26 protein-coding genes and 1 pseudogene are annotated in these 41,130 nt (G+C 71.1%); 10 read left to right on the forward strand and 17 right to left on the reverse strand.

Annotation, left to right across the window (positions count from 1 at the left end; genetic code table 11):
* Nucleotides 1–177: 177 nt before the first annotated feature.
* Nucleotides 178–618 carry a MarR family winged helix-turn-helix transcriptional regulator gene (locus ACO1BR_RS37870; RefSeq protein ID WP_426799656.1) on the reverse strand — a complete coding sequence of 147 codons (441 nt, stop codon included), beginning with the start codon at nucleotides 616–618 and terminating at the stop codon, nucleotides 178–180.
* 137 nt (nucleotides 619–755) lie between these two features.
* Between ACO1BR_RS37870 and ACO1BR_RS37875 the strand changes: the two are divergent.
* The 6 genes and pseudogenes from ACO1BR_RS37875 to ACO1BR_RS37900 all read left to right on the forward strand — a co-directional run.
* Nucleotides 756–2,237 (forward strand): annotated as a pseudogene (locus ACO1BR_RS37875) (MFS transporter); the annotation flags it as partial.
* A 150-nt stretch (nucleotides 2,238–2,387) separates the two neighbouring features.
* Nucleotides 2,388–2,894: an MSCRAMM family protein gene (locus ACO1BR_RS37880; protein ID WP_426799678.1), complete on the forward strand. Its 507-nt coding sequence runs from the start codon at nucleotides 2,388–2,390 to the stop codon at nucleotides 2,892–2,894.
* A 144-nt stretch (nucleotides 2,895–3,038) separates the two neighbouring features.
* Nucleotides 3,039–4,166 (forward strand): NADH:flavin oxidoreductase, encoded by a 1,128-nt coding sequence (locus tag ACO1BR_RS37885; protein ID WP_426799657.1) that lies wholly within the window; start codon nucleotides 3,039–3,041, stop codon nucleotides 4,164–4,166.
* 716 nt (nucleotides 4,167–4,882) lie between these two features.
* Nucleotides 4,883–5,191, forward strand: a complete 309-nt coding sequence (locus tag ACO1BR_RS37890) for a hypothetical protein (RefSeq protein ID WP_426799658.1) — start codon at nucleotides 4,883–4,885, stop codon at nucleotides 5,189–5,191.
* Nucleotides 5,192–5,341: 150 nt separating this feature from the next.
* On the forward strand, nucleotides 5,342–6,733 hold the full coding sequence (locus tag ACO1BR_RS37895) for an ammonium transporter (RefSeq protein ID WP_426799659.1): 1,392 nt from the start codon (nucleotides 5,342–5,344) through the stop codon (nucleotides 6,731–6,733).
* Nucleotides 6,734–6,772: 39 nt separating this feature from the next.
* Nucleotides 6,773–8,119: an ammonium transporter gene (locus ACO1BR_RS37900; RefSeq protein WP_426799660.1), complete on the forward strand. Its 1,347-nt coding sequence runs from the start codon at nucleotides 6,773–6,775 to the stop codon at nucleotides 8,117–8,119.
* Nucleotides 8,120–8,518: 399 nt separating this feature from the next.
* Here ACO1BR_RS37900 and ACO1BR_RS37905 read toward each other — a convergent pair whose 3' ends face one another.
* The 7 genes from ACO1BR_RS37905 to ACO1BR_RS37935 form a co-directional block, all read right to left on the reverse strand.
* Nucleotides 8,519–10,102: a hypothetical protein gene (locus tag ACO1BR_RS37905; RefSeq protein ID WP_426799661.1), complete on the reverse strand. Its 1,584-nt coding sequence runs from the start codon at nucleotides 10,100–10,102 to the stop codon at nucleotides 8,519–8,521.
* 376 nt (nucleotides 10,103–10,478) lie between these two features.
* Entirely contained in the window at nucleotides 10,479–10,625 is a 147-nt protein-coding gene (locus ACO1BR_RS37910; RefSeq protein WP_159506465.1) for a hypothetical protein, read from the reverse strand.
* A 240-nt stretch (nucleotides 10,626–10,865) separates the two neighbouring features.
* A complete protein-coding gene (locus tag ACO1BR_RS37915; protein WP_426799662.1) occupies nucleotides 10,866–12,779 on the reverse strand; it encodes an ArnT family glycosyltransferase in 1,914 nt (637 codons plus the stop codon).
* Between the two features lie 52 nt (nucleotides 12,780–12,831).
* On the reverse strand, nucleotides 12,832–13,872 hold the full coding sequence (locus tag ACO1BR_RS37920) for an NlpC/P60 family protein (protein WP_426799663.1): 1,041 nt from the start codon (nucleotides 13,870–13,872) through the stop codon (nucleotides 12,832–12,834).
* A 49-nt stretch (nucleotides 13,873–13,921) separates the two neighbouring features.
* Nucleotides 13,922–14,404 carry a poly-gamma-glutamate biosynthesis protein PgsC/CapC gene (locus ACO1BR_RS37925; RefSeq protein WP_159506468.1) on the reverse strand — a complete coding sequence of 161 codons (483 nt, stop codon included), beginning with the start codon at nucleotides 14,402–14,404 and terminating at the stop codon, nucleotides 13,922–13,924.
* The gene (pgsB, locus tag ACO1BR_RS37930) at nucleotides 14,401–15,738 is read right to left on the reverse strand and encodes a poly-gamma-glutamate synthase PgsB (RefSeq protein ID WP_426799664.1); all 1,338 of its coding nucleotides are present in this window, start codon (nucleotides 15,736–15,738) and stop codon (nucleotides 14,401–14,403) included. The genes ACO1BR_RS37925 and pgsB overlap by 4 nt, the downstream gene beginning before the upstream one ends.
* Before the next feature lie 19 nt (nucleotides 15,739–15,757).
* Complete coding sequence (locus ACO1BR_RS37935; RefSeq protein WP_426799665.1) at nucleotides 15,758–18,076, reverse strand: HAMP domain-containing protein; 2,319 nt, start codon at nucleotides 18,074–18,076, stop codon at nucleotides 15,758–15,760.
* 512 nt (nucleotides 18,077–18,588) lie between these two features.
* Here ACO1BR_RS37935 and ACO1BR_RS37940 point away from each other — a divergent pair.
* From ACO1BR_RS37940 to ACO1BR_RS37950, 3 genes are all read left to right on the forward strand, one after another.
* Nucleotides 18,589–19,842 carry an alpha/beta hydrolase family protein gene (locus ACO1BR_RS37940; protein WP_426799666.1) on the forward strand — a complete coding sequence of 418 codons (1,254 nt, stop codon included), beginning with the start codon at nucleotides 18,589–18,591 and terminating at the stop codon, nucleotides 19,840–19,842.
* A gap of 785 nt (nucleotides 19,843–20,627) precedes the next feature.
* On the forward strand, nucleotides 20,628–21,071 hold the full coding sequence (locus tag ACO1BR_RS37945) for a hypothetical protein (protein WP_426799667.1): 444 nt from the start codon (nucleotides 20,628–20,630) through the stop codon (nucleotides 21,069–21,071).
* Nucleotides 21,072–21,431: 360 nt separating this feature from the next.
* Nucleotides 21,432–22,517 carry a hypothetical protein gene (locus ACO1BR_RS37950; RefSeq protein WP_426799668.1) on the forward strand — a complete coding sequence of 362 codons (1,086 nt, stop codon included), beginning with the start codon at nucleotides 21,432–21,434 and terminating at the stop codon, nucleotides 22,515–22,517.
* 92 nt (nucleotides 22,518–22,609) lie between these two features.
* Here ACO1BR_RS37950 and ACO1BR_RS37955 read toward each other — a convergent pair whose 3' ends face one another.
* Together ACO1BR_RS37955 and ACO1BR_RS37960 are read right to left on the reverse strand one after the other, a co-directional pair.
* Nucleotides 22,610–23,914, reverse strand: coding sequence for an Ig-like domain-containing protein (locus ACO1BR_RS37955; protein ID WP_426799669.1), 1,305 nt, complete (start codon nucleotides 23,912–23,914; stop codon nucleotides 22,610–22,612).
* A gap of 223 nt (nucleotides 23,915–24,137) precedes the next feature.
* Nucleotides 24,138–25,046: an oxidoreductase gene (locus ACO1BR_RS37960; RefSeq protein WP_426799670.1), complete on the reverse strand. Its 909-nt coding sequence runs from the start codon at nucleotides 25,044–25,046 to the stop codon at nucleotides 24,138–24,140.
* A gap of 66 nt (nucleotides 25,047–25,112) precedes the next feature.
* Between ACO1BR_RS37960 and ACO1BR_RS37965 the strand changes: the two genes are divergently transcribed.
* Entirely contained in the window at nucleotides 25,113–26,105 is a 993-nt protein-coding gene (locus tag ACO1BR_RS37965) for a helix-turn-helix domain-containing protein (RefSeq protein WP_426799671.1), read from the forward strand.
* Nucleotides 26,106–26,128: 23 nt separating this feature from the next.
* Here ACO1BR_RS37965 and ACO1BR_RS37970 read toward each other — a convergent pair whose 3' ends face one another.
* The 7 genes from ACO1BR_RS37970 to ACO1BR_RS38000 all read right to left on the reverse strand — a co-directional run bounded on the left by ACO1BR_RS37970 (nucleotide 26,129) and on the right by ACO1BR_RS38000 (nucleotide 41,125).
* Nucleotides 26,129–27,001 (reverse strand): trypsin-like serine peptidase, encoded by an 873-nt coding sequence (locus ACO1BR_RS37970; RefSeq protein WP_426799672.1) that lies wholly within the window; start codon nucleotides 26,999–27,001, stop codon nucleotides 26,129–26,131.
* 214 nt (nucleotides 27,002–27,215) lie between these two features.
* A complete protein-coding gene (locus ACO1BR_RS37975) occupies nucleotides 27,216–28,427 on the reverse strand; it encodes a cytochrome P450 (RefSeq protein ID WP_426799673.1) in 1,212 nt (403 codons plus the stop codon).
* A 115-nt stretch (nucleotides 28,428–28,542) separates the two neighbouring features.
* Entirely contained in the window at nucleotides 28,543–29,388 is an 846-nt protein-coding gene (locus ACO1BR_RS37980) for an SAM-dependent methyltransferase (protein ID WP_426799674.1), read from the reverse strand.
* 269 nt (nucleotides 29,389–29,657) lie between these two features.
* Nucleotides 29,658–30,677 (reverse strand): NADP-dependent oxidoreductase, encoded by a 1,020-nt coding sequence (locus tag ACO1BR_RS37985; protein ID WP_426799675.1) that lies wholly within the window; start codon nucleotides 30,675–30,677, stop codon nucleotides 29,658–29,660.
* Complete coding sequence (gene fabD, locus ACO1BR_RS37990) at nucleotides 30,674–32,980, reverse strand: ACP S-malonyltransferase (RefSeq protein ID WP_426799676.1); 2,307 nt, start codon at nucleotides 32,978–32,980, stop codon at nucleotides 30,674–30,676. The genes ACO1BR_RS37985 and fabD overlap by 4 nt, the downstream gene beginning before the upstream one ends.
* Nucleotide 32,981: 1 nt before the next feature.
* Nucleotides 32,982–38,900: an SDR family NAD(P)-dependent oxidoreductase gene (locus tag ACO1BR_RS37995; RefSeq protein WP_426799677.1), complete on the reverse strand. Its 5,919-nt coding sequence runs from the start codon at nucleotides 38,898–38,900 to the stop codon at nucleotides 32,982–32,984.
* Nucleotides 38,897–41,125, reverse strand: a complete 2,229-nt coding sequence (locus ACO1BR_RS38000) for a polyketide synthase dehydratase domain-containing protein (protein WP_426799679.1) — start codon at nucleotides 41,123–41,125, stop codon at nucleotides 38,897–38,899. The genes ACO1BR_RS37995 and ACO1BR_RS38000 overlap by 4 nt, the downstream gene beginning before the upstream one ends.
* Nucleotides 41,126–41,130 lie beyond the last annotated feature (5 nt).

The raw sequence follows: 41,130 nt of genomic DNA on the forward strand, positions 1-41,130 counted from the left end.
ACACGCGACACCGACCACAAAGGCCAACGTGACGAACCCCAAGTGGTTACGGCTCGATAGCCGTACGCACCAGTGGCCATGTCGAAGCCCGGCTCCGCCCCGAAGTCCGGCTTCGCCCTGCCCGAAGTCCGGCTCCGCCCCGGAGACGGGCGTTGCGCCCAGGCAGCGGGAGGGGCGTCAGGCGCTCTTCTCCATCGCCGGTCGCAGGCGTTGCAGCAGGGCGTAGAGCGTCGCACTGTCGGCTTCGCCCAGGGCGTCAAGGGCGCCGTGCGTCTCCTGCATCTCCTCGCGCACACAACGAATGATCTCGCGGCCCGCGTCGGTCGCGACGACGTTCTTCACCCGGCGGTCCGCGGGGTGAGCTTCACGGCGGACCAGCTCGCGGGCCTCCAGGCGGTCCACGATCCCCGTGACGTTCGACGCGTCGCAGACCAGCAGGGCGGCGAGGCCGCGCATCGGCAGCGGGCCGTCGAGCTGGGCGAGGACCTTGGCCTGCATGGCGGTGAGGCCGTGGTGGGCGGCGGCAGCGGCGAAATCGCGCCACTGGGCGGTACCGATGGCGGCGAGCAGCTCCAGCAGCTGGAGCTTGGTGGGGGCCTGCGGGGCGGTGGCGCTCATAGCTGGAGCGTACCCAAGATGCTTCACATCATCAATTGTTTACTTGACCATCTTAAGTATCTCGGTCTACCGTCTGCGGAAGTACTTCATGTCATCAAACATCTACGATCTGAAACACCGAGAAGGTCCCGCCAGCCATGAGCCACGCCGCATCCGCATCCGCCCCCGCCGCCGGGCGACGGAACGAGACGGTCATCGTCTTCGCCCTGAGCCTGGCCGCCATGGTCGTGTCGATGATGCAGACCCTGCCCGTCCCGATCCTGGGCCTGATCCAGAGGGACCTCGGCACCTCGACCGCCAATGTCAGCTGGGTGACCACCGCCACACTGCTGTCCGCCGCCGTCTTCACCCCGCTGCTCGGCCGCTTCGGCGACCAGCACGGCAAGAAGCCCACCCTGGTGGCCGTGCTCGTCGTCATGGTCGCGGGCTCCGTCATCGCCGCGGTCGCGAACTCGCTGCCGCTGCTGATCCTGGGCCGGGTGCTCCAGGGTGCCGCCACCGCGATCTTCCCGCTGGCCCTTTCCGTCCTGCGTGAAGAGGTCCGGCCGCAGAAGCTGCCCGGCGCCATGGCACTGGTCAGCGGCACCCTCGCCTTCGGCAGCGGGCTCGCGCTCGTCGCCACGGGCCTGCTCACCTCCGGCGCCGACGCCGACTACCGCAACGCCTTCTGGATGGCGACCGGCTTCGCGCTCCTCGCCCTGCTCGCCGTCGTCTTCCTGGTCCCGGCGACCCGGCACAAGACCGGCGGGCGCACCGACTTTCTCGGCGCGCTGACCCTCGGCGTCGCCCTGCTGCTGCTCCTGCTGCCGATCTCCCAGGGCCACGAGTGGGGCTGGTCCTCCGGCCGCACGCTGGGAGCCTTCGCCGGCGCGGTCGTCATGACCGCGGTCTGGGTCCTGGTCGAGCTCAAGGTGCGCGAGCCCCTCGTCGACATGCGGATGTTCGTCCACCGCCCGGTCCTCATGGCCAATCTGGCCGGCATCCTCGTCGGCTTCGGCATGTTCGCGAACTTCCTCGGCGTCTCCTACCTCGTGCAGATGCCCAAGGCACTCACCGGCTTCGGCTTCGGCGCCTCCATCCTGCGCGCGTCCGTCGAGTTCCTGCTGCCCGGCGCGATCGTCTCCCTGCTCGCCTCGCCGATCGGCGGCCGGCTCGTCCGACACCACGGCCCCCGGTACGTGCTCGGCATGGCCGCCGCGTTCGGAGCCGTCGGCTTCGGCTGGCTGGCCCTCGACCACGCCCACACCGCCTCGGTCATCGGAGCCGGCCTCATGACCGGCGCGGCCGTCAGCTTCGGCTACGCCGCCATGCCCGCCGTCATCATGGCGAGCGTCCCGCACCACCAAAGCGGAATCGCCAACGGCATCAACTCGATCTCCCGCTCCACCGGCAGCGCGATCGGCAGCGCCGTCGTCACCACGATCCTGGCCTCCAAGACCATCGAGCACCTGCCCGCGGGCGTTCCGCCGCTGCCCGCCGAATCCGGGTTCACCCTCACCTTCGGCATCGGGGCCGTCGCCTTCGCGCTGGTCTCGGTGATCGGCGGGCTCGGCCTGCGCGGACAGCACGGCCCCCGGGTCGTCGAGGCGGGCAGGGACAGTGCGGGCACCTCGTCAACTCCGGTAGTGGAGAACGTCGTTGACGATCCGGTGGCGGAGCCTGCCGGCCGGGCCGATCCGGTCCAAGCCGATGCAGTCCAGGCCGACACGGTCCAGGCCGATGCGGTCCAGGTCGCTTCCGTCCCGGCCGGGGCCGGGTTCCACGGCGTGGTGCGGAACACCGAGGGCGAGGTGCTGGACGGTGCCGCCCTCACCCTTGTCTCGCCGGACGGGCGGCAGGTGGGCCGCACGGCCTCCCACCCCGACGGCCGGTACGCGCTGGACGCCCCGGCCGACGGCCCGTACGTCCTGATCGCGACCGCCGACGGCCATCAGCCGCAGGCCGCCACGGTCATGGCGGCGGCCACCCCGGTCCCGTACGGCATCCGACTTCCCCGCGCCACAGGGCCGGCCGGTCTGCAGGTGCGGGGCACCGTACGCGCCGGGGAGGGCGGCCGTCCGCTGCCCGACGCCCGACTGACGCTGGTGGACGCCGCCGGGAACGTGGTGCGTACCACCATCACGGATGCCGACGGCTCGTACGCCCTGACCGACCTGACGGCGGGCGAGTACTCGCTCATCGCCAGCGGCTACCCGCCGGTGGCGTCGGCGCTCGCCGTCGAGGGCCGCGGTACGGACGGCTTCGACGTGGCCCTGGCACACCCCGCGGCGCGGTAGGCGGCGATGTCCCGGATCACAGACAGCTCGCCGGACAGGCGCAATGCGGTGCCCCCGGACGGTCGGCCCCTACGTCCGTTCCATGCGCCTCACACGTCTTCCTCTTCCTCCCTACCGATACCGATGCTTACAAGGAGCACCCCCATGACCGCCTCTGCGTCCGCCGCCTCCCGCACGGCCGAGATCCTCGCCCGCCCTGTCGCGCTGAACGGCCTGACCGTCCCCAACCGCATCGCGATGGCACCCATGACGCGGATGTTCTCGCCGGACGGCATCCCCGGTGAGGACGTGCGGTCGTACTACGCCCGCCGCGCCGCCGCCGGCGTGGGCCTGATCGTCACCGAAGGCACCTACGTCGGCCACGAGTCGGCCGGAAACAGCGACCGCGTACCGCGGTTCCACGGCGAAGAGCAGCTGGCGGGCTGGGCGAAGGTCGCCGAGGCCGTCCACGCCGCAGGCGGCACGATCGTGCCGCAGCTGTGGCACATCGGCATGGTGCGCAAGCAGGGCGAACCGCCCTACGCCCACGCCCCCGCCGTCGGCCCCTCCGGCATCCGCGTCGACGGCACCGAGGGCGGCGGCAAGGCCATGGCCCGAGGCGACCTGGACGACGTCATCGGCGCCTTCGCCGAAGCCGCTGCCGCGGCCGAGCGGATCGGCTTCGACGGCGTCGAACTGCACGGCGCCCACGGCTACCTCCTCGACCAGTTCCTGTGGGCCGGCACCAACCGCCGCTCCGACGCCTACGGCGGCGACGCCGTGGCCCGTACGAAGTTCGCCGCCGAGATCGTCGCCGCGGTCCGCGAAACCGTCTCCCCCGACTTCCCGGTCATCTTCCGCTACTCGCAGTGGAAGCAGGAGGCGTACGACGCCAGGCTCGCGGAGACCCCTGAGGACCTGGAGGCGATCCTGGCCCCGCTCACCGCGGCCGGCGTCGACGCCTTCCACGCCTCCACCCGCCGCTACTGGCTCCCCGAATTCGAAGGCTCCGAACTCAACCTGGCAGGCTGGACCAAGAAGCTCACCGGCAAGCCCACCATCACCGTCGGCTCGGTCGGCCTCGACGGCGACTTCCTCCGCGCCTTCGCGGGCGAAGGCGCCGCGGTCGGCAGCATCGACAACCTCCTCGACCGCCTGGAACGCGACGAGTTCGACCTGGTCGCCGTCGGCCGCGCCCTCCTCCAGGACCCCCACTGGGCGGCCAAGATCCTGGGAAACCGCTTCGAGGAACTTCAGCCGTACGACGCCGCGGCTCTCAAGACCCTGAGCTAGGCGTAGCCCGAGGCCCGGTCGAGGGGAGCGCATGCGCGTGACGGCCGACCCTCGACCACGCCTCGGTGGCAGACAGAACAGCCTCGTATGACGGAGGGCGCCGGTTTTCACCGGTGCCCTCCTGTCGTTCCAGGTCAGGCCGTCCCACCAAGCAGTGACATGCCGGCGAACGTGCCTCAGGCGCCAGCCGGATCTCTGGGCGATCCACCTGCTGGTGCCGCATCAGCCAACGTCCGCACCGGTGTTGGGGGTGGCCGTCCGTCGGTGTCGTCGGCTCGCCGTTATGCGGCGGGGTCGACACATGCGGGTGGATCGTCCCCGGGGGACGTCCTCGCCCGCCCTCAGGGCCACGCAGGTCAATGACAAACCGGCTTCGATCGTCATATACCGAGCGGCAGGCGTCGATTTCCAGCAATTGACCGTTGGCCGACCCGTTTTCGCTTGCGGCCACGGATAAAGAAAAGCCCAAACCCTTCAGCCATGCGTTGACGAACCCCGTGGTCACCCTTACGTTGCATTTCGAACGGAAGTAGATTTCCGCATTACGGAATACGTCCTCATGGGTGCCGCGCACCCCGACGCGCGGACGTCCCCGCGCCCGCAGAAGGAGCGCCTCCATGCATCTCGCTCCACTGGAGATCGACAAGCTCTGCGTCCACGGCGTCGCCGATCTGGCCGGCTGGCGCCGTGGTCATGATCCGATCGGCGCCTGAGAGATGAGACCGGCTCCCCGATCCGGCCTGGGGCACCCGCGGCCCGCCGCTCTCGTCCTGGTCGAAGGGCACGAGAGCGCCCAGGCCGGCAGGCTCGGCCCACTCGCCGACGAAGGGCCTACATTCCGCACTGTCGCCGTCGACCGTCCCGTACCGCACAGCTCACGGCGCCGCCGGCGCACCGTGGTCGACGTCGCTCCCTCGGCCGGTGTCCTGGCCGGCGAGACCGTGCTGCCCGAGGGCTCCGGGGCCCGGCACCGCGCCCCGGCAGCGACTCCCCCACGGTTACCGCGGCCGCCCGCCGACGCCTGATGCCGCACGCCGGCTCCTGATCGGCGTACCGGCCTTGGTGAGGCGTACCGGCCCTGGCGATGCGTACGTCCTGACCCGCACCCACGCCACCCCCCTTGTCTCCGCCACCGTGCCGATCAAGCACGGCGCCCCCTACCCGGAAAGACTCGGATGCCTACCACTCTCGATACGGGCAACACCGCGTGGCTCATGGCGAGTACCGCCATGGTGCTGCTGATGACGCCCGGCCTTGCCTTCTTCTACGGCGGCATGGTCAAGACCAAGCACGTGCTGGTCATGCTCAAGATGAGCTTCGTCTGCCTGGCCCTGGTCACCCTGCTGTGGCTGGCCATCGGCTACAGCCTGGCCTTCGGCAAGGACGTCGGCGGCTGGGGCCTGATCGGCTCCCCCGCGCACTGGATGATGCACGACGTCGGGATGACCAGCCTCAACGGTTCCATCCCCACCGTCATCTTCTCCAGCTTCCAGATGGCCTTCGCCATCATCACCGTGGCCCTGATCAGCGGCTCCATCGCTGGTCGCGCGACCATGCGCGGCTGGCTGTGGTTCGTGGTGGCGTGGACCCTCTTCGTCTATGTGCCGATGGCGCACTGGGTGTTCGCGCCCGACGGGTGGGTCACCGCCCACCTCGGCGCTCTGGACTTCGCCGGTGGTATGCCGGTGGAGATCAACTCCGGTGCGGCCGGCCTCGCGGTGGCGATCGTGGTCCGCAAGCGCAAGGACTTCGAGCGGGAGACCATCCGGCCGCACAACCTGCCGCTGGTCGTGGTCGGTCTCGCGCTGCTGTGGTTCGGCTGGTTCGGCTTCAACGCCGGCTCCGCGCTGCAGTCCGGCGGCAGCGCTCCGATGGCCTTCCTCAACACCCAACTCGCCGCCTGCGGCGCGATGGTCGGCTGGCCGCTGATCGAGAAGTGGCGGCTCGGACACGTCGAGATGCTCGGTGTGGCGTCGGCGGCCGTCGCGGGCATGGTCGCCATCACCCCGGCCTGTGGTGAGGTCTCGCCGATCGGCGCCCTGGTGATCGGCTTTGTCGCGGGCGTGGTCTGCGCCTTCGCCATCAACCTCAAGTACAAGCTGCGCTACGACGACACCCTCGACGTGGTAGGCGTACACGGCTGGGGCGGCATCGTCGGCGTCCTGGGCATCGGCCTGTTCGCCACCTTCCAGATGAGCGGCAAGAAGGGCCTGTTCTACGGCGGCGGCGTCGACCTGCTGTGGCGCCAGGCCGTCGGCGTGGTGGTGTGCGCGGCCTTCTCCTTCGGCGTGACCTGGCTGATCGCCCAGGCCATCGAGAGGACGGTCGGCTTCCGGGCCGCCGAGGAGTACGAGCATGTCCCCGGCGCGGAGGAGGAGCAGGCGTACGACGACGAGACCATCGCCGAGATCCGCCGGCGGCTGGTGCAGGCCCGGGTCCCCGTCACCGTGGCCACGAGTGGCGCGGAGGCCGGTTCCGGCAGCGCCGACGCCGGTGGCGGCAGCGCCGACGCCGAGCTGCTGGCCGAGCTCCGGGAGGTCCTCCAGCGACGGGAGCAGGAGAAGTGACGACTGCTCACCCTCCGTCCGTCGAATCGAGGAACTGACATGTCCCACATCTTCGACACGGGCAACGCCTCCTGGTTGATCATGGCCGCGGCCATGGTGCTGCTCATGGCCCCGGGACTGGCCTTCTTCTACGGCGGCATGGTGAAGACCAGTCAGGTCATCACCATGCTCAAGATGTGCTTCGGCTGTGTGGTGCTGGTCAGCATCATCTGGTTCGCGTTCGGCTACACCCTCGCCTTCGGCAAGGACGCCGGCGGGCTCGGGCTGATCGGCGGGCTGGGCCATGTCTTCATGTCCGGCGTGGGTCTGGAGAGCCGCACCGGCGACATCCCCACCGTGACCTTCTCGGTCTTCCACATGTCCTTCGCCATCGTGACGGTCGCGCTGATCAGCGGCTCGGTGGCCGGACGGGCCAAGATGAACGGCTGGCTGGTCTTCGTCTGCGCCTGGACCCTGCTCGTCTACGTCCCGATGGCGCACTGGGTTTTCGCGCCGGACGGATGGGTGTCCAGGCAGCTCGGCGCCGTCGACTTCTCCGGCGGTACGGTGGTCGAACTCGCCTCCGGCGCGGCCGGCCTGGCACTGGCCGCGGTCGCCGGGCGGCGGGAGGACTTCGAGCGTCAGCCGATCCGCCCGCACAACCTGCCGCTGGTGGTCATCGGCCTGTCCCTGCTGTGGTTCGGCTGGTTCGGCTTCAACACCGGCTCCTCCCTCGGCGTGCCGGGCGCGGCGGCGATGGGCTTCGTCAACACCCAGTTCGCCGCCGGTGCCGCCATGGCGGGCTGGGCGGTGACCAGCTACTGCCGCACCCGCCAGGTCGGTCTGCTCGACATCAGCATGGGCGCCGTCACCGGCATGGTCGCGATGACCCCGGCCGCCGGCGACGTCACCCCGTTCTGGGCTGTCGCGATCGGTTTCCTGGCCGGTCTGACCTGCGCCTTCGCGATCAGCTGGAAGTACCGCTTCGGAGTCGACGACACCCTGGACGTGGTCGGCATCCACGGCTGGGGCGGGCTGTTCGGCATGGTGATGGTCGGCCTCGCCGCGACCGGAACGATGACCGGCAAGAAGGGCCTGTTCTACGGCGGCGGCTGGGACCTGCTCGGCAAGCAACTGGTGGCCGTGCTGGTCATCGGCCTGTTCTCGTTCGCCATGACCGCGCTGATCGGCAAGCTGGTCGACCGCACCATCGGCCTCCGCCAGTCGCACGGGGCCGAGGAACACGAGCAGGTCTACCAGAACGACTGGGACGTCCAGTTCAAGGAGATCGCGGACGCGCTCCGCGGCAGCGGTGTCAACGAGGGCGCCTCCGAGCCGGATGCGAGCGCACTGCTCGACCAGGTCCGCCGCATCCTGGCGGCCGACCCGGAGCAGCTGCGGGACTGATCCCTGAAGGTCGGCAACCCACCCTGGGCTGCCGCCTGAGCCACGGCTCCGGCNGGTGTCAACGAGGGCGCCTCCGAGCCGGATGCGAGCGCACTGCTCGACCAGGTCCGCCGCATCCTGGCGGCCGACCCGGAGCAGCTGCGGGACTGATCCCTGAAGGTCGGCAACCCACCCTGGGCTGCCGCCTGAGCCACGGCTCCGGCGGCAGCCCAGTGCTGCTTGGCCTGATCGTCCATGCGGCCGCCCACACCGTGAGGTCGTCGGTGCCGCGACAACGCCAGGGTGTTTCCCGCTCGGGGGGGACGGCTCTCTCTGGTGGGCGTGACTCTGTTCCCGCGTATCGGGGGCTCGTCGTGACCGGCCCTGGGGCCGGCTCGTGTTCCGGCCCCGGAGGTTCGCTCAACGGTTGAGGAGGATGACCGCCGCGGAGTAGGGGTCGAGGCTCGTCGGGGCCGCGCCACGGTGGGTGGCGGGGGCGGAGTCGCCGCGCCGCCAGGTGAGCGTGCGGTCGCTGTGGTAGCCGGCCGGAAGGGAGAGATGGATGGACTGGGCCTGCTTGGGGTCCTTGTTGACCACGACGACGGCCAGTGTGCCGTCCGCTCGACGGACCGCGTGGGTGGCGAGGGTGCTGTTGCCACCGGTGGTGGTCGTGGCGAGGGTGGCGCCTCCGCCCTGGAGAGCGGTGGTCAGCATCCGCAGGGTGTGGTACGGCGCGAACGGCGTGCCGACCGGCGGCTCGCAGTGCTTCTTCTTGGGCTGGTCCCACGGGCACTTCCCGGAGGACAGCAACCCGAGGTCGCCCCAGCCGCCGTCCTTCGTAGCGCTCGGTCCGTTGTACAGAGCCCACCAGTCAACGTTCGAGACGCCGTTCTCCAGCAGTGACAGGTTGCTGTCCAGCAGGTAGAGCGCGCCCACCGCGTTGTCCTGCTGCTGCGTCGGGAAGACGCCGGAGTTGCTCTCACCCGCGACGATGTCGAGGTGATGGCGCGGCCCCGACGCCCGATCCAGACTCGCCCGCAGCGCCTTCAGCACGGGCGCCGTGTGCGCGGTGTCGGCGAGCACCGACGCGTCGTCGAACTTCCCGCTGAACGTGGGGTGGTACCAGTGGATGTCGACGAAGTCGACGGCCTTCGCAAGCCCCGGCGTGTTCAGAACCGCGTCGTCCCACTCCTTCAGCTTGCTCTTTCCCGGATCGTGCGCCGTCGCCGGGTCGCTGGGGAAGAACTCGATGCCGACGCGGATACTCGGGTCGACGGCCTTCATCGCCTTCGCGTAGGCGATGGAGTTGCGGGCGTAGGCGGCCGGCGACTTGTCGGCGTGCGCGTCGGGCTCCTTGGGCGCGGGGTATTTGGGGTTGCTGAACCAGCCGTTGAGGTACGTCTCCTCGCCGACGACCCAGTCGTGCACGTGGTAGTGGTGGGTGCGGTTGGCGTACCGGACCCAGGCTGCGGCCTCACGCGGGTCACCGGGCTTGGGGTGCTCCTTGGTGCTCGGGTGGGCCTTGGTGTCCGTCGGGCCGGTGCCGTAGTTGACGTGCACCAGCATGCCGGCGTGTGCGTCCTGGGCGGTCTTCGCGAACTGGTCGAAGGTGAAGGTCGGGTCGAGGTCCTGGTATCCCCCGTTGTCCTTGCCGTTCGGGTCGGGGCTCAGCCAGCCGCCGTTCTGGAAGTGGTACAGGTCGCTGGGCCCGCCGGCGTTGAACGACAGGGTTGTGATGCCTGCCCTGCGGATGAGCTCCGGGGTGTCCGACCTGGTGAGGTACGGGTTCCAGAACGGCGTGTTCACCCCGACTGCGTGCGACGAGAAGGTGCTGGTCACGCGGTCCGTGACCTGGATGTCGGCAGCCGGCATGGACCCGGACGACGCGGCGCCGAGCGCCGTGGCGCTGGGCGAAGCGGCTGTTCCGGCGAGCGCGGCCGTGGCGGCGGCCAGGGCGAAGGCGCGGTTCCGGTTGCGGTTGCGGTTGCGGTTGCGTGGTGACATGGCGTGCGGGCCTTCCGCTCGGTGCGGATCACCAAGCGGTGATCCGACCTCAATCTGCCAAGACTGCCGCGCAGTCGGCAGACCCGTCTGTCACGGATCCGCACTGACGAATGTCACAGAGCCGGATGCGCTCATTCCACACCGTGCCCGCAAGAGGCGTAGCCCGCTCAACGCCCTTTGCATTGCGCCCTCTTGGAACCTTCCAGACCGGTGACGGGCGCCAGCCAGGCAGATCCTTCCACGGGGCGAGAAGTTCGACCGGAGCACGGTCCGGTCCTCGCGGGGATGCGGTGCGGGGTGGGCGCGGGCGGCAACCAGGGGGTGAGGGGCACACTGCCGTGGTGGGCGCCGCGCCCGCCGATGAGGGAATCGACGGTTACAGGATGAGCCCCGGTCCCAGTGCGGGAACGAGGGCGGTGTTGCTCTCGGGGCCTTCGGAGAATGCCTGGGCCGGCGCGGCGAGGGCGAGGCCGGCCAGGGAGAGCAGGACGGCGGTCGCCAGGACGGTGAATGAACGTCGCATGTGCTTCATGGAGTCCTCTCGCCGCACGCGGACTGTGCACAGCACGCGCGGTGCGTTGTTGCCGGCCACGGGGCCAGGATCGATTTTCGCCAGGAGGGTTCCCCTGTTTCTCCTGTGCAAACACACAGTCACTCGCGTGACAGGTTTCTACCGGCCTGGCCGGGGGCGGGAGGGATGCTCCCGTCAGGTCACCGGGCACCTGACCGGCGGCCGACGGTCTGTGGAGGCAGGCCGAGCAGGTCAGTTGTCCCGTCGAGCGCAGTCGTAGAGGGTGAAGCTTCCGTCCGAGGTGCGACCGTAGGCGCTGGGCGGGATGCGGGTGCAGATGCTCCTCACCCAGGCCGTTGCCGGTGTGGACGGGCGGCGCGTGGTCAGCAGGGCGTAGCGCAGGTGGTGGGTGGCGACCAGGTCGCTCAGCCGCAACGGGGTCGGATACGGCGTCAGGCCGGTGAAGCCGCCCATGACCAACAGGGGTTGGGAGGTGGCGCGCAGCAGGGGTTCGGCGCCGTAGGCGGCTTGGGTGGCGAGCAGGTACTGCTCTCCGGAGCGGTGCGCGGACAGGTAGCTCAGCAGTGCGGCGTCGCGCGGCGACGGCTGGTTCAAAGGGTTTCGCGGGATCCTGACCCGGTGGTGGTGCGCACCCTGATAGCCGGGTCCGACCGGTCCGGCCAGTGGCTCGATGGGTGAGCCGGGATACCGCCGGTCCAGGCAGGAGGCGGCCCAGACGGCCGGCGCGAGCAGTACGGCCGCCAGGGCCGCCGCGAGGGCGCCGTGCACCGCCCGGCGCGTGGTGTCCGGCCCGCTGGTCCACAGACCGACGGTCCCGCACAGGCCGAGCATCAACACCATCGGCAGCAGCCAGGGGGCGAATGCGCCGTGCGGGCCTTCCACGACAGCGGCCCACAGGACCGTGAGCCCGATCGCGACGGGCAGCGCGGCCCGGCGTCGGCCGCCGGCACGGTGCTCGGACCGGAACACGGCGAGGCCGCCACCGGTCAGCGCGGCGAGGGACGGGGCCAATACGGCGGTGTAGTAGCCGTGATTGCCGTTGGAGTTGCTGAAGACCACGACGTGCACCGCCAGCCAGCCGCCCCAGAGCAGGAACCCCGTCCGCAGCCTGTCGGTGCGCGGGAGTCCGGCGCGCCACCACACGCCCAGTACCAACGCCAGTACGGCGAGCGGCAGGAGCCAGGCGATCTGCGGGGCCAGGCTCTCGTTGACCAGCATGGTCCAGCCGGTGTTGCCGGTGGTGCGGCTGGCGGCGGTGCCGGCGACGGCGCCCAGCGCGTGCGGGTCGTGGCCGAACCGGCTCAGCCCGTTGTAGCCGAAGACCAGGGTGAAGGGGTTGTTGTTGGTGGTCCCGTCGATGTAGGGACGGTTCTCGGCGGGGGTTGCCCCCACCAGCAACAGCCAGGAGCAGGAGACGAGGACGGTGGTGACTCCGGCGAGCAGCAGCCGCCGGGCCCGCTCCAACGGTGAGCCGGGCGCGGCCAGTTGGTACACGGCGGCGAAGACCGGCAGCACGAGCCATGCCTGGAGCATCTTGGCCTGGAAGGCCAGCCCCACCCATGTTCCGCAGCCGAGCAGCGGCAGCAGTCCGCCGGTGGTGACGGCCCTTTGCAACGAGCCCGCGGCGAGGACCAGCAGCAGCACGAGCAGGGTGTCGGGGATGGTGTGCCGGTTGAGTGCGACGGTCATCGGGGTGAGGGTGAGGACCAGCGCGGCGAGCAGTCCCGCCGTGGGGCCGGCCCAGGCACGGACGATGCGGTACAGCACCCAGACGGCCAGTACGCCTTCCAGGACCTGCGGCAGTACCACCGCCCAGTTGTGCGGTCCGAAGAGCATGACGGAAAGGGCCTGCGGCCACAGCGCACCGGGGATCTTGTCCACGGTGACCGAGCCGCTCGGGTCGAGCCCGCCGTAGACGAAGGCATGCCAGTTCGCCGCCATGGACCGCACGGCCGCGCTGTAGTACGGGTGGACCCCTGCACGGTCGATACCCCAGGCGTAGAGCACCGCGGCGGCCGCCAGGATCAGCAGCAGGGCGAACAACTCCCAGTTGACAGACGGCCGTTGACGGCGCCTGGCGTGACAGGCGCGCCTGATGCGCCGGCACGGGTCGGTGGGAGCTCCGGTGAGGGGTGCGGTGGCCATGGCGGTGTCTCTCGTGCGGACGGGCTCGGATGCGAGGGGGGTTTCGTCGGCTTCACAGGCGGCGGGCCATGCGCAGCCCCCGGGCGTAGAAGCCATGGCCGTCGAGCGTCGCGCGGCCGGCCAGGTCGCCCATCGTGGGCCCGTTGGCCTGCGAGCGGCTGGAGTAGAAGCGCGGATGCCCGTCGTCGTCCGGCCCCAGGTACATGCCGCAGTGGTCGATGCCGTGCGGCCTGCCGATGTCGATGGAGAAGAAGACGAGGTCGCCGGGGAGCAGCAGGCTCAGGTCGGCGGGCGGCTGTCCGGTGTTGGGGATCAGCAGCACGCCGGGGGCGCGGGTGGCGAGGGCGTAGGCCCGGCGGGGCAGGCCGATCCCGTGGTTGTTGGTGGCGTGCATCGGGTAGCCCATGCGGTAGCCCCAGACCAGGCGCATGAAACCGGAGCAGTCCACGTCGCCGTAGCGTTCCTTCTCCGGGGACGTGTGGGTGCCGTCCGGGAAGGTCCAGGGAACGCCGAGGTAGTCGTAGAAGTCGGACTTCTCGTCGCGGTAGTGGAACGAATCGGGCTGCTGGCCGGGAACCTGCGGCCCGAAGTGGGCCTTGCCGGCGTAGCGCAGGCCCGATGCGGTGCGCACCTCGGGTGCCCCGTCACCGTACTGGAAGGCCACGGCGAGGGCGTCCGGGCTGCGGTCCGCGAGCGCCTTGGGGAACCACTCCCTGAACCAGCCGGTTCGCTCCCTGCCCTGGCTCCATGCGCTGCCCATCAGCCGCACCCAGGCATCGCCGTGGACCACCGCGCCGGTGGTGCGCGGCTCGCTCCAGGTACGGGTCGGGCCGGTCAGCAGGGCGGTGCGCGCGCCGTCGGTGAAGGTGGCCAGCACCCGGTCGTCGGCGGCGAGAACCACCGTGCGGGCGGGCGCGCCGCGGCGTTCGAAGCGGTAGCCGCCGGTCGGTATCGGGACGTCACCGTCCGGCAGGTCGCTTCGGGAACGCTGCCATGCGTATCCGCCGGCGACTGCGGCGGCGGCCAGGCCGGCGGCGGAGCCCAGGATCTGACGGCGGCTCGGCTTGCGGGGCGGGGTGGGGCCGGTGCCCATGGTGACCTCCTTTACGTGCGGACGGGTGCGGTGGACGCGGGCGCCTGCGTCAGCCGACGGGCAGCGCCCCCAGCAGCAGCCCGGCGACCAGCACCACATACGTGCCGAGGGTCACCGCGGTGGTGGAGATCACGGTGGCCGCCAGGGGTTGCCGAACGAGCTGATAGGCGATCAGGCCGGGGACGATGAAGCCCAGGGTCTGGGCGGTGTAGAGGAGCGGGAACTCGTGCTGGAGCGCGAGCATCACCGTGGTCTGGAGCAGCACCGCGGACAGCACCACGGCGGCGAACAGCCGTTTCCCGTAGAGGATCACATGTCGCTGGAGGAGCTTGGTCGCGGCGAGGGTGAGCGCGGTGACGCCGATCACCATCGCGGCCCGGACCACATCGGTGACGAGGGTCAGGGCCAGCCAGCCGGGGGTGATCATGCCGCCGGGAGAGAGGTTGGTGGTCAGGTAGCAGACCAGCGAGAAGACCAGTCCGAGGGCGATCCCCAGTGCGGCGGTCTGCGGAGTGACGTTGACGGGGATCACTGCTGCGTCCTTGTGGGCTCGTGCCGGACTGGGGCGAGGGCTGAGGAGGGGGGTAGGGCAGGCGGGCCGGGGGTGGGGGCGTTCAGCGACGCCACCCAGCGGTACGGCTCGGGCTCGGGCGGGTGCGCCACCGGAAGCGGCTCGTCGGCGGGGTCGGTGGGCAGCCTGCCGAGGTGTTCCAGGAACAGTTCGCCCTGGCCGTGGATGTTGCCGATGGCCACCAGCGAGGAATCCGGGCCCAGTTCGGCGAGGATGGCGCCGGTCAGCTCCTGGGCGTCGCGCCGGTCGCCGCCCAGGTCCACCACCCTGCCCGACGACCAGTCCGACGGGATGCCGTCGCGGGCACTCTTCGTCGGATGCCCGATGAGGAAGACCGTCTCCGGGTCCAGGTCGGGGACGATCGACCCCATCTGCCCGTTGCGTTCGACCCGGTCCGGGCGGCAGTTGACGACCACGTTCAACGGGCGTCGGATCGCGCCGAGTTCGGCCAACTGGCGGACGTTCATCAGCGTCGACTCGGGGTCGTTGGCGGCGAAGACGTTGGCGAAACGCAGCTGCTTGCCGTCCGGTGTGCGGTAGCGCTCGACCGAGAGGACGCCGGGGTCCGGTGGCGCGTCCCACATGCCGCGCAGCGCGGTGGCCCGGTCCACGCCGAGCAGTTCGGCCACCGCCAGCGCGATGGCGACGTTCTCCTTGAACGTGAACCAGCTGAACCCGCGCAGCTCCTCGTCGGTGACCGACTCCGGATCGACCGTGATCAGGCGGCATCTCCGTTTGTCCGCCTCCTCCTTGAGGATGTGCAGCCGCTCCTGCTCGGCGGTGACGCAGATCCCGCCGACCGGCATCGACCTCGACAGCGAGCGGGCCACGTCGTCCAGCGTCGGGCCCATCTCGTCGAGGTGGTCCTCGCGGACGTTGCACAGCACGCCGATCGTGGAGCGGATCAGCTTCTCCTGGTTGATCTCCTGGAGTGCGGGCATCACCGCCATGCACTCGATCACCAGGGCGTCCGGACGGTAGGCCGCCGCGCGTCGGACGATGCCGATCTGTTCGACGACGTTCGCGATGCCCAACTTCCGGTACACCGGCTCCTCGGTGGCGTCCGGGTGGATGAACCGGGCGGCGGTGCCGGTGGTCTTGGCCACGGTGACCAGTCCCCCGCCGCGCAGCGCCCCCGCGCACAGCCGGGTGATGGAGCTCTTGCCGCGGATGCCGTTGACCAGCACCCGGGCGGGGATGTGCGCCAGCGCGGCGTAGTGGCGCCGCTGCTCCAGCACGCCGGCGACCAGCAGCACGGTGCAGCTCAGCAGCAGCACAACGTAGAGGAAAAGCACGACAGTTGATCCTTCACTGCTACGGCGCGCTGCCGCGCTGGGACTTGGGGACAAGGGCCGGGGCCACGTCGGCTCCGGCGCCGCGGTCCCGTTCCACCAGGGCCTGCCGGAGCAGTTCCAGGTTGCGGGTGACCGAGCCGCACTCGTCGTGGTGGACCGGGTACAGGACGGTGCGGCGGTCGCCGCCGGCCAGCCGCTCGGCGCACCCGGTGAGGGCGCGCAGCGGTCTGACCACGACGATGTGCAGCCAGCCCAGGCAGGCGATGCCCACCGACAGGGCCAGCAGCCCGGCCAGCATGGTGCGCGCCTGGACCTCGTACGCCGCCAGTTTGAGCGCTGCGGCGGGCTCGGCGGAGACCACCTGCCAGCCCAGCCCGGCGGCCGGCCCGGTCTGCGCCAGGGGCGCGGCGGCTGCCACCGACAGGCCCTCGCCCGGCCCGGCGCCCGCGTCCAGGACGGCCGACTCCGGTCTGCCCCGGCCGCCCGGCGCGGTGTCGGTCCTGTTCACGAGGCTGGTGAGGCCCCGGCTGGGAAGGGACTGGAAGGCCCGAAAGCCGGTGCTCGCCGCGAGCACCCGGTGGCGCTCGTCGGTCAGCCACACCTTGCCGAGCCCCGGCCGCGCCACGAGGTCGTTCAGCCCGTTCACCCCGATCTCGGCGACGACCACGGCGGGGGCGGTGTCCGCGGCCCCCTTGGCGTTGCCGGCCGCCGGGATCTGGGCGTAGGCGGCGATGGTGGGGATCTTGCCGGACGTGGTGACCTGGGTGATGCCCTGGCCGGTCGGTGCATGGACGAGGGTGCGCAGCGGCTGCTTGCCGACCCGCAGCACGACGGCACCGGTGCGGTCCAGCACGTACAGCGACTGGAAGGTGGGATGGCCGGCGCGTTCGCGCCGCAGCACCTCCGTCGCCCGCTCCGGTGGCACACCGGAGATGGCCGACGCCACCGCCGCGAGATCGGTGCAGCTTTGCCCGAGGGACTGCCGCACCCGGTCGGCGGCGGCTTCGGTGCGTGCCTGCTGGTCGGCGACGGTGGTTGCCGGTACGGCTCTGTCGGCGGGTACCCGGTTGAGCAGGAACAGCAGCGGCACCGCCCACACGGCGATCACGAGTGCGCAGACCACGGCAACCGACCGGAGACCGGGCCGGCGTCGCACCGGCCGCACGGGCTCCGGCCCCGTCTCGCCGAGCAGTTGGCGGCGTATCGACTCCAACGCCCGGCCGACCCGGCGGGGCTCGCCGAACAGCGCGGCCGGCACCGGCCGCGCCAGTTCCTCCGCCGCCCCCGACATACCGCAGACTCCCCTGGCCAGCCGGGCGGCGGACAGGTGCAGCCGCAGCAGCGGAAGTTGCACGGTGCGCCACAGCACCGCGGTGACCAGCAGCGCGATCACCACCAGCACGCCCGCGGCCACGAGGGCGAACCCGGTGTGATCGGCTCCGTCCTTCGCCGGAGCCACATCCTGGGACGTGAGGATCGTCAGCCCCAGGCCGGAGCTGTCGTCCTTGCCGTCCACCGCGGAGACCGATGCCCAGCCCGCGACCCTGCGCAGCCCGTCGTGACCGTCACCGAGCATGCTCCCCGAGGACTCCCCGGTGTGTCGCCCGGCGCCGGCGGCGTCCGCCGCGGCGGCGGGCCCGGTGCGGTCGTCGGTGTCGGGCGCCGGGGTTGTGCCGACAGCAGCGGCGCGGGCGAGCACCTTGCCGTTCCGGTCCACCAGTTGACCGGTGCGCACTTCTCCGTACACCACCGGAGCGGTGGCCTTCTCCGATACGACCAGCAGGAGTTCGCGTTCGCCGGCGCCCTGGTCCCCCGTCTGGTCGCGTGCCTGGTCGTGGTTCTCGTCCTGCTTGCCGCCCGCAGTGGGCACGGTGACCCGGGCGAAGAGCAGCAGCCGGGGTTCGGCACCGCCTGAAGAGGCCAGCCGGGGCGCGATGTTCGCGGTACCGGACTTCGCCAGGGCCACCGCGGCCGCCCCGGTCAGCGGCACCGCTTCACCGCCGGCGGCCACCGCTTTGCCGGTGTCCGGGTCGAGCAGCGCCGCGCCCAACGCAGGGGGCCCGGATGGGACAAGGGACCGCAGTACGGCCGCGGGAGTGCCGCCGTCGGCGGGTCTGGTCGACGCCGCGGCGCGGCGCAGCGCGGCGGCCCTGACGTCGATGGAGGTTCTGACCGAGGCGGCGGCGTCCTCGGCGATCCGGCGCTCCCCGTCGCGTACGGCCTGGGGGACGTCCTGTTCATGAACGGTGCCGAGCCCGAGTGTGGGAAACGCGGCGACCGCCAGCAGTGCGCAGAGCAGCGCCGCGATCGGCGGACGGACCCCTCCGAGCAGTGGCATGTCGGCGCGACGCCGGGCGCGATGGGGACGGGGCGAGTGGGCAACCGGGTGCAGGGCAGCGTCCTCTCGGCACGTGGGGGATGGCCGTGCAGCAACTCGAGGAGTATCGATACTGCGTTTCACACGATAATCACAAGTCCGTTCCCTTCGCGCCCACACATACGAGATAAATGGGACCTCCACCCCCAACTCGGACGAGAATTAGGTCGCTTACACATATTTGCTACTGCGACCGATCTCTCGAGCGCGCCGAACCCGGGACGCCGACGGCCACCACCCGGCGCACCGGGGCATTCCGCCACACACACCCCAAACGGCCACTCGACCAGCCCGCTTCGCCCGCACATGCCACACCGGAACGTGGGGCGGCAGTCCCGATCACCAACCGTCCCCGAGCGAGAACTCTCCGCACAATCAGGGGGGTTGGCTTGGCCATGGCAAACTACCCATTACGATGAGCGCCACCGCTCGCCGGTCATCTCGCGAACGCCCCCACGGAGACGAGGCTGCCCATGAAGCACGCACGAAAGCGCCAGAGCCGGTTGCGCGCCCGGGTCGCCAGTACCACAGGAGCACTCGCCGTCGTCCTGGGCGCCGGCGTCGTGCCCGCCACCGCCGCGGGGAAGACCGCCGGTACGCCCACGACGGTGACCAAGCCCGAGGACACCCCGCAGGTCCCGGGCCAGCTGACTCTCCCCGCCCCGAGCGGTTCCCATCGCGTCGGTACGGTCGACCTCCACCTGCGCGACACCAGGCGCGCGGATCCGTGGATACCCGGAAACCAGCCTCGGGAGCTGATGGTCACGCTGTGGTACCCGGCCACGCACACCAGCCGCTATCCCGCCGCCCCCTGGATGCAACCCGCAGCGGCCGCCCACTTCATGGCGGCCCGTCAGATGCCGCCGGGCGCGGTGACCCTGCCCACCACCGCCGGCCACACCGGCGCCCCGGTCGACCACAAGGCCGGCAAGCTGCCGGTGCTGCTGTACTCAACCGGGCTGCACGGGGACCGCGCGATGGGCACCGCACTGGCCCAGGACCTGGCCAGCCGCGGCTACTTGGTCGTCACCATCGACCACACCCACGACGCCGGCGAGGTGGAGTTCCCCGGCGGGCGGCTTGAGCTGAACACCATGCCGGCGGGTACCCACGCGTCCCACACGATCGCCGTCCGGGCGGCGGACACCCACTTCGTGATCAACCAACTGGCCGCGATCGCCCGGGGCCACAACCCCGACGCCGACCACAAGGCCCTGCCCCACGGGCTGTCCAAAGCCGTGGACATGCACCGTATCGGGATGTTCGGCGCCTCCCTCGGCGGCGGGAGCGTGCCCGCGGCCATGCACGCCGACTCCAGGATCCGCGCGGGGGCGGACCTGGACGGCCAGTTCTTCGGGTCGGAGATCAGCAAGCCACTCGACCGCCCCTTCCTGCTGTTCAGCTCCCAACACCACAACCGCAACGACGACTCCAGCTGGGCGAGACTCTGGAAGCACCTGCACGGAGAGCGGATCGACCTGAAGCTGCGCGGCGCCGAGCACAACTCCTTCACCGACAGCGAGGCCCTGCTCCCCCAGGCACCGGCCGCTTTCGGACTCACCCCTCCCCAACTGGTCCAGATTCTGGGCACCATCGCCCCCACCCGCGCCATCGAAATCCAACGCACCTACCTCGCGGCCTTCTTCGACAAGGAACTGCGCCACCACCACAGTCACCTGCTCGACGGCCCGTCACACCACTATCCGGAAGTCGCCTTCGTGCGCTGAACGGACCGGGGGCCGGTGACGGCCCCCGCCTGAGGCCCTCCACGGCACGGCCGGTACCCGGACAGCTCCGCCGCCCGCCTCCCAGGCGCTCCGACTGCCTCATCAAGGGTACCCAACTCAGCTGCCATCCCGGCCAGTTGGCGCACACCCCAACACCCAAGTAACGCCTTTCTTTAGCAGCCGCTTCCCGTGCTAAAAACGATCTCACTCGTTCGACGGGGCGGCGCGCGGCGTCGCGGCAGGGGGGAATTCCACGATGGACAGCTCAGCCAAGGGCACCGGCGGCCACTGTCGCCGCCTCGGTGATCGGTGCGACCATCCCTTCACCGGAAGACGGGTAGCCCACCGTCCCTACGAAGGAACTGACCACCCTTCATTTTAGCCCGAAGAGCACGTCGCATTCGGTGTCGCCAGGGGCCGTTCGACTCCCGACTCCCCCACTGCTGCTTGCGAGCGGTACGGCCACGCCACCTCCGCTACGAGGTTGACGACACCTTCCCGACCTTCCCGGTGAGCGGGAGACGCCCGCTGCGGCGGGTAGCCGCCGCACCTGCTCCCCCTCCATGCCACCAGGGCCAGGCACCGACGGCATGTCGGGCCGTCCGGCCGGCCTCTCCACGCTGCGCCGCGGGTTCGGCCTGCTCGCCGCGGGTTCGGCCTGCGACGCGCATCGCGCCGGCGCCACGGGCGGGTACCTGCTGACGGACCGGACCAGGGGTCATGCGCCGCTGAGCACGGTCCGCCCATCACCACTCTGGAAAGGAAACGCAGTGCGATCCACACGCATGTTGACATCGGGAGCCGCCGTTCTGGCTTCCTCCGCCATGCTCCTGGCCCTCGGCCAGTCCTCGGCGACGGCAGCCGGTGTCACGTCCGCGGGCGCGGACGTCCCGTGGACGGCCACGTACGGCACGGCCACGGCATCGGGCACCAGGTCGTTGGAGTCCAATGGCGGCCTGTCCTCCAAGCTCATCGTCAAGGGCACCTTCAAGAACACCGGCAAGGACTGCTATTCGGTGTGGACCCAGTGGACCTACGACATGTCGCCCCTGCCGGCCGCCAAGCGGGCGACCCTGTGCGGCGCCGGCACTCAGGCGGTCGACCTGAGCATTCCCAACTACACCCTCACCACCACCGGTTCGGTCTTCATATGCCACGGTGACAAGGACGCCACGGACTGCGGCGCGCAGGAGTCGCTGACCAGCTGGCCGGTCAAGCCCACCAGCTGACCCGTCCGTCCCCGTCCCGGTTCCACTCCGGTAGCGGCTGTCCGCTCTGGTGACGGACGGGGGCGGCGAACCTGCCGGCCGGCTCGGCTGCCCGGGACACGTCCGGGCAGGCGAGCCGGCCGCTTCGACGTTCGCCGAGCCGCTGGGCGGATTCGCCCGCGTCCCCCGCTACCATTCCGTCTCGGCGTGGGTCAGTGGATCTTGCCGTGCCCGTGGGCCGGCCAGGTCGGCCGGGAGCTCCTCGGCCGGGACGCCGACCTGCCCCGGCCGTCGAGGATGCACCGAGGCCGCTGACGAGCCGTCCGCCCACCGCGGCGGCTCGATCACGTGGGCCCTCGGTCGGAACGCAAGGTGACTGTGGTGCGTGTACTGCTGGGCATCGCCGGTGTCGTCGTCGTACTCGGGATCTTCTCCTCCGTACTGCGCACCCTGGTGATCCCCCGCCCGACGCTTTCCGGCTTCACCCACATCGTGCAGCGCCTGGTCCTCCGCGCGTTCCAACTGATCGCCGACCGGTCGACGAGCGCGGAGACCAAGGACCGGGTGCTCGCACCGGTGGCACCACTGGCCATCGTGGTGACCCTGATCAGCTGGCTGGCGTCGTTCCTGGTCGGCTACGCCCTGCTGGAGGCGGCCGTCAGCCAACTCGGTGTACGGGAGGCGCTGACCGAGTCCGGATCGTCGCTGCTCACGCTCGGCTTCGCCAGCGGCAACCGGGCCACGCTGAACGCCATCGACTTCTGCGCCGCCGCCACCGGACCCATCGTCATCGGCCTCCAGGTCGGGTATCTGCCCACCCTCTACGGCGCCTACCAGAGCCGCGAGACCGAGGTCACCCTGCTCCAGGCCCGTGCGGGCTCGCCGCCCTGGGGGCCGGAGATCCTGGTGCGGTACGCACAGGTCGAACTGCTCGACAACCTCACCGAGTTGTTCCGCAACTGGGAACGGTGGAGCGCCGCGGTGAGCGAGAGCCACACCACCTACCCGGTCCTGATCCACTTCCGGTCGCCCAAGGCCACCCGCAACTGGCTGATCGCGCTGCTGGCCGTCATGGACGCCGCGGCGCTGCGGATGGCCCTCAACCCGTCCCAACCGAAGTCGGAGATCCGGCTGGCGCTGCGGGCGGGCTTTGTCTGTCTGCGCGACATCGCGGACATACGCGGCATCCCGTACGACCTCGACCCGCATCCCGACGACCCTGTCCAACTCACCTACCAGGACTTCCTGATGGGGATCGAGCGGTTGCAGGAGCGTGGCTACCCGATGGAACGCACCCCCGAGGAGGCGTGGCCGCACTTCCGCGGCTGGCGGGTCAACTACGAGGCGATCGCCTACCGGCTGGCCCTGGACATCGACGCGGTTCCGGCCCCGTGGTCCGGTCCCCGCCGCACCCCCGTGACCATCCGGACCCCGCTCACCCCGGTCGACCGCCGACCGGTCACCTAGCGTCTGTCCGACCGGTCAGGGTCGGACAGACCCCGCGCGGTTGCGCCTGCCGCGGGGCTGCCCGGCGGTTTCCCGTACGGGGCGGGAGCCGGTCACAGCGCGCTGCCCGCCTGCCAGTCGGACCAGGACAGGTTCCATCCGTTGAGGCCGTTCTCCGGTGTGACGGTCCGCTCGGGCGAGTTCTTGACGACCACGACATCGCCGACGAGCGACTGGTCGAAGAACCACTTGCCGAGGGTCTCACCCCCGCCCCCCTTGTTGTCCCGCAACCCGATGCAACCGTGGCTGGTGCCGGTGCGGCCGAAGACCGACGGACTGCCCCAGTAGTTGCCGTGGACGAAGGTGCCCGAGGCCGACAGCCGCATCGCGTGCGGCACATCAGGGATGTCGTAGGTCTTCCCGGGGTTGCCGAAGCCCACGGTCGAGCCGTCCATCCGGGTCTGCACGAGCTTCTCCGAGATCACCATCTGGCCGTTGTAGGTCGGGTTCTTCGGGCTGCCACCGGAGATCGGCACGGACTTGATGGTCTTGCCGTCCCGCACGACCGTCATGGTCTGGGTGTTCATGTCGACGGTGGAGACCTGGGACCGGCCGACGGTGAAGGTCACCGTCTTGGACTGCACGCCGGTGATGCCGCCGCCACCCTTCACGCCGTCCAGGTCGATCTTCATCGTGACCTTGGAGCCGGCCTTCCAGTACTCCTGGGGACGGAAGTCCAGGCGCTGGGCGCCGAACCAGTGCCCGACGACCTGCTGGCCGCTGCTGGAGGTCACCGTGATGTGGGACTGGACGTCCTTCTTGTTGGTGATCGACTTGTCGAAGTCGATGGACACCGGCATTCCCACGCCGACGGTCTTGCCGCCGTCGGGGGTGTAGGAGGCGGTGAAGCTGTTCTTCGGGGAGACCGTGGTGAACGTGGCGTTCTCGGTGGCCGTCCGGCCGCGGCCGTCCTTGGCGTTGGCGACCAGCTGGTACTTGGTGCCGCGCTCCAGCTGGGCCGAGGGCTTCCAGGAGGAGCCGTCGGCAGCTACTGAGCCCTTGATCGGGGCGCCGTTGTCCACCCGGACCAGCCGTACGCCGGTGAGCCTGCCGCCGCTGACCCTGACACCGGTGGTGAGGCCGGCGTCGGTGGCGCCGTTCCGCGCCGAGACCCTGATCCTCGGGCCGGACGCGTCCTTGGCCCCTTCGTCGCCGCTCGCCGCGCCGCTCCCGCCGCACCCGGACAAGGCCAGCGCACCCGTCGTGATCAGCACCGAGGCGGCGAGCACGCCGCGCTTCTGCCGGGGGCGGTGCGGCGCGGCAGGCGGCGGCTGCGCCACGGACAGGGGCAGCCGAGGGCGCAGGGTGCGCAACCGCGCAGGCGCGGGGATATCGGGCGGGGTCACGAGCAGCTCCATACAGGGCGGGGAAGTCGGCCAGGGTCAGCCAGGGCTGTACGACGTCGGTGGCCAACGGTAAGGAGTGCTTCTAAACCGATCTCTTACGACTCGGCGTCCAGCGCCCCGGCACGTCCTCGGTAGCGGCGAAGCCGGCAGGCGTCCGGCATGATGCCGCGACGTGGCGGGGCTGCAGGACTCAGGGCGATCGGCAGTGCGCCCTTCGGCGGACCCCGAGAACCACTCAGGGATTCCGGCGGTGCAGGGAGTCGAGCAGGGCAACCTCGTCCGCGGAGAGCCGGAGGGCGCCTGCGGCCACGTTCGATGCCAGGTGGCCGGGGTCACCGGTGCCCGGGATGGCCAGCACGTGCGGGCCGCGGTGCAGGGTCCAGGCGATCCGGACCTGGGCGGGGCCGGCCCCGTGTGCCCGGGCGACGGCCAGGATCTCCGGATGGTCGTTGTCGCTCGCCCCGGCTTGGCGCCCGGTGGCGGCGATCGCGTAGAACGGCACGAAGGCGACGTCCTGCTCGCCGCAGGTGCGGACGAACGCGTCCTGCTCGGGCCGCACTCCGAGGCCGTACATGTTCTGCACGCAGACCACGGGCGCGATGGCCTGAGCCTCGGCGAGGTGATGGGGGTGGACGTTGGAGATGCCGAGGTGACGGATGAGTCCGGCCTCGCGCAGTTCGGCCAGCGCACCGAAGCGCTCGGCGATCGAATCGGTGCCGACGATGCGGAGGTTCACCACGTCCAGGTGGTCACGGCCGAGCTGGCGCAGGTTCTCCTCGACCAGTCCGCGCAACTGCTCCGGCCTGGCGTGGGGCAGCCACGCTCCCGACGGTTCGCGTGTCTCCCCGACCTTGGTGGTGATGACGAGGTCGTCCGGGTAGGGGGCCAGGGCCCGGTTGATCAGTTCGTTGGCCGAGCGCAGCGCGGAGAAGTAGAACGCGGCGGTGTCGATGTGGTTCACGCCGAGCTCGACGGCGCGGCGGAGCACGCTGATCGCCTGGTCGCGGTCGCGAGGGACGGCCTCGGGCACGAGCGCCTTGCCGGTCTGCGGCAGGCGCATCGCCCCGAAGCCGATCCGGTTGACCGTCAGGTCTCCCAGCTTCCAGGTTCCCGATGCGGCGGCGTTGATCGTCTCTGAGGTCATGCCGGAATGATCTCCACGCGGTAGGGTGGCCGCCATTGATTCAGGTATGGGTGAATCCTTGGGGGGATGGCTGTCCTGGCAGAGCTTGCGTTCTCGGCGAGCGATGTGGCGCAGGTGCGGTTCGCCGTCTCGCCGATGTGGGAGGTCGGGGCCAGCTTCCGACTGCTGAAGTCCGGTGCCGTGGATCCTGTGCACCGGCGTTGGCTGGAGCAGGTGCGGCCACGGGTCGCGGCTGCCGGCTTGGACACGGCATGGCTCGCCGAACTGATCCCGTCCTCGGGCTACGCCCCGGACTTCCTCAACCCGGCACCAACCGGGCCGGCTCCCACGCTGGCGGAGGAGCTGGCCGCGGTCGTGGCCTCTCCTGCCGGCCGTGTCCGCAAGGACCTCGACCACCTCGGATACCACCAGGGCGGCATCGGGCCCCGGCTGCGGTCCCTGTATGCCGATCCGCGCACCCGCCTGGCCAAGGTCGCGCAGGAGATCGAGACCTACTGGGAGCTGGCGCTGGCTCCTTACTGGGCGCGGATCCGCACGGTGCTGGACGCCGACGTCTTCCACCGTGCCCGGCAGGTCTCGCAGTACGGGGCCGGCCACCTCTTCAACGAGCTGCATCCGCAGGTCAGCTGGAGCGACGACGTACTGCGGCTGGTCCGCTGGCCACGGGCCCTGTCCCGGGAGACGGCGGGCGCGGGGCTGCTCCTGATTCCTTCGGCCTTCAAGGGGCCGGGCCTGTCCACGCGGGTCGCTCCCCCGGACCCGCCGCAACTCGCCTATCGAGCCCGCGGCACCGGCACGCTGTGGGAACGCCGCACCGTCACCAGTACCGCGGCGATCGTCGCCGTGCTCGGCCGCGCCCGGACCCTCCTGCTCACCGAACTGGAGACGCCGGCCACCACGACAGAACTGGCTCACCGCACCGGGATCTCCAAGGCCGGGGTCTCCCAGAACCTCACGGCACTGCGCGATGCCGGATTCGTCACCGCCCACCGGGCCGGCCGCTCCGTGCTGTACGCACGCACGTCCGTCGCGGAATCCGTCCTCGCCGCCGGCCGATAACCGGCGCGCCGGCGGGACAGGCCCTAGCCCTCCTCACTGACGGCCTTGTCGTACAGGGACTTGATGGCGTCGTTGAAGTAGGGGCTGTAGGAGGTGTCGTCGGTGTCGCCGCCGGTCTGGTAGCCGCCGATGACACCGATGACCTCGCCGGTACGGGTGGCGTGGTCGAAGTGGGTCAGCCAGGGGCTGCCGCTGGTCCCGCCACTGTAGCCGGTGCAGTCGACCTTCATCTGGTCCGTCTGGAACTTCGTGGTCTTGTTGACGCAGGAGATGGGGTCCTGGCCGGCGGCCGGATAGCCGGTGATCCGCACGCTGTTGCCGTAACCGGCGTTGTAGCCGAAGCGGTTGGCGCCCAGCACATCGGCGATGCGCTTGCCGCCGACCTTGCCCACGATGACGAACCCCACGTCGTAGCCGGGGTCGGAGGACTGTGCCCAGTGGTCGTCCACCACCATCTTCGTGATCGGCCAGGTGCCGTTGGGTGCCTGGCCGTCGCGGTAGCCGGGAACGAACGCCAGGTCCGTCTGGTAGCCGCCGCCCTTGCCCGTGTGGATGCAGTGCGCCGCGGTGATCACCACGGACTTGCCGGGGCTGTCCACGACGCTCCCGGTGCAGAAGTGGTCGCCGCTGCCGCCGTGGCTGAAGAGCGCCCCCACCCGGGCGTTGGACGTGGTAGGCGGCGGGGTGTGCGAGACCCCCGGTGGGTGGCGGAAGGGCTTGGCGCCCCGCATCCGTTGCGCGGACCAGAGGGCGGGCCCGGTGGCACCCACGGACGGCGAGGACGAGGGCGGTGCGGAGACCAGGGTGCTCCGGGCCGGTACGTCACCGGTGGCGCAGCCCGCCACGGCGGCCAGACCGGCGAGCAGGGCGACTGCTGCAGCAGACTTATGGCGCATGGCGGGATGCTAGGGCACATACCGCGCGGTCCGGGGGCGCTTCGCCGCTGCTACTGGTGTTCCCGGGAGGGGCGCGGGCGCGCCGCGGGTCGTGCGCGGCGCGCGGGACGCGGCGGCGGTGCCTCCGTACGCTGACACACACCGGTCGGATATGGCCAACCGGCGGGTGGGGACGGGTGGTTGCCGTCCCGATCAGGGTCCGCTTCGCAGGCGCCTACCAGGTGACCGGGAGCTCGTGGAGGCCGAAGATGGCCGCGTCGTTCTTCAGCGGCAGGTCTTCGACGAGGCCGGCCGGCCGGAGTCCGGGGACGCGGCGGAGCAGGGTGTCGTAGACGATCTCCAGTTCCATGCGGGCAAGGCTCTGTCCGAGGCACTGGTGCGGTCCGTGGCCGAAGGCGAGGTGCTGGCGTGCGCCGCGGTCGACGTCCAGCTTCTCGGGGTTCTCGAAGACATCCGGATCGTGGTTGGCCGAGCCGCCCAGCGCGAAGACGCCTTCGCCGGCGCGGATGGTCTGCCCGCCGATCTCGACCTCCTCCTTGGCCACACGGGTGGTGATGATGTCGGTGATGGTGAAGTAGCGCAGCAGTTCCTCGACGACCTGTGGCGTGTTGCCGGGGTCGCCGGTGATGCGCGCGCGCAGTTCGGGCGTCTCCATCAGGGCGAGCATGCCCAGCGAGATCATGTTTCCGGTCGTGTCGTGGCCGGCGGTCAGCAGCAGGAACGCCAGGTCGACGAGTGCGTCGTGGTCGTACGTGCCGTCCTTGCGGCCCTTGGCGATCTGGCGGCTGAGCAGGTCCTCCCCCGGGACTTTCTCCTTGGTCGTCACGAGCTGGTCCAGGTAGGTCTGCAGGTCGAAGAACGCCTGCTGCCGGGTCAGCGGCGGGAGGGTCATGCTGAGCATGCGGGAGGTGCGGTCCTCGAAGAAGTCGCGGTCGGCGGCGGACACACCGAGCAGCTCGCAGATGACCAGGGACGGCACCGGGAAGGACATCGCCTTCACCAGGTCGGCGGGGTTGGGGCCGGCGAGCATCGCGTCGACGCAGTCGTCGACGATCTCCTGGACACGCGGGCGCAGGGCTTCCATCCGGCGGAAGGTGAACTCGCCGACGACGGCGCGCCGCGCCCTGGTGTGTTCGGGCGCGTCCATACCGGCCAGGGACAGTGTGGAGTCCTTGTCGCTCCGGGCGATCTCGACCAGCATCGGGAAGTTCGGATCGGCCCGGTCGGAGCTGAGGCGCGGGTCGAGCAGCGCCTTGCGGACGTCGTCGTAGCGGGTCAGGATCCACGCCGGCTTACCGGTCGGCAGGGTCACCTGCGACGCGGGCCCGCTCTCGCGGAGGCCGTGGTACTCGGCGGGCAGCCGGTAGGGGCAGGTGCGGGGGAACGGGAAGGCGGGCGGCGCGCCGCCGTCGCTGGGTTCGGTCACGGGATGTCACTCCTCGTCGGTGCTGGGGGCGCGGTGGCGCCGGAGGCGGGCCGGCGTCTTCGTCCGGGGGCCGGGCCGGCGCTGTTCCGGCGCCACCGCATGCGGACGTCGTCGGTCAGCGGGGCTTCTGGGCGGTCAGCAGTACGGACCCGAACTCGTCGACGTCGATCATGGAGGCGGGGCTGAACTTCTCCTCCGCCTCGTCGTCGAAAACGGTCTGCATCTCCTGGGAGCCCTTGCTCATCTGCTCGAAGGTCTGGCGCACGCTCTGCTCGGTGATGTCCAGCAGCTCGACGAAGCGGAGACCCGCGTCGCGCAGCATGGGCACGTAGTCCTCGGGCCGGGCCAGCGTCATGATGAAGTCGCGGAGGAGCCGGTCCACGGCGGGCTGCTTCTCGGCGGGGACGGGGCCGCGCTCGAAGAAGTCGGTGAGGACCAGGCGACCGCCGGGGCGCAGGACGCGGCGGATCTCGGCGAGGACCCGTCCGCGGTCGGGCATGTGGAAGATCGACTCAATGGCGATGGCGGCGTCGAAGGAGTTGTCGGGGAAGGGCAGTTCCATGGCGTCGGCGTGCCGGAACTCCACGCGGTCGCCCAGGCCGGCGCCCTCGGCGAGTGCGGTGGCGCGGGCGATCTGGTCCTGGCTGATCGCGATGCCCGTGACGTGCGCGCCGGTGCGGCGGGCGATCCGCATGGCCGGCTGGCCGACTCCGCAGCCGACGTCGAGGACCCGCTGGCCCTGGTCGATCCGCAGACGGTCGGTCATCACGTCGGTGAGCCGGTCGGCCGCCTCCACGAGCGGGGTGTCGTTGTCGTCGACGTCCCAGTAGCCGAGGTGGAGGCTGCCGCCGACCGCTTCGGTGTCCAGTGCGGTGAGGCGGTCGTAGAGGCGTCCGACCTCTTCGGGGACGGGGATCGTCGTGGGCGTCGAGGTGTCGGACGGCGTGGACGTGCTGGACATGGAAGTCCTCCGTTTTCCTTCTGGTTCATCTGAAAGAGGCGGAACGTACCCGGTGGGTGTGTGGGTCGGGACGGAATCGCCGAGGCGCCGCAGGCTGAATGCCCAGGGAATGTGCGGCGGGTGGGGAAATCTCTGCGCAAGGAGTGCGGCGCGCCATCCGTTTGGCGCCTGCGCTTGGAGATCACCATACCGGCCGGGAAGCGAACGGGGAACAAATCGATAGGAATTTCTGTGGAGTTCGCCGTTTTCTTCCGCAGGGCGTGGCGTATTCATTCGGCGATTCTCACGAGCATTTTGCCGATGTTGGCTCCGCGCAGCATGTCGATGAACGCGGTGGGCGCGTTCTCCAGTCCGCTGACGACGGTCTCCCGGTAGGAGATTCTCCCGTCTGCCAGCCAGCCGGCCATGCGGGCAGTGAACTCGTCCTGGAGGCCGGCGTGGCCCGAGACGAGGAAGCCGCGCAGGGTGATGCCCTTGGCGATGGCCTGGATCAGGTTCCGTGGGCCGGTCGGGCCGTCCTCGGCGTTGATCTGCGACATGCTGCCGCAGAGCGCGAACCGCGCGCCGAGCCTGGCCAGGGCCAGGGCGGCGTCCAGGTGGTCGCCGCCCACGTTGTCGAAGTAGACGTCGATGCCCGCCGGCGCGGCCTGCGCCAGCTGTTCGAGAACCGGCCCGGCCTTGTAGTCGAACGCCGCGTCGAAGCCCAACTCCCCGGTCAGGTAGGCGACTTTCTCGGCGCTGCCCGCCGATCCGATCACGCGTTCCGCGCCGCGGAGCCGGGCGATCTGACCTACGAGGGAGCCGACCGCGCCCGCGGCCCCGGAGACGAACACGGTGTCGCCGGGCCGGAATTCGGCGGTCTTGAGCAGCCCCGCGTAGGCGGCGTGCCCCGGCATACCGAGCACTCCGAGATACGCGGTGGGTGGCGCGAGCGCCGGATCGATCCGGACCGCGCCGGCGGCGCCGACGACGGCGTACTCCCGCCAGCCGAGGCCGTGCAGGACCAGGTCGCCGACCGCGAGGCGCGGTGACTTCGAGACGACGACCTCGCCGACGGCGCCCCCGTCGAGCACCTTGCCGACGGCGAACGGCGGGACGTAGGACCGAGTGACGTTCATCCGCCCCCGCATGTACGGGTCGACGCTCATCACGAGGTTGCGGACCAGCACCTGGCCGGTCCGGACGGCGGGCAGGTCCGCCCGCACGACCGAGAAGTCCGCGGCGGTCGGCCACCCCTCGGGGCGGGCGGCGAGCCGGACTTCGGTGCCGGTGGACGGGACGGTCATCACGTTCTCCTCGGCTGCGGTGGGGCGTTGGTCGCACGGGGCCCACCGAGGGTGTCGCGCCAGCGCCGGCATGCGGTGGCGATGTGTTCGGCGGCGCCGTCGAGCAGCATGAGGCCGATGCGGTCGACGTGGCGGTGCCGCCATGAGGCGAGTTCGGTGCCGTCGACCCACTGGTTGAAGGCACCCAGCGCCGGCCCGGTCTGCACCTGGTAGTTCACTTTTCCGGAGCCGTCGCCGTTCATGGCGAGGCGCGTCGTGTGGAAGAAGTACCAGCGGAAGACCAGTGCCATCTTCTGTTTGGCATCGGCGTCGGCACGGTCGATGTCGGCGTCGCGCCCCTGCGACCGGAGATAGCCGCGTACTTCGTCCCAGACCTCTTCGATGCTTTTTCCGAAGTAGGTTCTTTCCAGCAGGGAGCGTGTTTTCTCCGGTATCTCGTCGAGGCCGTCGTAGTGGGAGTAAAGGGAGAACAGTCGGTTGGCCCGCGCGGGGAAGAAGACGCCTTTGCGGAGCACCTGCACCCTGGCGCCGAATTCAAACATGTCGCCCGCGGGGGCGTAGGCGGTATCGGCGATGCCGATGTCCTGCAGCATGTCCTTGACCTCGGTGCTCATGCCGGATTCCACCGTGCACTGGTTGACGGATCCGGTGAGGACGTAGTCGGCGCCCAGTATGAAGGCCGCCGCGACCGCCGCCGGGGTGCCGAGGCCGCCGGCGAGGCCCATGCAGATCGGTTCGTCGTAGCCGTGCCGGTCCTGGGCCTGCTGCCGGAGGCCGAGCATGGCGGGCAACAGGACCGTCGCGACGCCGCCGTCGGTGTGCCCGCCGGAGTCCGCCTCGACCGTGATGTCGTGGCTCATCGGCACCGTCCGGGCGAGCCGCACCTGCTCGTCGGTGAGGGCGTTCTCCCGGCGGAGCCTGTCCAGGACCCGCCCGGGGGCGGGTGCCATGAACTGCTCGGCGACCTCCGGACGGGAGACCTTGGCCACGATGCGGTGGTCGCACACGGTCCGGCCGTCGGCACCGCGGCGCAGGCCCCGTGCCCGGTAGAGGACGAGCGCGGGGGTCATCTGCAGGAAGGCCGACGCCTCGATGACGGGGACGCGGTGACGCATCAACAGATCCACCAGCGCGCGCTCGGCCGCGGGGTCGTCGTGGTCGGCCAGGACGTTGACGCCGTAGGGCTGCCCGTCGGCCAGGCCGTGCCGGACCTCCTTCACCCGCTGCTCGATCTCCGGGAGCGGCAGGCCGCCGGTGCCCAGGAAGCCGAGCATGCGGTTCCGGCCGAGCCTGACGACCATCTCGGCCGAGGCGATGCCCCGGTACATACCGCCCACGGCGTAGGCGTGGCGTACGCCCATGCGCCGGCGGAACACGGCGCTGCCGAGCGCGGCGCCCGGCGAATCGGCCGGCGCGGCCGGCGAATCGGGCGAGGCGGCCGGTGCGGCGGGGCGGGCGGCCGGCCGCGGGGCGGTGCGGATCTGGTCGATCAGCCTGCCGAGCACCCGGCCACCGAGTTCGACGAACTCGGTGACGCCCCGGTCGAGGAGGTGGTGCACGCTCTCGGTCCAGCGCACGGGCTGCACGATCTGGTCGACGAGCGTGCGCGCGGTGCGGCCGGGGAGGTACGGGCGCGCCGTGGCGTTGGCGACCACGGGCGTCGCCGGGTCCCCGAGGGCGAACCCGGCGGCGAAGCGGGCGAAGTCCTGCTGCGCCTGCCGCATCAGCGGCGAGTGGAAGGCGCCGGAGACGTTCAGCCGCACCCAGCGGACATCGCGCGCGTCGAGGTATGCCACCAGCGCGTCGACGGTCGCGGTGTCGCCGGACACGACCTGCTGCCGCGGTGCGTTGTCGTTGGCGAGGGTCAGGCCGGAGAAGCCGCCGTCGTCGAGGAGTTCGCGCAACGGTGCCGCCTCGACCCCCACCACGGCCGCCATGCCACCGCCCCGTGCCTGCGCCATCAGAGCGCCGCGCCGCTGCACGAGGCGCAGCCCGGTCGCGAAGTCGAAGGCGCCGGCGCCGTGCAGGGCGCAGTACTCGCCCAGGCTGTGCCCGGCGAGGAAGGCCGGCTCCTCGCCGGTGCTCTCGCGCCACTGCCGGTGCGCCAGCGCCCCGACGACGAAGAGCGCGGGCTGCGTGTACTCGGTACGGCCCAGCTGCCGGTGCGGGTCGTCCAGGCACAGCGTGCGGAGGGAGTAGCCGAGGATCTCGGATGCCTCGTCGGCGAGTTCGGGGTACGCGTCAAACAACTCACGCCCCATACCGCGCTGTTGGGCTCCCTGACCGGGGAAGACCACTGCCTTCATGTCAGTTGTCCCCCTGTGCGGAGGCCTCCGGGGCGGCGGCGTCGTCGGCGGAGTAGAGCCGGTCGCAGAGGCGCATCAGCTTGTCGAGCGACTGCGGGGCCGTCATGACCTCGGCGTGCGTCGAGGTGTCGACGTCGATGGTGAAGAAGTCATCGATCCGGTCGGCCCACTGCCGCCAGTACGTGATGCCGTCGACGGTGGGGAGGTCGGGGTTCGGGAAGAGCACCATGTGCTCCTCGAAGGCGCCGAAGAACTTGCCGCCCCGGTTGCGCAGGTAGTAGCAGCGCAGTCCGTCGCGCCGCGGCAGGGGGTCCACCGCGTACGTCTCGCCCTGTGTGGCCTCCAAGTAGCGGGACAGCTGTCGGACTCGGGAACGCAGCTGGGTCTCGGTCTTGCCGACGCCGCGGGCGAGAGCGGCGTCGATCAGGGAGTCGAGGAACGCCGTGGTGTCCAGGGTGGTGTCGACCTCGTCGCGGCGCAGGATCGGGGTGGCGCCGCCGTGCGAGTCGAAGCGGTTGTTGCCGAGGATCAGGTTGACGGCGCGGAAGTCGCTCACCTTGGTGACCACGTCGGCGTCGAAGTTGCCGCCCACGATGAGGGCGTTGGCCTTGTTGGTGGACTCGGCGTCGAGCGTGTCCAGCATGACCAGCGTGCGCACGTCGGCGCCCTTCAGCTGGAGCTGCCGCACGGTCTCGTACGCGAACAGGCCGCCCAGCGAGAACCCGCCCAGGTCGTACGGGCCTTCCGGCTGTACGGCGAGGATGACGGACGCGTAGTACTCGGCCATGGCGTACTGCCCGGTGAGGATGTCGGTGGAGTCGATCCAGCCCTTCGGCTGGATGCCGTAGAAGGGGCGCGGGCAGCGGGCGGCCAGCGGGGCGTAGGACTCCACACCGCCGTTGCCGTGGTGGACCCAGAACACCGGCCGGCCGGAGGTGACGCCGTTCATGCGGACCAGTTCGGGGAAGTCGTGCGGCGATGTGGGCTCGGCGCGTCGTGCCGGGGCCGGCGCCGGTGCGGCGGCTGCCGGGGCCTCCTCGACCCGAGCCGCCCGAGCGGGCTCCGGGGCGGCCGTGCCGGTGTCCCGGGAGGCCGTACCGGTGATCGCGTCGACGATCTCCTGCACCGTCGCGCAGTCGGCGATGACGTCGAGGGTCAGGGACGCGTCGAGGTGTTTCTGCGCCTGGCTGAGGAACTGCATCATGAAGATGGAGTCGAAGCCGTAGTCGCCCAGGGACTTGTCCCACCGCAGGGTCTCGACGTCGACCTCCAGCAGCGTCGCCATGAGGTCCGCGACGACCGCTCCCACGGCCGACGGCTCGGCCGGCTCGGCGACGGATGCGGTGGCCGGTGCGGTGGCCGGCGCCGTCGCGACGGCCGGCGCGGGTGCGGCAGTGGCCGCCGGCTCGGGACGCGCCGGCAGGAAGCGCTCCCGCATCCGGGCCCGGTCGCCGTCGAGGGGGATGACGCTGGGCAGTCCGGTCGCCCAGCTGCGGTCCAGGGCGTCGATGCCCACGGATGCGCGCATCGGCCGCATGCCCACGGACTCCAGGAGCTGGACGGTCGACGGATCGGCACCCATACCGCCCTTCTCCCACAGCGGCCAGTTCACGATCAGGGTGCGGCCCGACCGGCTGCCCCGGTCCACCAGGGAGGCGCGGTGGGCGGCGTATCCGTCCATGAAGGCGTTGGCGGCCGCGTAGTCGGCCTGCCCGACGTTGCCGAAGGCGGCCATGGAGGAGAAGCCGATGAAGCAGTCGAGCGGGACGGCGGCGGTCGCCTCGTCGAGGTGGCACAGCCCTGCCACCTTGGCCGCGAACACCTCCCGGAGGTCGTCCGCGGTCTTCCTGGCCACGAAGCCGTCGCGCAGCACTCCGGCGGCGTGGACGATGCCGTGCAGCGCGCCGTACTCGGCCTGGACGGCGCGTACGGCCTCGGTCACGTCGGCGCGGTCGGCGACGTCGAGCACCCGGTAGTCGGCCCGGGCGCCCAAGTCGCGCAGGGTGGTGAGCAGTTCCTGCTGTGCGGGGCCGAGCGGGGTGCGACCGCACAGGACGAGGGTGGGTGCCGCGACGCGCCGGGCGATGTCCTCCGCGAAGAGGGCGCCGAGCCCGCCGGCGCCGCCGGTCAGCAGGTAGACGCCGCCGTCGCGCCAGGGCAGTACGGGGGCGACCGGGGCGACTTCGTGCCACTGGGAGACCTGCCGGCGTCCCCCCTCGTAACGCACGGCCTCCTCGGCCGAGTCGGCGCCGTCGCGCCGCAGCCGTCCGGCCAGCTCGGACTCGGCCAGGTCGGCGTCGCCGTCCAGGGCGATCCACTGCGTCAGCAGCTTGGGGTGCTCCATGCGCGCCGTGCGGAGCATGCCGCTCAGCCCGCCCAGCCAGGGCGTGTGCGCGGGGGTGACGACCTGGATGAGGCGCGGCGGCCGGGCGGGTTCCTGCGCCTTGGCGCGCAGCAACTCCAGCAGCCGCTCGGCGTATTCGGTGTAGCGGGTGCCGGTCTCGCCGCGGGCCTGCCAGGTTTCGCAGGTGGCGCCGCCGCCCAGTGCCGCGCCGAGCGCGGTGGCGTCCATCGCCGGGAGTTCGCACAGGACGACGTGCCGCTCGACGTCGTCGCCGGGCTGCTCCGGTGCCGCGCTCTCGCGCCAGTCCGCCTGGATCAGCAGTGCGGGCGTGGCAGTTGGCTCGGCGGCGCGGGGCGCCGGGCTCGGCTTCCAGCGTGTGCCGAAGCCCAGCAGGCGCACGCAGACGTTGCCCTGCGTGTCGCAGAGGTCGATGTCCAGCCGGCGTACGCCGGTGTCGCGGCGGTCGTCCTCGGCTCGGCGCACAAGTGCCCAGCCCTCGGCCGGAGTCGGGGCCAGGACCTGTACCTCGCGCACGGTGAACGGGAGCGCCGTCCCCTCCGGGGCGTCGCCGGGCTCGCCGAGCGCCAGCCCCACGGTCGCCTGCAGGGCGGCGTCCAGCATGCCCGGGTTGAGCGTCAGCGGGGATGCCGCGGCCTCGGGGAGGAGCAGCCGCGCAAGGGCGGTGTCCCCATCGTGGTACAGCTCCTGCACGGCCCGGAACGCGGGGCCGTATCCCATCCCCGTGCCCGCGAGCAGCGCGTAGCACTCGGCGCCGTCGCGCCGGGACGGGAGGTTCGCGCGCAGTGCGTCGATGTCGTGGGTGTCGTCGGAGGCGAGGAGGGCGGGGTCGGCGTGTGCGGAGCCCTTCGCGTGCAGGACGCGGTCGCCGGCGCCGTGGGCGTGCACCTCGAACCCGCCGGCCGGATCCACGTCGACGGAGAGGGTGCACGGGCCCGTCACCTCCAGGGGACGCAGCCAGGTCACGTCGCGCAGGCGCACGCCGGTGGCGGTGGCTCCGGACCTGGCCCGAACGAGCGCCTCGCGCGCGAACTCCAGGTAGGCGGCGCCGGGCAGGACGGGGGTGTTCCCCACCCGGTGGTCGCGCACGTAGAACTCGTTCCCGGTCAGTTCGCGGCGGTGGGACGACGGTGCCGCGCTCAGCGCCGCGGCCGCCGGTACCGGGGTCCGTGTGGTGCTCTTCGCGTCGGCGATCCAGTAGCGCCGCAGCGTGAACGGGTAGGCGGGCAGCGGGATGCGCCGCGTCGACCGGCCGGCGTTCAGGCGCCGCCAGTCCACGTCGAAGCCGGTGACCCAGAGCTTGAGCAGGCGTCCGAGCTTGCCCTTGGCTATCCAGCTGTCGATGGCGAGGGCGATGTCGTCGTCGCCGGCGAGTTCGTTCCACGGTGCCTGGCGCTGCGCCCGCCCGGTGTGCAGGCCCGGTGCGCTGCCGCCGTCGAGGAAGGCGTCCAGCCGCTCGCGCAGGTCGGCGAGCGAGGGGGTCAGGAACGCCAGGCGCTCCTCCATCGCGACGCGGCCCACCTGCAGTGTGTGGGCGAGGTCCGGCAGGTCGGCCTCGCCGACCCTGCCCGAGGCGATCCAGTCGGACAGCTGCCGGGCCCGGGCTCGCAGCGTCTCGGGCTCCGGGGCCGACAGGACGACGGCCACGGGGCCCGGTGTGCTCACCGGCGGTACGGTGCGCGGCACGTATTCCTCAAGGACGACATGGGCGTTGACGCCGCCGAAGCCGAAGGAGCTCACCCCGGCCCGGCGCGGCAGCTCACGGCCTTCCCCGTCGTGCGGCGCCGGCCAGGGCTGCTGCTCACGTACGAGGTGGAACGGGCTGCCGCCCAGGTCGATGTACGGGTTGACGGTCTCGCAGTGCAGGCTCTTGACGAGCGTGCGGTGCCGCATCTGCAACAGCACCTTGATCACTCCGGCGACACCCGCCGCCAGTTCGATATGACCGATGTTGGTCTTCACCGAACCGACCCCGCAGTGGGCCTCCTCCACCACCGCGCCCCGCTCCTCGTACAGCTCCCGGAACGCCGCCTTGAGCCCGTTGATCTCGATCGGGTCGCCGAGCTTGGTGCCGGTGCCGTGGGCCTCGATGTAGCCGACCGTCCGCGGGTCGATGCCCGCGGTGCGGTAGGCGCGCCGGATCAGCGCGGCCTGGGCCTTGGGGTTGGGCGCGGTCAGGGAACTGCCCCGGCCACCGTGGTTCTCGGCCGTCGAGCGGATCAGACCGTAGATGTGGTCCCCGTCCCGCTCGGCCGCCGACAGGCTCTTGAGCACCAGCATGCCCACACCCTCACCACGGGCATAACCGTCCGCCCCCTCCGAGAAGGTCTTGCACCGGCCCTCGGGGCTCAGCATGCCGGACTTGCTGAAGCTGACGTGGCCGTCGGGGACCACCATGGTGTTGACGCCGCCGACGACGGCCATGTCGCACTCGCCGCGTTCGATCGAGACGACGCCGCGGTGCATGGCGACCAGGGAACTCGAACAGGCGGTCTCGATCGGCTCGCTCGGACCGTGCACGTCCAGGAAGTAGCTCATCCGGTTCGGGCCGACGGAGGGGACACTGCCGGTGGGCGTGACGCTCCCGCCGCGGCCGCTGCGGTCGGAGAGCAGGCCGTAGCCGGTGTCGCCGGTGCCGACGAACAGGCCGAGGCTGCTCCCGGCCAGGGAGTCGGCGGCGTAGCCGGCGTCCTCCAGCGCCTTCCACACGTACAGCATCAGCAAGCGCTGCTGCGGGTCCATATGGACGGCGTCCCGCGGAGCGATGCCGAAGAACAGCGGATCGAAGTCGGCGACGCCGTCCATGAAGCCGCCCCACTTCACGTTGGTGCGGCCCGGTTCCTGGAGGGGGTCGCCGAAGAGGGCGCGCCAGTCCCACCGGTCGGCGGGGACTTCCGCGATGCAGTCACGGCCGTCGCGCAGGTTCCGCCAGAAGGCGTCGAGGTCCTCGGCCTGGGGGAACCGGCCGCTCATGCCCACCACCGCGATGGGGTCGTCCCGGCGGTCGGCGGGCGCGGGGTCGGGTACCGCCGCCGGTGCCGGGACGGCCGCGGGCGGCACAGGCACGCCGACGGGTTCGACGGACCGGGGCTCCGCGGCGGCGCCGGGCGACCACAGCCCCAGGCGGGTGGCCAGCGCGGGGCCGTACTCGTCGGTCAGGTGGGTGCCGAAGGCACGGATCGTCGGGTACTCGAACAGCACGGTGGGCACGAGCTCCAGGCCGAGGGAGTCGTTCACCATGTTCACCAGCTGGGTGATGACGAGGGAGTCGAGCCCGTACTCGCTGAGTTCGACGTTCACGTCCAGGTCGGCCGTGGTGACCTTCAGCAGCTCGCAGACCTTCTCCACCACGACGGCGCAGACCCGTTCGGTCAGGTCCTCGGTGTCGGCGGCGTCAGCCGGCCGTGCGGCTTGCGCCGGTGACTGCTCCTGCGACGGTGTCCGACCCTGTGCCTGCTTCCAGTCGCGGAGCAGGCGGAGCGCTTCGTCCTGCCCCACCTGTCCCTCGCGAATGAGCCGGTGCAGGTCGTCCAGGGATGTGATGCGGGTGGTGCTCATGCCAGGCTCCTCTTGAATTCATCCGCGCTCAACTCGCGCCGGCCAATGGCTTCGATCAGGTCCAGCAGGTGGGCGTCGTCGGCTCCCGACGACGGCTCGGGTGCCTGTGCGGCGGGCCGGGTGGGCTCGGCGTCACCGGTGGGCTCGCTGTCGCCGAGCGTGCGGACGCTGAAGCCGCGGACGCGTACGCACACCTCGCCGTCGTCGTCGCAGAGGTCGAGGTCGAGGCGGCGCACCGCGCCCCCGTGGTCGGCCTCGGCGAAGCGGACGACGCCCCAGCCGGTGCCGGGGACCGCCCGCAGCACCTCCAACTCGCCCAGGGCGAACGGCAGTGCCGTGCGCGGCGTGCCGGGTTCGTCGAGGAAGAGGCCGACCGTGGCCTGCAGGGCGGCGTCGAGCATGCCCGGGTTGAGTACGCAGCCATCGGCGCGGGAGGCGGCGGGCAGCTTCAGCCGCGCCACCGACTGCCGCGAGCCGGCGTGCAGGCGCTCGATGCCGCGCAGCGCCGGGCCGTAGGCCATGCCGATGCCGGTGAAGCGTGCGTAGCAGCTCGCGGCGTCGAGCACGGGGCCGTCGCACTGCGCGCGCAGGGCCGCGAGGTCGAGCCGCTCGGCGGGCGCTTCGGTGGCGCGCCGCAGCTGACCGCGGCCGAAGGCGACACGTTCGCCGTCCTCGTCCAGGGTGTACACCTCGTAGTTCAGTCCGCCGTCGGCCCGGGTGGTCAGCGCGGTGTGCACGTCGGTCGCCTTCTCGACGGTGAGCGGACGCAGCCAGGAGGCCAGCTTCAGCGACCAGGCGCGTTCGTCGCCGCCGGCCGCCTGGACCGCGGCCGCGCGCGCCATCTCCAGGTAGGCCACTGCCGGCAGCACCGGCACGGCGTCCGCGCCGCTGCCGGAGGCTGTGGGCCTGCGGCCGGGCCGCCAGCCGGCGACCGTCTCCCGCACACCGGCTCGGACGCGGTGGTCGGTCAGGAAGAACTCGCGGCCGGTGAAGTGCGAGGTGTAGCGGTGTTCGTTCAGGTCCGACGTGTTCGTGTGCACCAGTGGGTGCAGTGCCGCCGGCTGCGTGCCGTGCGCGGGGCGCGTGGTGTCGACCCAGTAGCGCCGGAGGCGGAACGGGTAGGTCGGCAGGGCGATCCGGCGCGTGCGGCGTCCGGTGTGGAGGCGGTCCCAGTCGAAGGGGGCGCCGTTCACCCATGCCTGGAGCAGGCGGGCCCAGTCCTGCTGGCCCGCGGTGGCGTGGTCGTCCCGCGGGCCGAACCCGGCGGGGGCGTCCGGCAGATCGACGCCGCGCGGGACCGTGCCGCGGAAGACGTCGGCCGCGGGCTCGCCGCGCAGCCAGGACTCCAGCGCTTCCCGCAGCTCGTCGGTGGTGCGGACCAGGCATGCGAGGCGCTCGGTCATGGGCGTGCGTCCGGTCTGGGTGGTGTGGGCGATCGCCGCCATGTCGGTGTCGTCGTAGTCGCCGCGGCGCAGGACGTCCACCCAGCGGGCGGCGAGTTCGCACAGCACGTCGGGATGGTTCGCCGACAGGACGACGGGGACCGGTGCGGCGGGCGCCCGGTCCGGCTCGGGGGCGGTGTGCGGCACGTATTCCTCAAGGACGACATGGGCGTTGACGCCGCCGAAGCCGAAGGAGCTCACCCCGGCCCGGCGCGGCAGCTCACGGCCCTCCCCGTCGTGCGGCGCCGGCCAGGGCTGACGCTCGCGCACGAGGTGGAACGGGCTGCCGCCCAGGTCGATGTACGGGTTGACGGTCTCGCAGTGCAGGCNCTCCCCGTCGTGCGGCGCCGGCCAGGGCTGACGCTCGCGCACGAGGTGGAACGGGCTGCCGCCCAGGTCGATGTACGGGTTGACGGTCTCGCAGTGCAGGCTCTTGACCAGCGTGCGGTGCCGCATCTGCAACAGCACCTTGATCACACCCGCGACACCCGCCGCCAGTTCGAGATGACCGATGTTGGTCTTCACCGAACCGACCCCGCAGTGCGCCTCCTCCACCACCGCGCCCCGCTCCTCGTACAGCTCCCGGAACGCCGCCTTGAGCCCGTTGATCTCGACCGGGTCGCCCAGCTTGGTGCCGGTGCCGTGGGCCTCGATGTAACCGACCGTCCGCGGGTCGATCCCGGCCTTCCCGTATGCCTCTCGCAAAAGGGCGGCCTGGGCCTTGGGGTTGGGCGCGGTCAGGGAACTGCCCCGGCCACCGTGGTTCTCGGCCGTCGAGCGGATCAGAC

The organism is Streptomyces sp. YGL11-2 (assembly GCF_050054615.1).
In the GTDB taxonomy this organism is placed as follows: domain Bacteria; phylum Actinomycetota; class Actinomycetes; order Streptomycetales; family Streptomycetaceae; genus Streptomyces.

Excerpts from the sequence above, each read along its gene's own strand:
- ACO1BR_RS37995 (WP_426799677.1), bottom strand. The coding sequence starts at position 38,900 with ATGAGCACCACCCGCATCACATCCCTGGACGACCTGCACCGGCTCATT.
- ACO1BR_RS37870 (WP_426799656.1), bottom strand. The coding sequence starts at position 618 with ATGAGCGCCACCGCCCCGCAGGCCCCCACCAAGCTCCAGCTGCTGGAG.
- ACO1BR_RS37945 (WP_426799667.1), top strand. The coding sequence starts at position 20,628 with ATGTTGACATCGGGAGCCGCCGTTCTGGCTTCCTCCGCCATGCTCCTG.
- ACO1BR_RS37900 (WP_426799660.1), top strand. The coding sequence starts at position 6,773 with ATGTCCCACATCTTCGACACGGGCAACGCCTCCTGGTTGATCATGGCC.
- fabD (WP_426799676.1), bottom strand. The coding sequence starts at position 32,980 with ATGAAGGCAGTGGTCTTCCCCGGTCAGGGAGCCCAACAGCGCGGTATG.
- ACO1BR_RS37920 (WP_426799663.1), bottom strand. The coding sequence starts at position 13,872 with ATGGGCACCGGCCCCACCCCGCCCCGCAAGCCGAGCCGCCGTCAGATC.
- ACO1BR_RS37970 (WP_426799672.1), bottom strand. The coding sequence starts at position 27,001 with ATGCGCCATAAGTCTGCTGCAGCAGTCGCCCTGCTCGCCGGTCTGGCC.
- ACO1BR_RS37890 (WP_426799658.1), top strand. The coding sequence starts at position 4,883 with ATGAGACCGGCTCCCCGATCCGGCCTGGGGCACCCGCGGCCCGCCGCT.
- ACO1BR_RS37905 (WP_426799661.1), bottom strand. The coding sequence starts at position 10,102 with ATGTCACCACGCAACCGCAACCGCAACCGCAACCGGAACCGCGCCTTC.
- ACO1BR_RS37935 (WP_426799665.1), bottom strand. The coding sequence starts at position 18,076 with ATGCCACTGCTCGGAGGGGTCCGTCCGCCGATCGCGGCGCTGCTCTGC.
- ACO1BR_RS37885 (WP_426799657.1), top strand. The coding sequence starts at position 3,039 with ATGACCGCCTCTGCGTCCGCCGCCTCCCGCACGGCCGAGATCCTCGCC.
- ACO1BR_RS37895 (WP_426799659.1), top strand. The coding sequence starts at position 5,342 with ATGCCTACCACTCTCGATACGGGCAACACCGCGTGGCTCATGGCGAGT.
- ACO1BR_RS37965 (WP_426799671.1), top strand. The coding sequence starts at position 25,113 with ATGGCTGTCCTGGCAGAGCTTGCGTTCTCGGCGAGCGATGTGGCGCAG.
- ACO1BR_RS37980 (WP_426799674.1), bottom strand. The coding sequence starts at position 29,388 with ATGTCCAGCACGTCCACGCCGTCCGACACCTCGACGCCCACGACGATC.
- ACO1BR_RS37915 (WP_426799662.1), bottom strand. The coding sequence starts at position 12,779 with ATGGCCACCGCACCCCTCACCGGAGCTCCCACCGACCCGTGCCGGCGC.
- ACO1BR_RS37940 (WP_426799666.1), top strand. The coding sequence starts at position 18,589 with ATGAAGCACGCACGAAAGCGCCAGAGCCGGTTGCGCGCCCGGGTCGCC.
- ACO1BR_RS37955 (WP_426799669.1), bottom strand. The coding sequence starts at position 23,914 with ATGGAGCTGCTCGTGACCCCGCCCGATATCCCCGCGCCTGCGCGGTTG.
- ACO1BR_RS37910 (WP_159506465.1), bottom strand. The coding sequence starts at position 10,625 with ATGCGACGTTCATTCACCGTCCTGGCGACCGCCGTCCTGCTCTCCCTG.
- ACO1BR_RS37960 (WP_426799670.1), bottom strand. The coding sequence starts at position 25,046 with ATGACCTCAGAGACGATCAACGCCGCCGCATCGGGAACCTGGAAGCTG.